Annotated in this window: 51 protein-coding genes (1 of these 51 only partly in view); 31 read left to right on the forward strand and 20 right to left on the reverse strand. The window is 33.4% G+C overall.

Going from position 1 to position 57,671, the window contains the following annotated elements:
* The 3 genes from F0000_RS03880 to F0000_RS03890 form a co-directional block, all read left to right on the forward strand.
* Nucleotides 1–499, forward strand: the 3' end of a protein-coding gene (locus F0000_RS03880; protein ID WP_149623390.1) for a sodium:proton antiporter. It extends 1,337 nt beyond the left edge of the window; only the last 499 of its 1,836 coding nucleotides appear in the window; its start codon lies beyond the left edge, outside the window; the stop codon is at nt 497–499.
* A 97-nt stretch (nt 500–596) separates the two neighbouring features.
* Nucleotides 597–860 carry a hypothetical protein gene (locus F0000_RS03885; RefSeq protein ID WP_149623391.1) on the forward strand — a complete coding sequence of 88 codons (264 nt, stop codon included), beginning with the start codon at nt 597–599 and terminating at the stop codon, nt 858–860.
* 280 nt (nt 861–1,140) lie between these two features.
* Complete coding sequence (locus F0000_RS03890) at nt 1,141–1,413, forward strand: hypothetical protein (protein WP_149623392.1); 273 nt, start codon at nt 1,141–1,143, stop codon at nt 1,411–1,413.
* 58 nt (nt 1,414–1,471) lie between these two features.
* On the opposite strand, the gene F0000_RS03895 is transcribed toward F0000_RS03890, so the two are convergent.
* Nucleotides 1,472–2,533, reverse strand: a complete 1,062-nt coding sequence (locus tag F0000_RS03895) for an endonuclease/exonuclease/phosphatase family protein (RefSeq protein WP_149623393.1) — start codon at nt 2,531–2,533, stop codon at nt 1,472–1,474.
* A gap of 126 nt (nt 2,534–2,659) precedes the next feature.
* Between F0000_RS03895 and F0000_RS03900 the strand changes: the two genes are divergently transcribed.
* Both F0000_RS03900 and F0000_RS03905 read left to right on the forward strand, forming a co-directional pair.
* Nucleotides 2,660–5,578, forward strand: coding sequence for a TonB-dependent receptor (locus F0000_RS03900; RefSeq protein WP_149623394.1), 2,919 nt, complete (start codon nt 2,660–2,662; stop codon nt 5,576–5,578).
* Between the two features lie 49 nt (nt 5,579–5,627).
* Complete coding sequence (locus F0000_RS03905; RefSeq protein ID WP_149623395.1) at nt 5,628–7,055, forward strand: DUF5689 domain-containing protein; 1,428 nt, start codon at nt 5,628–5,630, stop codon at nt 7,053–7,055.
* Nucleotides 7,056–7,118: 63 nt separating this feature from the next.
* Here F0000_RS03905 and F0000_RS03910 read toward each other — a convergent pair whose 3' ends face one another.
* From F0000_RS03910 to F0000_RS03920, 3 genes are read right to left on the reverse strand one after another with little or no spacing between them, the layout of a single operon-like run.
* Entirely contained in the window at nt 7,119–7,526 is a 408-nt protein-coding gene (locus F0000_RS03910; protein ID WP_149623396.1) for a response regulator, read from the reverse strand.
* Between the two features lie 22 nt (nt 7,527–7,548).
* Nucleotides 7,549–9,000: a PAS domain-containing protein gene (locus F0000_RS03915; RefSeq protein ID WP_149623397.1), complete on the reverse strand. Its 1,452-nt coding sequence runs from the start codon at nt 8,998–9,000 to the stop codon at nt 7,549–7,551.
* A 43-nt stretch (nt 9,001–9,043) separates the two neighbouring features.
* Nucleotides 9,044–9,439, reverse strand: coding sequence for a DUF2721 domain-containing protein (locus tag F0000_RS03920; protein ID WP_149623398.1), 396 nt, complete (start codon nt 9,437–9,439; stop codon nt 9,044–9,046).
* A gap of 611 nt (nt 9,440–10,050) precedes the next feature.
* Here F0000_RS03920 and F0000_RS03925 point away from each other — a divergent pair.
* Nucleotides 10,051–10,956, forward strand: a complete 906-nt coding sequence (locus F0000_RS03925) for a M57 family metalloprotease (RefSeq protein ID WP_149623399.1) — start codon at nt 10,051–10,053, stop codon at nt 10,954–10,956.
* Between the two features lie 196 nt (nt 10,957–11,152).
* Here F0000_RS03925 and F0000_RS03930 read toward each other — a convergent pair whose 3' ends face one another.
* Both F0000_RS03930 and F0000_RS03935 read right to left on the reverse strand, forming a co-directional pair.
* Nucleotides 11,153–12,844 carry a helix-turn-helix domain-containing protein gene (locus tag F0000_RS03930; protein WP_149623400.1) on the reverse strand — a complete coding sequence of 564 codons (1,692 nt, stop codon included), beginning with the start codon at nt 12,842–12,844 and terminating at the stop codon, nt 11,153–11,155.
* Between the two features lie 207 nt (nt 12,845–13,051).
* Entirely contained in the window at nt 13,052–15,904 is a 2,853-nt protein-coding gene (locus F0000_RS03935; RefSeq protein WP_149623401.1) for a glycosyl hydrolase, read from the reverse strand.
* A 135-nt stretch (nt 15,905–16,039) separates the two neighbouring features.
* Here F0000_RS03935 and F0000_RS03940 point away from each other — a divergent pair, with 135 nt between their 5' ends.
* The gene (locus F0000_RS03940) at nt 16,040–17,335 is read left to right on the forward strand and encodes an aminopeptidase P N-terminal domain-containing protein (protein WP_149623402.1); all 1,296 of its coding nucleotides are present in this window, start codon (nt 16,040–16,042) and stop codon (nt 17,333–17,335) included.
* Nucleotides 17,336–17,522: 187 nt separating this feature from the next.
* Nucleotides 17,523–17,897 (forward strand): glyoxalase/bleomycin resistance/extradiol dioxygenase family protein, encoded by a 375-nt coding sequence (locus tag F0000_RS03945; RefSeq protein ID WP_188112015.1) that lies wholly within the window; start codon nt 17,523–17,525, stop codon nt 17,895–17,897.
* 37 nt (nt 17,898–17,934) lie between these two features.
* Here the strand turns inward: F0000_RS03945 and F0000_RS03950 are convergent, their stop codons facing one another.
* The 6 genes from F0000_RS03950 to F0000_RS03975 all read right to left on the reverse strand — a co-directional run bounded on the left by F0000_RS03950 (nt 17,935) and on the right by F0000_RS03975 (nt 23,019).
* The gene (locus F0000_RS03950; RefSeq protein WP_149623404.1) at nt 17,935–18,588 is read right to left on the reverse strand and encodes a response regulator transcription factor; all 654 of its coding nucleotides are present in this window, start codon (nt 18,586–18,588) and stop codon (nt 17,935–17,937) included.
* 53 nt (nt 18,589–18,641) lie between these two features.
* Nucleotides 18,642–19,424 (reverse strand): sensor histidine kinase, encoded by a 783-nt coding sequence (locus tag F0000_RS03955; protein ID WP_149623405.1) that lies wholly within the window; start codon nt 19,422–19,424, stop codon nt 18,642–18,644.
* Nucleotides 19,400–20,050, reverse strand: a complete 651-nt coding sequence (locus F0000_RS03960; protein WP_149623406.1) for a hypothetical protein — start codon at nt 20,048–20,050, stop codon at nt 19,400–19,402. Before F0000_RS03960 ends, F0000_RS03955 begins: the two co-directional genes overlap by 25 nt.
* Nucleotides 20,051–20,073: 23 nt before the next feature.
* Nucleotides 20,074–20,841, reverse strand: a complete 768-nt coding sequence (locus F0000_RS03965) for a hypothetical protein (RefSeq protein WP_149623407.1) — start codon at nt 20,839–20,841, stop codon at nt 20,074–20,076.
* Between the two features lie 712 nt (nt 20,842–21,553).
* Nucleotides 21,554–22,294, reverse strand: a complete 741-nt coding sequence (locus tag F0000_RS03970) for a M50 family metallopeptidase (RefSeq protein WP_368668067.1) — start codon at nt 22,292–22,294, stop codon at nt 21,554–21,556.
* A 383-nt stretch (nt 22,295–22,677) separates the two neighbouring features.
* Entirely contained in the window at nt 22,678–23,019 is a 342-nt protein-coding gene (locus tag F0000_RS03975; RefSeq protein WP_149623409.1) for a HopJ type III effector protein, read from the reverse strand.
* Nucleotides 23,020–23,340: 321 nt separating this feature from the next.
* On the opposite strand from F0000_RS03975, the gene F0000_RS03980 reads away from it, so the two are divergent.
* Nucleotides 23,341–26,340, forward strand: coding sequence for a GEVED domain-containing protein (locus tag F0000_RS03980; protein WP_149623410.1), 3,000 nt, complete (start codon nt 23,341–23,343; stop codon nt 26,338–26,340).
* Here F0000_RS03980 and F0000_RS03985 read toward each other — a convergent pair.
* A complete protein-coding gene (locus F0000_RS03985) occupies nt 26,337–26,702 on the reverse strand; it encodes a hypothetical protein (protein WP_149623411.1) in 366 nt (121 codons plus the stop codon). The two genes, F0000_RS03980 and F0000_RS03985, sit on opposite strands and share 4 nt — an antisense overlap.
* A gap of 315 nt (nt 26,703–27,017) precedes the next feature.
* On the reverse strand, nt 27,018–30,431 hold the full coding sequence (locus tag F0000_RS03990) for a hypothetical protein (protein ID WP_149623412.1): 3,414 nt from the start codon (nt 30,429–30,431) through the stop codon (nt 27,018–27,020).
* 467 nt (nt 30,432–30,898) lie between these two features.
* Between F0000_RS03990 and F0000_RS03995 the strand changes: the two genes are divergently transcribed.
* From F0000_RS03995 to F0000_RS04020, 6 genes are all read left to right on the forward strand, one after another.
* The gene (locus tag F0000_RS03995) at nt 30,899–31,564 is read left to right on the forward strand and encodes an ATP-binding cassette domain-containing protein (protein ID WP_149623413.1); all 666 of its coding nucleotides are present in this window, start codon (nt 30,899–30,901) and stop codon (nt 31,562–31,564) included.
* Nucleotides 31,565–32,188: 624 nt separating this feature from the next.
* The gene (locus tag F0000_RS04000) at nt 32,189–32,638 is read left to right on the forward strand and encodes a lipopolysaccharide assembly protein LapB (protein ID WP_188112016.1); all 450 of its coding nucleotides are present in this window, start codon (nt 32,189–32,191) and stop codon (nt 32,636–32,638) included.
* Nucleotides 32,639–32,656: 18 nt separating this feature from the next.
* Nucleotides 32,657–35,464 carry a CHAT domain-containing protein gene (locus F0000_RS04005; RefSeq protein ID WP_149623415.1) on the forward strand — a complete coding sequence of 936 codons (2,808 nt, stop codon included), beginning with the start codon at nt 32,657–32,659 and terminating at the stop codon, nt 35,462–35,464.
* Between the two features lie 47 nt (nt 35,465–35,511).
* Nucleotides 35,512–35,898 (forward strand): endonuclease domain-containing protein, encoded by a 387-nt coding sequence (locus F0000_RS04010; protein ID WP_149623416.1) that lies wholly within the window; start codon nt 35,512–35,514, stop codon nt 35,896–35,898.
* A gap of 534 nt (nt 35,899–36,432) precedes the next feature.
* Nucleotides 36,433–37,197 carry an exodeoxyribonuclease III gene (locus F0000_RS04015; RefSeq protein WP_149623417.1) on the forward strand — a complete coding sequence of 255 codons (765 nt, stop codon included), beginning with the start codon at nt 36,433–36,435 and terminating at the stop codon, nt 37,195–37,197.
* A gap of 387 nt (nt 37,198–37,584) precedes the next feature.
* Nucleotides 37,585–38,544 carry an OmpA family protein gene (locus F0000_RS04020; protein ID WP_149623418.1) on the forward strand — a complete coding sequence of 320 codons (960 nt, stop codon included), beginning with the start codon at nt 37,585–37,587 and terminating at the stop codon, nt 38,542–38,544.
* Nucleotides 38,545–38,617: 73 nt separating this feature from the next.
* On the opposite strand, the gene F0000_RS04025 is transcribed toward F0000_RS04020, so the two are convergent.
* Nucleotides 38,618–39,031 (reverse strand): hypothetical protein, encoded by a 414-nt coding sequence (locus F0000_RS04025; protein WP_149623419.1) that lies wholly within the window; start codon nt 39,029–39,031, stop codon nt 38,618–38,620.
* Between the two features lie 728 nt (nt 39,032–39,759).
* On the opposite strand from F0000_RS04025, the gene F0000_RS27605 reads away from it, so the two are divergent.
* Nucleotides 39,760–39,915: a hypothetical protein gene (locus F0000_RS27605; RefSeq protein ID WP_188112017.1), complete on the forward strand. Its 156-nt coding sequence runs from the start codon at nt 39,760–39,762 to the stop codon at nt 39,913–39,915.
* A gap of 91 nt (nt 39,916–40,006) precedes the next feature.
* Here the strand turns inward: F0000_RS27605 and F0000_RS04030 are convergent, their stop codons facing one another.
* A complete protein-coding gene (locus F0000_RS04030; RefSeq protein ID WP_149623420.1) occupies nt 40,007–40,594 on the reverse strand; it encodes a riboflavin synthase in 588 nt (195 codons plus the stop codon).
* An 86-nt stretch (nt 40,595–40,680) separates the two neighbouring features.
* Here F0000_RS04030 and pdxA point away from each other — a divergent pair, with 86 nt between their 5' ends.
* The 11 genes from pdxA to F0000_RS04085 all read left to right on the forward strand — a co-directional run bounded on the left by pdxA (nt 40,681) and on the right by F0000_RS04085 (nt 50,119).
* Complete coding sequence (gene pdxA, locus F0000_RS04035; RefSeq protein WP_149623421.1) at nt 40,681–41,781, forward strand: 4-hydroxythreonine-4-phosphate dehydrogenase PdxA; 1,101 nt, start codon at nt 40,681–40,683, stop codon at nt 41,779–41,781.
* 135 nt (nt 41,782–41,916) lie between these two features.
* Nucleotides 41,917–42,456: a DUF177 domain-containing protein gene (locus F0000_RS04040; RefSeq protein WP_149623422.1), complete on the forward strand. Its 540-nt coding sequence runs from the start codon at nt 41,917–41,919 to the stop codon at nt 42,454–42,456.
* Between the two features lie 9 nt (nt 42,457–42,465).
* Entirely contained in the window at nt 42,466–42,663 is a 198-nt protein-coding gene (rpmF, locus tag F0000_RS04045; RefSeq protein ID WP_149623423.1) for a 50S ribosomal protein L32, read from the forward strand.
* Nucleotides 42,664–42,834: 171 nt separating this feature from the next.
* Nucleotides 42,835–43,830: a beta-ketoacyl-ACP synthase III gene (locus F0000_RS04050; RefSeq protein WP_149623424.1), complete on the forward strand. Its 996-nt coding sequence runs from the start codon at nt 42,835–42,837 to the stop codon at nt 43,828–43,830.
* A 28-nt stretch (nt 43,831–43,858) separates the two neighbouring features.
* Entirely contained in the window at nt 43,859–44,359 is a 501-nt protein-coding gene (gene accB / locus F0000_RS04055; protein WP_149623425.1) for an acetyl-CoA carboxylase biotin carboxyl carrier protein, read from the forward strand.
* Between the two features lie 88 nt (nt 44,360–44,447).
* Entirely contained in the window at nt 44,448–45,797 is a 1,350-nt protein-coding gene (gene accC / locus F0000_RS04060; protein WP_149623426.1) for an acetyl-CoA carboxylase biotin carboxylase subunit, read from the forward strand.
* A gap of 41 nt (nt 45,798–45,838) precedes the next feature.
* Nucleotides 45,839–46,951 carry an FAD-binding oxidoreductase gene (locus F0000_RS04065; RefSeq protein ID WP_149623427.1) on the forward strand — a complete coding sequence of 371 codons (1,113 nt, stop codon included), beginning with the start codon at nt 45,839–45,841 and terminating at the stop codon, nt 46,949–46,951.
* 17 nt (nt 46,952–46,968) lie between these two features.
* Nucleotides 46,969–47,652 (forward strand): monofunctional biosynthetic peptidoglycan transglycosylase, encoded by a 684-nt coding sequence (gene mtgA / locus F0000_RS04070; RefSeq protein WP_149623428.1) that lies wholly within the window; start codon nt 46,969–46,971, stop codon nt 47,650–47,652.
* Between the two features lie 143 nt (nt 47,653–47,795).
* Nucleotides 47,796–48,377 carry an N-acetyltransferase gene (locus tag F0000_RS04075; RefSeq protein WP_149623429.1) on the forward strand — a complete coding sequence of 194 codons (582 nt, stop codon included), beginning with the start codon at nt 47,796–47,798 and terminating at the stop codon, nt 48,375–48,377.
* A gap of 3 nt (nt 48,378–48,380) precedes the next feature.
* Nucleotides 48,381–48,848 carry a 3-oxoacyl-ACP synthase gene (locus F0000_RS04080; RefSeq protein WP_149623430.1) on the forward strand — a complete coding sequence of 156 codons (468 nt, stop codon included), beginning with the start codon at nt 48,381–48,383 and terminating at the stop codon, nt 48,846–48,848.
* 338 nt (nt 48,849–49,186) lie between these two features.
* A complete protein-coding gene (locus F0000_RS04085) occupies nt 49,187–50,119 on the forward strand; it encodes an alpha/beta fold hydrolase (RefSeq protein ID WP_149623431.1) in 933 nt (310 codons plus the stop codon).
* Between the two features lie 36 nt (nt 50,120–50,155).
* Here the strand turns inward: F0000_RS04085 and F0000_RS04090 are convergent, their stop codons facing one another.
* Both F0000_RS04090 and recJ read right to left on the reverse strand, forming a co-directional pair.
* A complete protein-coding gene (locus F0000_RS04090; RefSeq protein ID WP_149623432.1) occupies nt 50,156–50,416 on the reverse strand; it encodes a hypothetical protein in 261 nt (86 codons plus the stop codon).
* 271 nt (nt 50,417–50,687) lie between these two features.
* Nucleotides 50,688–52,373: a single-stranded-DNA-specific exonuclease RecJ gene (recJ, locus tag F0000_RS04095; protein WP_149623433.1), complete on the reverse strand. Its 1,686-nt coding sequence runs from the start codon at nt 52,371–52,373 to the stop codon at nt 50,688–50,690.
* Nucleotides 52,374–52,508: 135 nt separating this feature from the next.
* Between recJ and F0000_RS04100 the strand changes: the two genes are divergently transcribed.
* The gene (locus F0000_RS04100) at nt 52,509–53,099 is read left to right on the forward strand and encodes a carboxymuconolactone decarboxylase family protein (RefSeq protein WP_149623434.1); all 591 of its coding nucleotides are present in this window, start codon (nt 52,509–52,511) and stop codon (nt 53,097–53,099) included.
* 259 nt (nt 53,100–53,358) lie between these two features.
* Here F0000_RS04100 and brnQ read toward each other — a convergent pair whose 3' ends face one another.
* Complete coding sequence (gene brnQ / locus F0000_RS04105; protein ID WP_149623435.1) at nt 53,359–54,633, reverse strand: branched-chain amino acid transport system II carrier protein; 1,275 nt, start codon at nt 54,631–54,633, stop codon at nt 53,359–53,361.
* 73 nt (nt 54,634–54,706) lie between these two features.
* On the opposite strand from brnQ, the gene F0000_RS04110 reads away from it, so the two are divergent.
* Both F0000_RS04110 and F0000_RS04115 read left to right on the forward strand, forming a co-directional pair.
* Nucleotides 54,707–55,450: an alpha/beta fold hydrolase gene (locus tag F0000_RS04110; RefSeq protein WP_255452612.1), complete on the forward strand. Its 744-nt coding sequence runs from the start codon at nt 54,707–54,709 to the stop codon at nt 55,448–55,450.
* Between the two features lie 221 nt (nt 55,451–55,671).
* Nucleotides 55,672–55,941, forward strand: a complete 270-nt coding sequence (locus F0000_RS04115; RefSeq protein WP_149623437.1) for a hypothetical protein — start codon at nt 55,672–55,674, stop codon at nt 55,939–55,941.
* A 3-nt stretch (nt 55,942–55,944) separates the two neighbouring features.
* Here the strand turns inward: F0000_RS04115 and thiL are convergent, their stop codons facing one another.
* Nucleotides 55,945–56,991 carry a thiamine-phosphate kinase gene (gene thiL, locus F0000_RS04120; RefSeq protein WP_149623438.1) on the reverse strand — a complete coding sequence of 349 codons (1,047 nt, stop codon included), beginning with the start codon at nt 56,989–56,991 and terminating at the stop codon, nt 55,945–55,947.
* Between the two features lie 357 nt (nt 56,992–57,348).
* Between thiL and F0000_RS04125 the strand changes: the two genes are divergently transcribed.
* The gene (locus tag F0000_RS04125) at nt 57,349–57,627 is read left to right on the forward strand and encodes a hypothetical protein (protein ID WP_149623439.1); all 279 of its coding nucleotides are present in this window, start codon (nt 57,349–57,351) and stop codon (nt 57,625–57,627) included.
* Nucleotides 57,628–57,671: the final 44 nt, after the last annotated feature.

Here is a 57,671-nt window from a genome sequence, read left to right on the forward strand (position 1 = left end):
AAAAGCTCAAAGCTTAGGGTTAGAAGCAATTGAAGGTAGTATATATAATGATCAGTTAAAAGATAATATAGAATTAAACGATATTGGTTTTTTGATGGCAATCACAGGAAACACAGATATTAATAAGTTTGCTATTGACAAATTCAAAGATCAATTTGGAGAAAATGGATCTTTTAGATTAATAAGTTCTGAAGAAATGAATGATCCTCAGAATAATCCCGATGAAGGCTTATTTTCTCATACGGATGACTATCATAAACTCATTGATTTAGCCGAAAAATATCCTGCGATCCAGGAAATAAAAATTAATGATGAATCCCATTATAAATCCCTTATTGGTATTACAAAACAGGATGAACAGATCATTCCTCTTTTTATAAAAGATCCTGATAGTAACATCAGAATTATATCCGCATATAGCGAAAAAATGGATCAGATTAACGAAGATAGTTACTTGGTATACATTGGAAAACCAATTGATGTAGAACAGATGAATTAGCAGTATTGGATACTCCGTGGTTTTGATTTTTTTTGTGGATTTAGTATTATTACTATATATTCACCCCTCTAAAAACTTAACTTTTTGTACCCAAATTATGAAAAAACTTGCGCTTTTTAATCTTTTTTTGATAAGCATCACCTCCTCTTGTGGAGGCGATGATGTCATCGATGCACTGGGGCTTTCCTGCATTAATTTAGTCTCAGATATAGTAACAGCAGAAGAGAATTATGATAATGATCCCTCTGTAGTAAATTGTAGAGCTTTTAAATCAGCAATCGAAGCTTTTATGGCAGAAGGATGTTCAGAATCAGAAGATTATAGTGATGAACTAGCTATGCTGGAAGATTGCTCATCTTAAGAAAACACAGAAACTTTAAATCACGCCTCTAACTAAATTCTTTTTACATACGGTATTTTAATATGTTCTTAAGATTGAGAACTCTCTTAAATATATAAACTACAAGTCTTTTTATATTATAAACATCAATACTTTTTAATTATCGCTTTATTTTAAAAAAAAGGACGAAACATATGTTTTTATCGTTAAAAAACACATTTTAACAAAATAAAGTGTTAATAACTAAATAAATATTATATATTCGCCTTCTTGAAAAATTAATTTTTTAAAAAACCAAATTATGAAAAAACTTATGTATGCAGCTGTTTTTGGAATGGCGTTAGGATTAACTTCGTGCGGATCAGATGATGTTGTAGATTTTGCTTGTGATACCGTGAGAGATGGTTTAAAAGTTCCTGTACAGACTTCTATAGACGCATATAATGAAGATACTACATCCCAATCATTGTGTGAAGCTGCCAGAACAGCAATAGAAACATATAAAAGCAATGAATGTGGAGACGGTTCTTTTGACGCTGTTTTAGAGAATCTACCAGATTGCTCTACATTATAATAATGATTTATTAGCTAAGTCTAAAGTAAGAAAAGGTACTCATTTTTGAGTACCTTTTTTACTTTTTCTTTATCTCTTTAATCACATATACATATACAGGGAAGTGGTCACTATATCCTCCAGTATAAGCTCCATTAGCAAAACTACGATAAGGGTATCCTTTATATCTACCTCTCGGGTTTGCTAGATAATTTTTATTAAAAACACCAGCTTTATAGTATTGATATGAAGAGTAATCTTTATTCAACAAACCTTTTGAGACGATAATTTGATCAAACAAATTCCAGCTATCTCTCCAGGCAAGCGAACCTATTCCTTTTTTGGCCATAGTATACATAGGATTGTATAGGCCTTTAAGCGGTACATCTTCTTTTTTGGATTTTGCCGCTAATATCTTTTTCACACTAGCATTATCAGGGTCATCATTAAGATCTCCCATGGTAATAATTTTTGCATAAGGATCAATATCAAAAAGAGAATCAATAATCTTTTTATTTAATTCTGCAGCTTTTTCTCTTTTATGTCTACTACGAGCTTCTCCGCCACTTCTTGATGGCCAGTGATTCACAATGATATGAATTAAATCTCCATCCAGATAACCGCTTACTAATAGCTGATCCCTTGTATAAACACGTTTTGTAATATCATTTCCATTATAAATTAATAACTCATGAGTACTGGTATTAACAGGTCTAAAAAGTGCTTTTTGATATAATAATGCTACGTCAATTCCTCTTCTATCAGGAGAATCAAACTGCACAATTCCATAGTCCTTAGGTAACAAAACAGCTTCGTTTGCTAAATCTTCTAATACTTTTCTGTTTTCGATTTCGGCAACTCCAATAATTGCAGGAGTATTTTTTGTAACGTCAGATCCAATTTCAGAAATGACTTTTGCCATATTTTTTAGCTTATCTTTATAAATATCCTCAGTCCAGTGATCTTTACCATCAGGAGTCCTGTCATCATCAAATGTAATTGGATCATCCTCAGTATCAAACAGGTTTTCTACATTATAAAAAGCAATTGTATTGATTTTATATGTTTTTTTTTCCTGCGAAAAAAGAATAAAAATCGGGCTTATTACAAAAGTTGTTATTAATAAATAGATAGATTTCATTAGGTTATTGAGTATTAACTTATTGTAAAATATAATTCAAAGCTTATACCAAAATTAGCTTTTCTATTTAAAAGATGTAATTTTGAATAGCATAAATATAAATTTCTTAATTAAAACCATTATTTGATGAAGGTGTCACTACTCAAAAAGAGGATTCTCTTTTTAATGACTTTTTTAATATCTGTTACTATATCTTATGCACAGCAAACAGGATTAAAAGGTAAAATCGTTGACGCATCCACGAATGAAAATTTATCTGATGTAGTAATTATGATCAAAGAAACTTCTGTTTCTACGACATCTAATACTTCTGGAGAATTTGATTTTGGAAATGCGAAACTTCCGTTGGGGGAACATATTCTTTTAATATCCAAAATGGGATATATTACAAAACGTTATCCTGTTATTATTAATGAAGGAACTATTTTAGATCTAAAAACGATAGACCTCAAGTATGATCTTACTCAGGAACAAATACAAATTGGTACCATAAGTCTTTCTGATAATGAATTAGATGAAGGAGATGATAATACATCTTTTAATGTATCGGGGCTTTTGCAAGCATCAAGAGATGTTTTTCTCAGTGCCGCAGCCTTTGATTTTAGTGCTACTTTTTTTAGACCCAGAGGGCTTGGTAATGAAAACGGAAAAGTACTGATCAATGGTATCGAGATGAATAAACTTAATGATGGAAGACCGCAGTGGAGTAATTGGGGAGGACTCAATGATGTACAGCGTAATCAGGAATTCTCATTAGGTATCGCAGCAAATGAGTATACATTTGGAGACCTTGCCGGAACAACGAACATTATTATGAGAGCTTCTCAATATAGAAAAGGAGGAAGAGTATCATATGCCGCTTCTAATAGAAGTTATACAGGAAGAATCATGGCTAGCTATAATTCCGGACTCATGGGTAATGGTTGGGCATATAGCATATCATTAGCACGTAGAATGGGAAAAGAAGGTTTTATCGATGGAACTGTATATGATGCTAATTCTATTTTTACCTCTATAGAGAAAAAAATTAATAATAAACACAGTTTAAATCTAACAAGTTTTTATACTCCTAATCGCAGAGGCAGGTCTACCGCGATAACAGAAGAAGTTTTTAATCTAAAAGGAAGAACATACAACCCTAATTGGGGATACTTTGATGCGCAAAAGAAAAATTCCAGAATACGAGAAGTAGAAGAACCTGTATTTATGCTCAATCATTACTGGGATGTTACGAATAAAACGAGTTTAAACACTAATATTGCGTACCAGACTGGTAAAATAGGAAATAGCCGTTTAGACAATAATGGAACCGATCTAGTTACCTTCAATGGACAAGAAACCTATATTGGAGGAGGAGCCAGTAGAGATACAAACCCAATACATCAAAGCTATCTACCAAGTTCTTTTTTACAAGATCCTACTCCTACACCATTAGATTTTCAGAATGCTTTTTTAGCACAACAAGAGTTTATTAGAGATGGTCAGATAAACTGGAATCGATTAATAGAGGCTAATCAATTAAACAGACAACAAGGAAATAACGCTACCTATATATGGTATGAAGACAGAAATGATGATACGCAATGGAGTTTTAATACACTGATGAATACTCAGTTAACAGATCATATAAGTCTTAATGGTGCTATTAATTATAAAACTTTAAAGAGTGAAAATTTTGCAGAGGTACTAGATCTTCTCGGAGGAACAGGCTTTCTGGATGTAGATTCTTTTGCTACTTCTGTGACCAATGCGAGTGACTCAAACCTAAGTCCGCAGCAGTTAGCAGATAGAGCACAGAGTGATCTCAGGAATCGCAATCGAATAGTAGAAGTAGGTGATCGCTATGACTATAATTATGAAATCAACGCTGATGTTATTAGCGGATTCGCGCAAGCACAATTTAAATATAATAAAATTGATTTTTTCTTAGGAGCAAATGTATCGCAAACCTCTTACCAGAGAAACGGCTTGTTTGAGAACGGATATTTCCCGGGAGCAGAATCTTTTGGCAAAGGTTCAAAATTAGACTTTACTAACTATGGTGCAAAAGGTGGTTTTACCTATAAAATTAATGGTCGTAACTTAATAGATATTCACGGTGCTTTTTTTACTAAAGCACCAACAATCAGGAATGCTTTTGCCAACGCGAGACAGAATAACAGAACTATAGCTCAACTATTGGGAGGAGATCAGGAGAGCGAAAAAGTTCAATCTGTCGATGCCAGTTATATTCTTAGAACTCCAAAAGTAAAAGCCCGAATAACTGGTTATTATACAAAAATGGAAGATGCTACCGATATCTCGTTCTTTTTTACCCAGGCAATCTCTGGTGCAGATGCTGGATTTGTACAAGAAATATTAACTGACGTAGACAGGTTACATATAGGAGGCGAGCTGGGTATAGAATATCAGATTACCCCTACCATAAAACTAAAAGGAGCAGCTGCCATAGGTCAATTTACATATGATAATAATCCAAATTTATATCTCGCAAGTACCAATGATATTTTTTTGGATGAAAGTGTTGAAGGGTTTATCGGAGTTAAAGATTTTGGGGCAGCAACATTAGAAAATTACCGCATTGCCGGAGGACCACAAAATGCTGCTCAATTAGGTTTTGAATATCGAGACCCCAATTTCTGGTGGTTTGGAACCACAGCTAATTATTTCTCTAATGCTTATATTGATATTAGCCCTTTTGCCAGAACTTCTAATTTTAATCAAGATATAGATGGATTGCCGTTTAATGACTTTGATGAAAATATAGCCAGAGAATTACTAAGACAAGAACAGTTTGATGATTATATTTTAGTAAATGTCGTGGGAGGCAAATCCTGGAGAGTAAAAGATTATTTTGTTGGATTTTTTGCAACAATAAATAATGTTTTTGATAAACAATATAGAACAGGTGGTTTTGAGCAAGCCAGAACAGGTAATTATAGATTAGCTCTAGAAGAGTTTCAAAGGGATACACCTGTTTTTGGTCCCAGGTACTTTTATGGATTCGGAGCTTCATATTATCTGAATGTATATGTAAGATTTTAAATAAAAAATTAAAGAAATTCTTAAATAAAGAACAAAAAATAGTGTAAAAATGAATTTAGTTACTACAAAAAAGATTCTTAGTATTTTGGTTTTGGTAGTATTAGTTGCTGCTTGTGTACAAGATGACGATTTTAAGACACCGCCCTTAACAAATGTAGAACCAGCGATAGATAACAATTTGATTATGGATGTTGGGGCAGTTTTGGGGCAAATTGCTCAAGCCAATGGGGAAGCCGTTATTTTTGAGGATTCTGAGAATTTTATGAAAGGATATGTAGTATCCAGTGATAGATCAGGCAATTTTTTTGAAGAATTGATAGTACAGGATAAACCAGAAAATCCAACAGCAGGGATACGAATTTTGGTAGATGTTAATCCATTATTTACCAGCTATGAATTTGGACGTAAAGTGTTTATAAGATTACAAGGGTTATCTGCAGGGGTAGAAAATGGAGTGGCCACCTTAGGAGTTTTGGTGGGTAATGAAATTGATCAGATACCATCCTTTTCTCAGGAAGAGGTAATCAAGAGATCTGCAGAGGTAGCTACGATTGTTCCTTTAGAAATAAATATTGAAGATTTTTCTGATGCTATTTCTAATCTATACGTAACGATTAACAATGTGCAGTTTAACAGGAATGATGTACTAGGTGATAACCCTCTTACTTTTGCCTCTGAAGCGAGTGACAATTTTGATGGAGAAAGAAAGCTCGAAAGCTGTAATACAAGAGCGACGGCTATTTTGAGCACCAGTACTTTTGCAGATTTTAAAGGGTTGCAATTACCAGCAGTACAAGGAAGTTTTGAAGGGATATTGACTAAAAACTTTTTTGGAGATACATTTAATCTGGTATTGAATGATCCTACCGGATTGGTGTTTGAGAATGATACGCGTTGTGATCCTCAAGAAATCTCTTGTGGCTTGGCAAGTATGATAGGATCTACAAATTTATTTTCTGATAATTTTGAAACGCAAAGCATCAATTCTCCCATTTCTGGTAACGGGTGGACTAATTTTATAGAAGAAGGAACAGAAACCTGGGAAGCGTTTACCTCGACTGGAAACAATCCGTCAATAGGGATTTCTGCCCGCGTTGCTGCATTTGGCTCTGGCGATGCTAATACTATTGCCTGGCTGATTTCTCCTGCCATTAATCTGGATGCGCAGGATGGAGAAACATTAAGATTCCAGACCTCTAACAGCTTTGCTGATAATAGTGAATTAGATGTACTATTTTCTAAAGATTGGGATGGAACTGAAGCAACTATTGCCACTGCTACCTGGGGAATATTTACAGATGCTACCATCGTACAGGATGCTGATTTCTTTGGAAATTGGATTGAATCCGGGAATATCGATCTATCTTGTGAAACCGGGAGCATCTATATCGCTTTTAGATATAGAGGAAATGATGCGGATACAGATGATTTTAATGGTACTTACGAGCTAGACGAAATTAGCATTGATGCTAATTAACATGAATTTGGTTATAAAAAAGCAGAATTCTTAGTTTAAAAAAACTAATTCAGCTTTTCTTTTTTAAGCCATACTAAAAATTGATTCCAGTTCCGTAATTGTAATTGGCTTAATTAAGTAATCTGTAACCGTACTAATACTTTTGGCTTTTTTGATATCAAGAGGATTGATAGAAGAGCTTACAATATAGAGTGTGATTATTTTTCCGAATCTATTTTTGATCCTTGTGAATTGGGCTAAAAACTCCCATCCATCCATTACCGGCATATTGAGATCTAAAAAAATGATATCGGGGATACTTTCTTGATTCATATTGGTCAAAATGGCTTCAAAAAAATTCAATGCATTCTTTCCATTCTCAAAAACCAATAAATTTTTGCAAAGCTGTTTTGCTTCAATAATTCTTTTGACTAGATTTACGTATACGCTATCATCATCAATAATACACGCTACTCCTATTTTATCGCCCATAATATAAGTAATTGTATGTTTTTCAAAATTCTATAATAAAAGTTGTCCCCTCATCTACCACGCTTTCTACTTTAATCGTTCCATCCATGGATTCTACCTGGTTTTTAGTCAAAAACAAGCCAATCCCTACTGCATCTTCATTGTAATGAAATGTTTTATACATCCCAAATATTTTATCCTTAAATAATCTCATATCGATACCTCGTCCATTATCCGATATTTTCAGATACTTCTTTTTCCCCTCAATGTATGTTTTTATATTAATAATGGGATCTCTATCCGGATGTTTATACTTGATAGCATTGGTAATTAGGTTTAACAATATACTTTCCATATAGGCCGGAATATATTTAATCTCCTTCAGTTCACTAAAATCTGAATCTACAAGAGCGTGACTATTATTAATCATATGACTAATACCATCAACTACCAATTTTAATGCATCTTTGAACTTAACAGAAACTCTTTCTTGTTTATTATTGGTTTGTATGGTTACGATCTCATTTAAATGTTCTATAGTTGTATTGAGATTAGAAGAAATGGTCTTTACTTCTTTTATTAATTCTTCTTTTTCCTTAGGTTCATCTATATCTTCTATCAGCTGTACTAAGAGGGATAGGTTACTTGTATGAGATCTAAGATTATGAGATACTATATGTGCAAAATTAAATAGCCTGGAGTTCTGCCCTGCTATGATATCTACGGATTTCTGTAATTTAATTTCTTTTCTTTTTATATCATCAATATCTTGAAACACACCGCGAATTCCTATAATTTCTTTACTTTCATTATACATTGGTTTTCCGATCGCACGTGCCCAAAATTCTCTTTTTGTAGAAGTCATCATTTTGATCTCTGTATTGAATGGAGTTCCTGCCATAGCACACTTAAAAAAACAATCTGCAGCCAATTGTCTGCAATCCTCTGTGTAATAATTCGCAGAATCTTTTAAGGAAGGAATATAATCATCCGGATATTCTAATATTCTATAGGTTTCAAAATCCCAATAACTTTCCTTTTTCTGAAAATCTACATACCAGCTTCCTGTAGCTGTCATCTGAGCTGTTTCTTTATAATAGAAATTGTCTTTTTTGATAGTTTGATCAGGTTCTAATTTTATCTCAAAAAAAAAGACAATACTTACTTCGGATTTTATATTTACGGGTAATTCATTATTAGTAGCACATCTAAACAATTGATAATTACCCTGATGGTTACGTATTTTGATATGTTGTTTAAAATTTACCTGATTATTTTTATAATTCAGAAAATTATCCCTAAAAACCTCAACATCCTCTTTGTGCAATAGGTTTTCTAAAAAAAAATCTAAATCAGATTGGATATCTTTTTTAGAATATCCAAGGATTTCATAAAACCTATCAGACCAGATTTCTCTATAAGGATCTCCACGTAACTCCCAATACCCCGTATTGAATTCTTGCATTACTTTATTAAAAAGTTCATTTTGAAGCATTAAGAAGTAATTAAAAATAATCCGTCTAACAATATAAGGATTTCTAATTATTTTCTTCTATTCTGTCTAATCTAATCCCTAATGCTTTAGTAGAAATCTGTACTTCTATTAATGATAAGACCAATGAAACCATAAGAGAAAACAAGCTTATACCAAATAGTAGATTTGCCAAATCTTCTTGTTCAATATATAATAAGAACATCGTGATTACACTGGTAAGAAAACTTACAATCGCAATTGCCTGCATATTTCTTATAAGCCAAAGTCGTTTTCTAAGGTTTTTGATTTGTAACACAGTATTTTTTGATGGAGAAGAAAGATATTCTTTATGTAACTGACGTATTAATGCCGCAATAGCAAGATATCTGGCATTGTATGCCAACATCGTAAGGGATATTGCTGGAAAAAGTAATGCTGGAATACTCATCGTTAAGATCATCGTATATCTTTTTTTAGTTACTAATTTACTCGATAATCGAGATTTAAATGTCTCGGAGGTAGTTTACTTTAAAACTGATAGTATGCTTAGTTTTCTCAAATAAATAATTCTACTTGATTTTATATTCATAGGCTATTTAAACTTAGAACTCATCTTTACTTTTTATTCTTAACCGAAAATGAGATGAAACTTGAACAGATAAGGTACTTTTTGTAGTCTACAGTAGCACTACAGACGAAAAAGGTAACGAAATATGGACGAATTTCAGCTATTTTTTAGGAAATAGAAAAAGTCAAGATAAGTTCTTAGTGTATGATCCTATTTTGCAACTTCTGAGCGATATTTTATGCCTTTTCTGGTTTCATAAAAAATACTTTTTTTCATTGTATGAAGTATTTCGTAAAAGAATGCCTAATATTCTCTTTGAAGTATAGCCTTACTTACTTGTAAAAAGTAAGTTTAAAAGATAGTAGTATAAATAATTTGGGGGTTTCTATATAAAAAATAAGGTTTTTACATACTAAAAGTAGGGTTTTTACTTTATTAGCTGTTTATCTAAATAGTTAATATAATTAACACAATAATCACTTATTTTATTAATTAAAATTGTAATGAAAGTTTTAAAAAAAAAATCAGAAACAAACATTGTTCATAGTCTAAAGATCATTGTATTTATCGTTTCTATGGGGTTACTATTTTCTTGCGAGACTGAAGAGTTCTCTCAACAAGAAGAAATTCCTCTATCAGGTTTAACCAAGCAAGAACAAATAGATGTTGCAAAATTAGGGTTTAGACCTGGTGAAACAGAAAAAATAAAAGTTAAAGGCGCTGATGGTGTTACAAAAGATTACTACTTATATTCTGATATGAAGGTTCCTGTATCAGCATTAAAAGATTTAATTGCGTATGCTGACGAATCTTTATCAAAAGACGAAAGTTTTAAATTAACAAGAACATACAATACTGCTGCAGGAAATCGTAGGTATAACGTTGTTTTTGTTGGTTTTGAACCAGGTTTCCAGAGACAGGCAGCTGGGGATATGATATGGTTGTTCAACAATGTTTTACGTACCACAATAAGATTAGATATCAAATTCGTGAATAACCAACAACAATTAGAAAACACACCAAGAGATATTTATATAGACATCAGAAACCTTGGAGGGGACATCTTTGCAATTAGTGATGTACCTTTTAGGTCAAAACCTGGTGAACGTATCTCAATTAATAGAAAAAAGATGAATAAAATGTCTACAAGGGCAAACCTTCGAGAAGTACTGATGCACGAAATATTACACACTTTTGGGATGAACCATAGTGATTGGAGAACAAATAGAAGTTGCGGTGTAAATATAGCCGATCCGTCTATTGAAACTATTGGAGCTGTTCCAATTGGTGGTGCTAATGCATCTGGAAATAATTTAGATTCTATCATGCTCGCCTGTGGAGAATTAGTGGGACGTGGATTTATGCCTGATGATATTGCATCAATGCGAGGTGTATACGGGTTCAAATAATAGTATACTATAATTTACCTCTTATCGGTTTATATAGCAATACAATTATACAAGTACGGAGGTTTTGAAGTTTTTTTTAAAATTACTTTGGTATATCGTACCTTCGTCAGATTACATTCTTTGAAAACGGGAATTCTAAAATAGAATTCCCGTTTTTATTATTATACATATCTCCTAGTACTTTATCCTACAGAATTTAGCCACGTTTTTTATGAGTATCTCTATATTCTTTTGGTGATATTCCTGTATGTTTTTTAAAAGCGCTATAAAAAGTAGATCTGGAATTAAATCCGGATTCCAAAGCAATATCCACAATTGTATAATTGATAAACTTAGGATCTTCAAGCTTAGATTTGGCATCCTCTATACGATACCCGTTTACATATTCTGAAAAATTGCTATTGCTTAATTTATTGACCAATTGAGATAAATAATTACTACTAATATTTAGCATTTTAGCGATACTATCCAGTCCTACATTAGAATCTCTATATATTTTTGCTTCTTTCATTAAAAAATGAAGTTCTCTAAAATAAATATTGTCATTCGTGATGTTAGTCGGATTTTTACTGGTGATCTGAGCAAGTTTTTTTGAGGTAAGCTTGGCTATTAATTGAAATAACAGGATGTGGTTTTCATCAAAAAAACCTTCTTGCGAATGTTCAGAGTCTAATACGCCTATAATTCTATCGTCTATTTTGATAGGAACCGCCAGTTCTGATCTCCTGCTAATATCATCAACTATATATCTAGGATCATAGGTAACGTTATAAATGCATTCATATACTCCAGATTGTGCTACCTGTCCCACGATCCCTTGCCCCAAGGGAATCTCAATAGGACTCAGGACTTTTCGCTCTCCTTGATTTTTGTTACCATAGGCAGCTTTTTGTACAAGTACTCTCTTTGAAGGGTCTAAGATATAGATAATACAGTCTTCTAATTGTAGATACGAGATGCAATTCTCTACAATATCCCATACTACATCTTCTAACTTATTTTTATCAAATAACGATGTAGAAAAATAACTTAATATACCTGTAATCTGTGATGGCTTATCATAATGAATTAATTCTAATTCTTTATCAGAAAACATATGATTTAGCCCAGACATCCTAAAACTCTCAATGGCCTTCTGCACTTCTTCTGCTTCTGTTTTGTTTTCTTCGGATACAGTATCAATATGTCTTGTACCAAAAAATAAAAATGTATAATAAAAAACTATGTACAAAATCCAGTAAGGGTAATAAGGAAAATGCCCGCTGATATCTTCTCGAATAAAAAACAATATAATAGTTAATAACCAAAGGATATTAAATGTAATAAATATCCCAACGATAGTTTTTATCCATTTTGTTTTTTTCTTTACCTGCTTAAAAGATAATCTGCCTAGTGCATTTTCATATCTAAGAATTATTAAAAGATTCCAGATACTAATAATAATACTAAATGCTAAGGCAGAATTTTCATCAACTTCTGTATGGATTATAGTAAATATTTTTTTTGATATCCATGCATAATCCAGAAATATGTTGACCTTAAGCAATGTATACAACGTAAAAAATGATATAAATGGTAAAAAAAGATACACGCTATTCTTTTGATATATTTCCTCTTTTTTAAGGTAGTAACAAATAAATGCTGTAAAATATACTGGAGATAGATACTGAAATGGAAGAAAAAACATAAGAATCCAGGGATGAAATTTATGAATACCAAAATCCATCAATAATACTTGAATAATAATCAGGTTTGATGTAATAAAAAATCCATAAAAATATCTATATGTCTTATCCTTTTTCCATTTTTTGACAAGTTTCCATACACTGAGAATCACAAGGATCAGACAGGCAAAAAATATTCCTATATTATATGGGTTTATCTTCATGGTTGGTTGTAATAAAAGCTATATAAAGTAAAAAATATTAATTGGTTTCTATATCATCTTTTCCCAGATCTACAAAAGTAAGCTACTTCAGGGCAAGCCACGAGGCATTTATTCAAAAAAAAATAGACTGCGAGGAAAGCCTCAGAGCATTATAAATCTCGATTATCGAGTAAACCTCTAAAATGTACTAAAAACTGATGTATGTTTCTAGTGAATTTCTAATATCGTCTTTTCTATTTGTTTGCCATTAGAAATAATTACTTTATATTTTCCTACGGGCAAATAATACTTCCCATTTTTCTTTTCAGGAATATCTTCATCGGGATACTCTTTTAACAAAATTTTTCTTCCTTTTTCAGACAAGGTAAGGTCGTAACTTGCATAATTAAATCCTTTAGTAGAAGTAGTAGAAAACTCTTGCAGTATTTTATCACTTTCTGTAGAAATCTTAATAGTAATGGCTCCATTTGTACTAGCATAATATTTTATTGAAGTAGACGGTTCATTAGCATCCAACCATTTGCTCCAGGAACTTCCCCAATCGGATGAAGATTTTACCAGATCCATTGGGAATACGTATAAAGGCAAAGAAAGTATCTTATTATCCAGGAGTTGTAGTGGTTCTATATTGGTTCTATAAATACTTCGACCATGGGTACCCAGCAAAAGATCATGTGCCTCTGGTTGTATTACAATATCATGAATCGCCACATTGGGTATTCCCTTTGAAAAGGATTGCCAGGTTTTTCCTTTATCTAAAGAGACATAAGCTCCATTGTCTGCGCCTACATATAAAACATTTTCATTTTCAGGGTCTTCCTTGATGACATTAATTGCAGTAATAGGTAATGTTTTACCAATATTTCCCCATGTTTTTCCATAATCCTCACTAACATATATATAGGGTGTAAAATCATCCCATCGATATCCATTTAAGCTTACATATATTCGTTCTTTTTTATGAGAAGATGCAACTACTCTGGAGACCCATAAATCTTTTGGAAAACTATCAGAAATCTTATCCCAGTTTCCTCCTGCATTTTTGGTAACATAAACCAGACCATCATCACTACCTGTATAGATTAACCCAAACTGAAAACTGGATTCTGAAATACTTGTTAATGTACCATAAGCTACATTTCCTTTTTTACCTCCTTTGGTAAGGTCTTCTGAGATTGCTGTCCATTCATCTCCCTGATTCATAGAGCGCATCAATTTGTTACCTCCCATATATAAAATATCCTGATTATGTGGTGATAGTAATATAGGAGTTTGCCAATTGAATCGATATGGTGATTCTCCTAGTTCATGTTTTGGCTGTATATATATTTGTTCATTTATGGAGCTGTTTACTCTATAATAATTACCAAATTGAAATCCGGTATATACAATATTGTTATCTCGATTATCAATCTGTACTTGCATCCCGTCACCACCCATAATACTTTTCCAGGGATAATGACCATTTTGATGCCATTGTGCATCTTCTTTGGCATGTACCGATCCCATCCAAACACCATTATCCTGCAATCCTCCATATACATTATACGGTTTTTCGTGATCAACATTAATAGCATAAAACTGCCCTACACTGGGTTGATTTGCTTTGATCCAGTGCTCACCATCATCATAAGTAATATTCACTCCACCATCATTACCATTGATCAGATGATTTGGGTTTTTAGGATTTATCCAAAGTGAATGATGATCTGCGTGTACATTTTCTCTGTTAATACCAGTATAGGTTTTTCCTCCATCTTTGGATTTTAAGATAGGGACTCCAGAAATATAAATATGTTCTTTATGTATTGGATTCACCTGTATCTGTGCAAAATAATATCCATAACTAAAAAATATATCATCCAGATATTCTGTATGTGTTTTTTTCCAGGATTTTCCACCGTTATCACTTCTATACACCTCTGCTCCGATTACTGGAGTATCAAAAAGAAGTGAATTAGCATCCTCCAGATATTTTGCCAGATCTACAGGCATTACTGATCCACTGCGCACCAGTTGTTTTACATTTTCTGCACGATATTTTTCCTGAAACCCATTTGTTTTTAAATAAGTATTCAACTTTTTATCTTCTATCTTTAAAAAAGTCGCTGCAGACATGGTTTTAAAATCTTCTTTGGTAAGTGAAGCGTCTGTATCAGCCTGCTTATCTTTTGTTCTCCTAAACTGATTGTCAAGGACAGCATATATGGTATTCTCATCATATACCGCCAATCCAATACGTCCTACGCCTTCTCCGGTAGGAAATCCACTGCCATCTGTAGATATTTTATTCCAAGAAATTCCTGCATCGGTACTTTTATAAATACCAGATCCCACTCCGGATCCCTTAAAATTCCAGGCTTTGCGATCCTTATCCCAGGCAGCAGCATACATAATATTAAAATTTCCGGGAGCATATGCCAGATCAATTATTCCTGTATTGTTATTAATAAATAAATGTTGTTTCCATGTTTTTCCTCCATCAGAAGTTTTATAAATCCCTCTTTGTTTATTCGCAGAGTATAAATGCCCTGTAACTCCCACAACCACCTCATCCGGGTTATCGGGATTGATAATAATTCGCCCGATATGATGAGCATCAATAAGTCCCACATTTTTCCAGGTCTTACCTTTATCCGTAGATTTTAAGATTCCTACTCCGGCGTATGATGATCTGGATGAATTATTTTCTCCGGTACCCACCCAGAGAATATTATTTTTCCAGTCTACCGCAATATCACCTACATTGATGGTTTCTGCAGTATCCAGAACAGGTTCAAAACTGGTTCCGTTATTTACAGTATGCCATAATCCTCCCGATGCATATGCTACATAAAATTCTGTTGTATTATCAGGATTCACAGCGACATCCACCACTCGACCACTCATTACGGATGGTCCTATATTCTCAAAAGGAATATTCTTTACGATAGATGATTGCTCGAGTTTTGTTTTTTGACGAAGCCCTTTCTGTATTACTTCAGCCAGAGTAGCCGGTTGCTGAGAAAGAAGTACGTTAAAAACAAGTGTACATAAAAAAGTAACGGTAGATGATTTCATGCTGAAGGAAATTTAGTGGTTGAATGTATATAATGCTACTAAAGTGTCAAAATTTTTACCTATTGTTTAACAATACATGCTTTTGGCTTTAGTATTTTTGGAATTCGATAATGGACATTTAAATAAACTGAACTCATGAAATATCACTCCATAGATAAAAACCTATTTATAAAAAACAGACACCATTTTACTGCCAAAATGAAACCCAATAGTATTGCGGTTTTTAATAGTAATGATATCTACCCTATTAGTGCAGATAGTACGATGCCGTTTGAACAACATAGAGATATTTTTTATCTAAGTGGTGTAGATCAGGAAGAAAGTATATTAGTCCTTTTTCCGGATGCTCCAAAGGAAAAGCATCGTGAAATCCTTTTCCTTAAAGAGACGAGTGAACTAATTGCCATCTGGGAAGGTGAAAAACTGACTAAAGAAAAAGCTTTTGAAACTTCTGGAATCAAAACGGTATACTGGCTGCAGGATCTGGAAAAGATTTTCTTTGAGATTATGACTCAGTGTGATACCGTTTATGTCAATACCAATGAGCATTATAGATCTAACGTAGAAACTGAAACCAGAGAAGATCGTTTTACCAAATGGTGGAAAAACAAATATCCTGCCCACGCAGTTGCAAAGAGTAATCCCATATTACAACGATTACGTTCTGTCAAAGACCCGATAGAGATTGACCTGATGCAAACTGCTTGTAACATTACCGAAAAAGGATTTAGGCGATTGCTCAGTTTTGTAAAACCAGGGGTATGGGAATATAATATCGAAGCAGAATTATTACACGAGTTTATTAATAATAGATCCAAAGGTTTTGCTTACACTCCTATTATTGCCAGTGGTACTAATGCCAATGTTCTACATTATTTAGAAAACAATCAGCAATGTAAGGAAGGAGAATTAATTCTTATGGATGTAGCAGCAGAATATGCTAATTATTCCAGTGATCTAAGTCGTACGATTCCTGTTTCCGGAAGATTTAGTAAACGTCAGCGTGCAGTATATGACGCTGTGTTAAGAGTAAAAAATGAAGCGACAAACATGCTGGTACCAGGTACTATCTGGGCAGCGTATCATAAAGAAGTTGGTAAAATCATGACCTCAGAATTATTGGGACTTGGACTTATTGATAAAGCTGCTGTACAAAACGAAGATCCTGATTGGCCCGCTTATAAAAAATATTTTATGCACGGTACTTCTCATCATATTGGGTTAGATACTCATGACTACGGAATTCTGACAGAACCTATGCAGCCAAATATGGTCTTTACTGTAGAACCTGGAATCTATATTCCTGATGAAGGTTTTGGTATTAGATTAGAAGATGATGTAGTCATCCAGGAAAAAGGAACTCCTTTTAACCTAATGGCTACTATCCCAATAGAAGCAGAAGAAATTGAAGCATTGATGAACCAATCATAGGGTTACTGTCTGGAAGGTAGTTGGTTTCTATTAAAAAGATATAGGTAATTTATGGGGAAATATTTATTTATTTTGCCAAATTATAAGTCTTTTTTATCCCGCTTCATTGATATATAGGTGATTGGCGCTAAAATATTTTAATTATTTTTTTCGTTGTATACTAAATTATATTTTGATAATGCAACGAATGAAAATCACAGCTGGACATCAGCAAGCAATGCCATATTTAATAATAGAACAGGCAGAAGAGTTTATTGATTTTATCAAAAAAATATTCAATGCTCAGGAAATGATTCGCAGTGTCAATAAAGAACACAAGATTCAACATTCTGAGGTCGTGATAGGAGATAGTACGATTATGATCACAGAAGCATCAAAAACATACCCCGCGCAGCATACCTCTATGTATGTATATGTAAAAGATACTGACCAAACCTATTTTAATGCAATAGATGCTGGTGCTAAATCGTTGATGAATCCCATGGAAGAAGATTATGGAGCCCGTGCAGCTGGATTTAAAGATCCTTATGGCAATACCTGGTGGATTACGACCCTAAATTAGCTGTGCTCAAAGCAACTTGCCAGTTATCAAAATAAGTTTAGACAGAAATAATCTTTTCTCTTACAGCTGTTATGATCAATCCTGCAGTGTTTTTTACACCTAGTTTAACCATCAGGTTTTTGCGATGCCCCTCTATAGTCCGTATGCTTAGAAATAGTGTTTCTGCAATTTCTGCGGTTGTATATTCTTTAGTGACTAATTCTAAGACTTCAAGTTCTCTATTGGTAAGGTGATAATCCTTGCTAAATACGGGAGGTCTGGCTCCTTTGTTTTTAAGACCTTTTAATAATGCCTGAGAGACAAATGGATTAAAATAAAAACCTCTATTATATACGGATTTAATAGCATCTTCCAGCTCTTCTCTATTAGTATCTTTTAATAAATATCCATTCGCCCCTATCTCCATCAGATAAGAAATCATCCGTTCTTCTTTATGCATAGTCAGAATGATTATTCTTATGTTTGGGAAACGTTTTTTTAGCTGCAGGGTAGTATCCATTCCATTCATATCCTCCATTTCCAGATCTAGTAAAATAACATCTGGTATGGTACCGTTCAATTTTGTTAATAGATCTTTGCCGCTTACTGCTTCTAAGACCAGTTCGATAGTCGGAATCTTATCCAATAGTGATTTTATCCCTTCTCTAAAGAGTGTATGATCATCAACTAAGCCTAATTTTATAGATTTCATGAGTATAATGTGATTTAAATTAATCAATTAATAATCAAAAAGATAGATATTTCTTATTGCGGAATTTCGAGTTGTATTTTCATTCCTGATGTTTGTTTCATAAAATGGATACTTCCTGATAAAACAGACAGTCGGCTCTCTATATTATTGAGTCCTAATCCTTTTTTGTATCTCTTTTGTTTTTGATCCAAACCTTTTCCATCATCTTCATATATAATGATCAATTTATTATCTATATTTTTTAATTCAATCTTTATCGCAGAAGCTGCTGCATGTTTAATCGTATTGGTTATCAATTCCTGTATAATCCTATAAAGATTTAACTCTTTTGTTTTTGCGATACTAATCGTGGCGTTATTGATAAGAGAAATCTCAATTTTTCCTGTATCCTGTATCGTTTGTACCAGGCTCTGTATCGCTTCTATACATCCTAATTTCTCTAAAACAATAGGTCTTAAATCCTGAGAGATACTGCGCACACTCTGAATCATATCATCAAAAAAACCATTTATTTTATGAGCAATCGCTGTTAATTCTTCTGGTGGCAGTTCTGGTGTTATTTGCCCGATATACAACTTGGTAGTTGTCAGCATTGCACCCACATCGTCATGCAATTCTTTGGCTATTCTACTTCGTTCTTCTTCCTGGCTCTGGATCGATGTTGTAAGCAGTTCTTTTTGATATTCTGATTCTAATTTCTGATGTTTCTTTTGCTGGGCAAGCAATCTACGCTGATATACTATAAAAAACAGGATCACCGATAGGGATAGCAAAAAAATTACGATCATCCCTATGATAATAATTTGTAAGGCTATAGCTTCTTCGGATGTACCCATAAAGCAATGGTATAAAAAATGGTCAAGACAATATTTACAATCGCATGAAGCCCCCAAACAATGTGACTAGCTTCTGTAACACCTTTGAACAGGCTGTTATTAATATAAAACAGGATTAAGTTACTCGAAAAATAAATCAAAAAGCCAGAATTAATCCAAAACATGGGATTCCTCTCCAGAGCACTATATTTTACTTCTTTTAATAAGGCATAAAAATAGCTGAGTGCAATAAAAATAACCAATACGCCCAAGGTGGAAGTCACATTAGAATTAAAGGTATATAAATTCTGAAAAAACAGGGTGTTGATTATAGCAAATAATACAAAACCAACACCCAACACGATAAAGAATGTTTTAGAAAATAATTTTGATAATACCGCTCTATAAATATTAATAATCAATAAAAATTCGATGACAGCATAAAAATGATATAATGGCAAATTATTCATCTTTTTATACCATAATAATCTAGAAATAATTTCTATTATTATAGTTGCTAAAATTAAAAGATATAATCTTTTCTGTGTCAGATTTAAAAATTTAAGTCTAAAAATAGAAACTACTAAGGGAGTAAATAATAAAATAAAAGCTAATAATGTCAAGTTCTCAAATACTTCTTTACTCATCGAAACATTTTTATTAATCAATATTAAGTGCAAGTTGGAGGACAAGGAGTAAGATATTCCATAAAAATCTGATCAATTGTAAACTCTGCCAATCCATGTCTGGATATGATTTCGGTTGCTACTTCGTTCTTGGGAGTAACCCCAATCACGGGAGTAAATGAAATCATATTTCTATCCTGAAATTTGTTCATATCAATCCCGGGATATACCACAAACTCCGAAATATTATTATGAAGCGTTGTATTAAAAAGTTCAAGAATGGTCGCACTGTTAACTTCAAAAAAATTAACACGTACCAGTGTACTGCTTGTTACTATTTTTGCCACAAAAAGATCATCGATCAGATTATCCTCTATACTCATCCAGTTTGCCAAAATCATTTCCTTAAATATACCCGGAACGATAGTTCCTCCCGTGTTTACATCTGTATCAGGTAATATTGGTTTCTCAGGTTGCTGATATATAGGCTCTAAGGTAAACCACCGTTGGTTATCAGTTCCAAATTTTATATTGATAATTGGACAAAAAGTAAAACGTTCTTTATCTTCTTCCTCCAGGCTCATATATATCCTAATCCTGCTGATATTTTTTAGTGTATTGAGTGTATGTACATCATCTGGTTTCATGACAAAACAATTGGTACGTGTAAAGTGACCACTAAATGGTGATTTACCTACATTTAGTCTCTGAAAATGCCTCGCTAATAATAGTACTTCCTCCTGTTGCCATCGTTGTATGCTTTGTGCTTGCTGTTGGGTCATCAACTGTTTTTCTTCGATTATTTGTTCCATTTTGTGTGAAAATTTTACGTTAAACTGGTTTCTTTGTTTAAAACTAATCAAAAAACTACTGGATCACCATATTGTAGACTTATAATTAAGTAGTTACACCCCATAAACCCGTATTTACCCCTGTATACATAGGATGTATTTTCTATCTTTTTATTATATCATTTCCTATTTGGATTTTTTCCGGTAGCCATACCTTTTAGAATCAATAAATCCTGTAATTAGTTATTTGTAGATCTTATCCTGATATGAATAGTATTCTAACCTAAGACTTGAAAAAAATTATACGGGTCAGCAAGATTTTGATATGAATTATATGGGAGGTAACAGTTTTTTTAACAGGGCATAAAACCCAAATTAGGTGTTATATCATCTTTTGAATTTACTGAAATACCATGTTCATTTTTCACCTCATACGATTTGTGATTAAAAAATTCGTATAAATTCATTGAATTATTTTTTCTTTATGCAAGGCAAAAAAATCAAGCATAGCTATAGCTACGGTTTATTTTTTAAACGAAGTAGAAAGGAAAAAGAAACGATGAATATGCGAAATTTTTAGTTATAAATCGTATCAGTTTCAGAATAAAAAATTGTAGCTCTGTTTACAGGAAATTTCAACTTAAAAATAATATCAATAACTGAAAACTTGTTTAGAAAAATCATTACGTGAGTGATAGAAAGTCTAAAATTTATCAGACTTTATCCTAATTTTCTATTTCTTTATATAATACTGAAAACTTTTCCAAAGCAAGTACATACTAATTAAAACAATACAAATAGCCCACATCCAATATGTTCCAATCAAGTTTTCTGCAATAGCTTGGGTGTCTGAAATCTGGATTGTGCCATCTCTTTCGAACTGTTTGGTAAACAAATAATCTAATTGGAGATACGTGCTGAGTACTGATTGTAATCCTAAGAATAGAATAGTAATTACTTCTAATTTTCTGTTTTTGAATAATGTAATCACAAACAGTAACACTATAAATGTGCTCATCACAGCAATTCCCCAAAAGGATCGTATCCATATGATCAACGAAAGAATCATAAGTCCTACTAAAACTCTAAGCGTAATCATAGAACTTTTATGTGACCTGGCAGAAGCTATTAAAATTGAACCCGTTATTGCCGGTCCCAGCAGTCCTCCCGCAGCGACTAATGCATTACCGATAAATGCTGGTAGATAACTTCCTTCCAGACTGTAGTAAGCAACGCCTCCCCCATTTTCGTAAATTTCCAGATGCTTAAAATCTCCACCTATACATACGGCAGTAAGTCCATGACCCATCTCATGAAACCAGGTGCCCAGTAACCTAAATGGATATTGAAACCAACCAAAATAGGGTAATTGCCAAAGCACCAGTACTATTATGGCAACAATAAATATGGTATAATCAAAACGTTTAGAGATACGTGTAATTTTTAAATTAATCTGTAGTCCTTTTAAAAAAATATGTAATTTTAAATCAAAACTAGTATTACATCATACAAAATTCTTACTTATGGGTATATTGTTTTCTAAATATCACCTTCTTGTTTTACTTGGCTTTATACCTATTGGTGTTCATGGTCAGGAAAAAGTTACAAAAGAAAATAAAAAAAACACCTACTTCTTTAATTTCTGATCATAACCGGGATAATCACGGTACTGATAATATGCCTATTTATGATGTTGATGAGAAAATAAACATAGCATACAGTGCTATCACAATTGATGAGAAAATCTTAATGCCTGTTTATGATCCTATCTCTTCTTTACTCATCAATCCGAATCGACAAATAACCTTGGGTGAAATTGCAAAAAAAATTAGAAGGAAACCAATAAATTACAATTTCTTATTTTTTGGACAACGTAGTTTTTGCAAACGAAATACCTTCCCATCCTGTTTTTATAAAATTCCGAATATTTTGATGATCTGTTCCATCGGGTGTATTGAGAACACCTTTATAATAGTCTCCAAAACATAATAAGGTTTGTTCTTTGTTCAGATTGTGAAGCTTTGCAAAAGAAAATAATTTGCATGATCCTGAATTTTCTCCAGCTTTATTTTCTTGATTTCCATTAGTAAATTGTGTGGGTGTAAAATTATAATGCATATCAATGGTTTCTATAATTTCCTGAAAACTAATTTCTTGATGGTTCGCAATAAGTTTATCAATGAATTCTGAGATCGTCATAAGTGCTTTGATTTATTGTAGATTTTTTTAATGTACCTGCACAATATAAGATGTATTTTTTTTACCAGTAAATCGGTCTAAAATTTTAGTTCTAAAATTGGGTAAATAATATGTTCAAAAACGATGCATTTTGACTAATAAAAATACATTAAAAAATAGGGAATTTTACTCTTTTATTAGTACTATAAGGTATGGGACGCATTTTATTTTAAAATTAAAATATAATAGTTTCGATATTTTACAGTTATCATATTTTGAATGATTAGTTGTATTTTAGTGTAAAAATTGAGATATTTCTCGACTAAAAATTTAAACTGTGGTATGAAAAGGATATTTTTCCTTTGTTTTCTAATTAGCTATGTGATTGGTTTTTCTCAGGAAAAAAAAACCATGAATGCTACTATGCATACCACTTCTGGTCAAATGAAAGAGGTACCCTCTTTGCTTGGTAGAAAACTGATTCCTGAAGCTCCCAGAACCGGAGATATAAATCCCAGAAGAACCGGAGCTAATAAAATTGTACCTGGGAAAGGCTTACCAAAAGGTGCAGACCCATTAGTATCAAAACAAAAAAACACAAGAAACCGGAGAGTAAATAAATCTCCTTCCTTAATTTTTGAGGCTAATGCCAGTTTTATTGCTCCTACTGATCCTACGGGAGCTGTAGGACCCAATCATTATTTAAGTGCTAAGAATTCTGCCTTTGCTATCCACGACAGGAATGGTAATGTACTCGTACCTTCTACATCATTGGCAAATATATTTCCGGGAGAGACAAAAGGAGATCCTATCGTATTTTATGATAATTTTGCAGATCGATTTGTAATCACTCAATTTAGTGCTACTCCTAATGGATTTCTGGTTGCTGTAGGTAGAGGACCAGACCCTGTAAATGATGGCTGGTATACATATCGTTTTAATACAGGCGGAACGGACAGATCAAATTTTCCTGATTATACCAAGTTTTCGATTTGGTCAGATGGATATTATGTAACCGCTAATAAAAATCAGGGAACTGTACAAGAAAGTGAAGTGGTGTATGCAATCGAGAGAGAACAGATGCTGGCAGGAGCAAGTGATGCCAAGATGGTTGGTTTTCCATTACCCGGAGCTCGTATAGGGGGTTTTTACAGCCCTGCTTCGTTTAATGCTATAGGAAAAATACTCCCGCCCACTGGTGATGCTAAAGTTATTTATTTTCAGGATGATGCCTGGGGAGGAGTTCCTGAAGACGCTTTAAAATTATGGACTATTAATGTAGATTGGGTTAATCCAGCTGCATCTACTATAACAGAAGCAGAAGAACTTACAGTAAGTAATGGAAACATAACTTCTTTTGATTCTACTTTTGATGGAGGAAGTTTTGGAAATATCCCACAACCGGGAACAGATGGGCAAGATATTGATGCATTACAAGGTGCGATTATGCATGCTACAAATTATAGAAGATTTTGTGATTACAATTCGGTAGTACTGAATTTTGCTGTAGATGTTGATGACCGGGCAAATTCAGATAATATTGCAGGCATCAGGTGGTATGAAATACGCCAGAATGGTGATGGACAACCATGGTTTGTGTTTCAGGAAGGTACTTATACCTCTCCTGGTGGCAAGAGTGCCTGGTGTGGAAGTATGGCTATGGATATCTTTGGAAATATAGGAATGGGGTATACCTCGATGGGAACTGTTGCTAATGGAGCAAATGCTGATAGTTTTGCTTCTTTACGATATACTGGGCGATTAGCTGATGATCCGCCAGGAACTATGACCTTTAGCGAAGAAACGATAGCATTAGGAACTGCTATTAATGAAACTACACAATTTCGTTATGGTGATTATGCTCATCTCACTGTAGATCCGGTTGACGATCAAACGTTTTGGCATATCGGAGAATATTTTGAAAGTTCTGGGAATAATGCCAGAGATATTGTAGGAGTTTTTAAAATAGCTGGTAATGTGGCTAATGACGTGGGAGTAATAAGTATTGATGCCCCGGATGATGCTTCTTTTACTACAGCTGAAGTTATAACCATTACCATTCAGAATTTTGGATCCACCACGCAAAGTAATATTCCTGTAAGCTATTCTATCAATGGAGGCACTGCGGTTAACGAAATTTTTACAGGATCCATTGCAGCCGGACAATCAGCATCATTTTCTTTTAATGCTACTGCTGATCTTACAAGTCTTGGTAGTTCTTTTATAACAGCAGAAACGAATAACACTGGTGACGTCACTCCTGAGAATGATTGTACCACCAGAGAGGTATTTAATTTATTGCCCAATGATGTGGGCGTAATTAGTTTAGTTTCACCAATATCCACAGGAGGTCTTTCATCTACCGAATCAGTTGTTATTAAGATTCAGAATTTTGGAGGTTCTCCTCAATCAAATATTCCTGTTTTCTATACTATAAATGGAGGCACAACGGTCAACGAAACTTTTGCAGGAACGGTTGGGGTAGGAGAATCTATAGAGTATACATTTACAGCAACTGCTGATTTGTTAGAATTCGGTATATATACTTTTGAGATAGGAACTGCACTGGTCAATGATCAGGATACCAGTAATGATGTAATATTCAAAGATGTTGAGCATAGCCTATGTTCTCCAACATCAGATTGTGCCAGATTTGGAGATGGTCTCGTGTTTTTTAAATTATCGAATGTCACTAATGGAGGTATTTCCTGTAATACAGGGTATGAAAATTTTACAGATTTGGTAATTAATCTGGATAAAGCAGTAGATGTTTATATCTTAACCGTTCAAAGTGGTTTTGCCAATGGAGATTCTGAGCGTTTTTCACTTTGGATAGATTTTAATGATGACACCATTTTTGATGAAGATGAGCTGCTTATAAGTAATGAGATTATTAACAGACAAAATGTAGATCAAAATTTTGCTCTTACATTAGGTGACAATGCCACTTTGGGATCGCATTTATTAAGGGTTCGTGCTGGTGATACCAATGAGAATAATGGAGCACGGCTTAATGATGCTTGCGGATCCATGCAGTTTGGCAGTACCCACGATTATAGAGTAGAAATTGGAGAAAACACTATACCTAATGAAAATTTGATAGTGGTTACGCAGCCAAATGACCAGTTTCTCATTACAATGAGTGATTCTAATGCAGATAATATTTTGAGACTAAGTGTTTATAGTGTTGATGGTAAAACAATAGCTTCTAATCTCATAGAAAAAGATGCGAGTGGTAGATTCACCTATTCATTAGACATGTCGTATGCCAGTAAAGGCATTTATTTTGTAAAATTAGGAAATGGCAAAACAGGAAAGTCAGCAAAATTCTCTGTTAATTAATCCACTCGTTTCTGTATTTCAGTAATGGATACAGGTCTCGCTTCATTACACCTGCTTTTCATTCGTAAACTATTATATTTTACCCATATTTTTTCGGGAATCTCTGTTTTAAAGAAATCGTGTAGATTGATAGGATCAAGCTTGTCTTTGTATTTCTCTACACTGATAATATATTGACAACCTCTAGATTTTTCAGTCAATGTAATAGTCCCTTTAATAAACCCTTTCTCTTCCATTTCTTTAGTATTTACTGAGGCGATATTTTCTTTTTCGTTATTTTTACTATCCGTTCCTTTTGTAGTTATACAACTAACCAGCAATATAGAAATCCCCAGTATACTAATTTTTAAAATATTTTTCATTGCTTCGATTTTAAGAATTATAATCTCTTTTATTTTATATCAGCCAGATTAATACTTTTTCTCCAATAAAATTACTTGCTAAAATCATTTCTTTTTGTTCCACACTTCGAAATAAATGGCATCAATAGTAGCTACTACTTATAAATTTTCTTTCTCAGCTGAATTCAAAAATAATTTGATTCAGTTTACCGTGATTTCACTTAAGAACCGGTATAACCATTTATCCAAAAAACTGCATCTTTTTTCCTGACACAAAAAAATGGTATTCTTATGAACAAATTCAATTCAGAATTGGCATAAACAATACAAAAATAGTTAGAAATACGCTCTAAGTTGTATACTTCCTGTATGAATTGTATTTGCTGTTTCACTTTTTCTACCTAAGTATGATATATTAAGGTCCAGATATTTGGTTAATTTTTTCTGTGCCAATACAGACCAGGTGTAATTATCTCCGGGTTGTAAACCATTTAGCAATTGATACCCTACTGGTGAAAAAGCATTTCCTGTAAAATCATTATTAAAGTAGTTAAACTCACCAGTAATAGAAACTTGTTGTTTGTTTGCATACATAAAAGAAGCTCCAAATCTTTGCTGTGCTATTGCCTCTTGTCCAGAAGAATTTTCTTGATCATTTAGTAAATAAGAGATACTAAATTGTGTCTGGGGAGAAAGTAAATAAGAAAGTTTGGGTTCTATTTTATACCCTTCCAAGAGGTAATTTCTATTGATAAAATTTTCTGATACACTTTCTGTTTCTAATAGTTCATTCCTTAAATCAAAGAGCCAGGTTTTTGCCATTTTATGCGTAAAAGTTAATTGATGACTTTGTATATTATTTTCCTGAAGCCCTGTAACCTGTAGATTTGTATTCTTTGTAGACAAATACGTATATGAGGTAGTGTATCGTTGCTTCCCTCTGTTAAAGAATACTGTATTCCTAAAACTTAGATTCAATGCTAATTCCTGATCGTTTTCTCGAAATGGATTAATATCAAATGAGTTATCCTCTCTACGGTTTTTGCGGTCAATTATATAAGAAGTCTGGTTATAGAAGTGTGATAACAGTTTTTTTGCACTATTTTCTGAACTGGTCCAGGAAAGCGGATTTAAGGTAATGATCTGGCTCAGTCTGTTTTGATGTGTTTTTATAAAAAGTTGATTAGGAAGCAATACCCGCAGGTAGATAGCCTCATCGGTAAACTGAGCGATTTCGAATTCTTCCAGTTCCTGTATCCCGTTTTCATTATAATCATTCCAGGTAAATGTTCCTTGCCCCGGATCTACTTGCACATAGGTAAATTCCTGCTGAGGTAAGGTTCCGCTATTGGTTTCAAAAACAGTATTCCAATTTATTTTACTTCCAAAAAAGCGTTGATTATACAGTAATCTCGAATTTAAGGATTGTTCGTCTTCACGATTTTGATCTTCATTGTTTAATGTTCTGTAATTCACAAATAATGATAGTTGTGTATTTGTAGTGTTTAATAAGTTAGATTTAAGAAAATACGTATTCGAGGTACTCACTTTATCCAGAAGATTATTTTTAACACTATCATTGATACGATGTCTATATCCAATTTCTGCATAGATTTTTGTACTATCCCCTACTCCACTATATACTTCGTAGGATCTAAATCGTTGCGTATTTAAGGTAAAGGTTTGATCGGTAAGATTAATTTCTTTGTTCTCTTCTATACCTGTTTTAACACCTATCCAGTTTTTAGGAAAACGATACGTAAGATTACCATATATTCTAAAAAACCTGGAATCTAATTGTTCATTTTTACTATTTAGAAGGCTTGAGTATACAGAAATTCCCAGGTTATTAAGTGCTAGTTCTGTACTTAAAAGATGACGATTTCCGTTATAATTATCTGAGAAATTAAGATGCTGAAATGAATAGCGCGAAAAGCCTTTTCTGGGATGAAGAAGCTCTACCCCCGAAGTAAAAAATTGTTGATCACCCAACGGATTATTCAGGTTCCAGTCTCTATTAAATTCTACATTATAAATTCTTTCGATACTTTTAAATTCATCTTGCACATAGTCCCCGTTTGCAAAAGCATTCATAGTCCAGCTACTGTCTTTAGAAAAAATACGATGCATAATTTGAAGTCTTCCTGCGACACCATCATTATTATCATCGTCCAGATCAGAAAACAAATTCAGGTCGTTTTTACTTCCGGAGAGTTCAAACCCAATAGCTGTTTTTTTGTTAGGAGTATAAGAACCCTGGACTACTGCGGTTTGTAACTTGGTAGGCGCCTCTAATCTTATGATTGGAGCATAGTTCCCTTGTGGGACTCCATTTACCGGCGCTACATACTCAAAAATTCTACTGATAGTAGATACATTTCCTATAATATAATCTCCCTGATTACTCCCTACCAGAGAGAAACGTACATTAAACAATTCATCTTCCGGGTTATTAGAAAAAACAAAGACATCCTGACCATCTATAGTGTCTATCCGATATAAGATTTTATTCTCACTAAACACGTCTGGAACAGCAGAGGGTGATATCATTTGGGTACGATCATCTCCAGCATTAGAAAGAATTTCTTTTTGAGGATCACTTAGGTTTTGCTGAAGCGGTTGGTTTTTAGCATCATTTTCTGAGTATACAAAAGCTCCAATTTTTAGTTTTTCACCCTCATGAGCACCTCCGCCATAGGCAATAATTCTGGAGTAATTTCTCTCTGTAGTCTGGTATTCTATAGATATTCTCATATCTGATGTGATAGGATATGTAGGATTAAAACGTACTTCTCCGGCATTGTAATCAATGATATAATCTTTGTTTTCTCCACGTTCCAGTAGTAATCCATTCACGTATACACGTTCGCTACCAGATACAATGAGAATAAATAACTCGCCATTAGGTCCTGTTAATTTATAAGGCCCCTGATTACCTTCCTGCCCAGTAAACTGGCTTCTGGTAAAAACACCTCTTACCAAGGCTCCGGATGCAAATACATTGGTTTTGGATTCCGTATGATCCAACGTTCCTTGAATAGATATTCCCTGTACATTTTTGGTAAATCTATTAAAGTAACTCGTGGTATTTTGCAATTGTACATCTCCGGCACGGACGTTCCAGTTTTTGGAATACAGTTCTATAAAAACCTGATCAAATTCATCGAGATTCTGGGAATATCCACTTTGCTGTACCGGTACATTGGCATCTTGTATAGAAGCACGTAGCGATATATTCTCACTTATTTTCCCTGAGATCTGTAAATCTAATTCAGAATTTAATACTGTATTTTGATTGCTCCCTACAGTGACTCCTCTAGAAATGCTTCCGTTTGTAGTTAATCCATCAAATGGCGTAAATATTCCTTTTTTTGTAGGCGAAGATAAGCTATAGAGTTTCTGTAAACCATCAGTATCTTCTACGATAATAGAAGGGTCAAATTCAAAATATTTTTTAGTCAAAAAATCAGGATACCTATAATATTCTATCGTGATAGAGTCGTTTTCTGTTTGTAGCTGAGGAGAAAGAACCAATGCAGCTTTTTGATAATTAATAGCATATAAGGTGCTATCTATAATTATACCTTGTTTTGATATTATTCTAAAATCCAGAGAATTGATACTCACAGAATCAATTCGGATAGTATCCATTACAGGAACCTTTTTACTTCTAAACGTATCAGAAGCATCTTGCCCATGGGAGATATGTGCAAAAAGAAGTAAAAAACCTAAAACCGTAAAAATGCGCATCACTTACAAAACTAGAGTTTTTAGCCTGTTATCGGTAGTGCTAATACCACAAATAAAGTTGATTTCTGCAACAAGTCTTGATTGGATAGGTTTTTATGATAACAAAATAACGATAAAAACGAGATTTAGTTTCACAGTATACCGTTATTTTTTACCAACCAATCCATATATGAATGTACTATTATAGAGCGATTTTTAAATTCTTCTGTGATGTAAACTTATTTAATTTGGCTTTTTGCCTGTTTATGAGTCTTATCACCGGGTTTTACTGGAGTATATTTTTGTTTAACACCGCCGGTATTTGGATAGGACTACAGGGTTTTAAGGTTTTCAAAAATGATGAATATTATCTGTATGCTAACCTGGGCTTTACCAAATCAGACCTGATACAAAAGGTTTTTTTTATAAATATAGTAATATCACTACCCTTGATATTTTTATTAGTAGTTTTTTTATAATGAAGCACTATGAGTCATCTATCTATAGCGAATCTTACAAAATCTTTTGGTAAGCAAACAATTCTCAATACCGTTTCTTTTCAATGCGAAATTGGAGAAATTGTAGGGATATTTGGGAGTAACGGCACCGGAAAATCTACTTTATTGCAATGTGTTTTTGGTACGACAAAAGCAGATACCATAAAGATAAGTATTGATTATGAAGACATCCAAGCTAAAGACATGATCCCGGACAGAAGAATTGGGTATTTGCCACAAGATTCTTTTTTACCAAAAGAAAAAAGCGTACGTGACATTATTCCTTTGTTATTCCCAAAAGGAGAAGATCAGGACAAGATATTTTATACCAAAGGAATTCACACAATAGAAAAAACCAAAATAGGCAAACTAGCTTTGGGGGAGTTAAGATATCTCGAAGTGGTATTATTATGCCATTTAGAGCATCCATTTTTAATGCTGGATGAACCTTTTTCGATGATACAACCTGATTATAAGGAACTGATCAAGGAACTTTTGGCATCTGTAAAGAATCAAAAAGGGATTCTTATTACTGATCATTATTATGAGGATGTATTGGTAGTTGCTGATAGAAATCTTTTGGTAAAAGATGGTAATTTGTTTCCGGTCAAAGGCATCCTTGATTTACAGAAGTTCGGATATCTGAGAAGGTCGTAAATCAGATTGATTATACTATAGTTCCACTTTGGAGAGAGGTTAGGTCGGTATTGTTACTATATGATAAGCATATTTGAAAAACACACCCAAGAATTTCTAACTTTTGCCAAAAGGCGCAAGCTGAAATGCTATCCCTCTCTAGAGGGAAGATTATTAGTGTATTATATCGAAAACGAAAATAGGTATTCCCCTCTCGAGAGGGGTTAGGGGTGTGTTCACCATAAAGGAAAACAGCAAACAACACACCCAAGGATTTCTAGCTTCGCCACAGGCAAAACTGAAATGCTATCCCTCTCTAGAGGGAAGGCTATTAGAGTATTATGTCGAAAACGAAAATAGGTATTCCCCTCTCGAGAGGGGTTAGGGGTGTGTTCACCATAAAGAAAAACAGCAAACAACACACCCAAGGATTTCTAGCTTCGCCACAGGCAAAACTGAAATGCTATCCCTCTCTAGAGGGAAGGGTATTAGAGTATTATATCGAAAACGAAAATAGGTATTCCCCTCTTGAGAGGGGCTAGGGGTGTGTTTTAAAAACACCACAGTCATTATCCAAAAAAGCATATCTTTAACATTACTTTTTAATAAAAGCTTATGCATCTGCTAAAAACTACCCTCATCTTTTTGTTTTTTACCTCTATTACTTTTGCTCAAAGTAAAACGCTACAAGATACACTTCTGGCATCTCAATATTTTAAGAAAGCCGATTCTTTACTAACTGACCGTAAACTGGATAGTGCTATTGTATATTTTAAGAAGGCTTTACCCATTTATAAAAAAGAAAACGCTTGGGAACGGATGGCTGGTTGTTATAATGGTATTTCTGAGAGCATGTGGCGTAATAGAAAATTGGAGACCTCGTTTAAAAATGCTAAAAAAGCTTTAAGCATACTTGAAAAATATCTTATCAGAAAGAATCAAGAAGAAGCATATGCTTATGATAATATTGGAAATTATTATGAGAATATTTCGGATTTTGATAATGCCATGAAATGCTATCAAAAGGCATTACAAATTCAACAAAAAATATTACCAGAAAACAGAAAACCATTTAGAAATTGCAAAATCCTATAATAATATAGGTATCATATTTTGGAAAACTCTAATTATGAAAAAGCATTAAATTATTATAAAAAAACGTTAGCGATTTATTTAGGAACATTAGGTCCAAATCATAAAAAAACAGGATATATATATAATAATATAGGGATTGTAAATGGTGTTATATGGAAGTTTAATGATGCTATAAAATACTATGAAAAAAGTGCAAAAATAAAAATTAAGAACTTAGGAGAAAACCATGTGTCTTTGGCCTATACTTATGTAAATATGGGGCTAATATATAAAAATCTTAAAGATTTTAATCATGCTTTATATTATTTTCAGATGGCATTGTCAATTCTTAAAAAACAAAAAGATTTAAGAGGCTTAAAGGCGGTATACCAAAATTTGGGTACGGTTTATCTTGACAAAGGAGAGTATGATAAGGCTTTTTCTTATTATAAAAAAAGTTTAGATATAGGGCTTAAATATTATGGAAAACGTAATCAAGAAATTGGAGATCTATACACCTTATTAGGTAATGTTTATTTGAATAAAGAGGATAATGATAAGGCTTTAAATTATTACAAAAAAGCGCTCCAAATTTATAAAGATATATTTGGAGAAAATAACGATAATGTCGCAAGTGCATATGACAATATAGGAAATGTATTTGGTAGAAAAAATAGATCCGATATGGCATTAAAATATTATAACAAAAGTCTAACAATACGTAATTCTCTTGTTGATGAACATACTCTTAGTATTGAAGGGTCATATGATAATATAGCTAATCTTTATTTTGAAAAAGCAAATTATAAGGATGCTTTAAAACACTATATAAAAACACTAAGAGTTTTAAATAATATATATGGAGAACAGCATATATTTAACACATTCTATTATATTAAAATAGCAACCATATATAACGAACAACAAAAATATGAAAAGGCGATTTCCTATTTTGAAAAAGCATTTATTTCAAATTCTAGAAATAATAATCATAAAGATGTTCAAACTGCTTTTGATATTGATAATTATTATGATTATAAATTATTGTTAGAAACTCTTCAGGGAAAGTCAAAAACTCTTCAATCTTTATCTTTAAAATATAAAGATTTTGAATATCTTAATAAAAGTATTGTTACTTATCAAAAAGCGGAATTTTTGATTGAAAACATCAGAAAATCATTTCAAAATTATCAGGATAAAATATTATTTAACAGACAGGCAAAAGAAGTTTATTCAAATGCAATACAATCTCAATTATTGGTTTATAATCATAAGAAAGAATGGCAAATTTTAGATAAAGTATTTCATTACTCAGAAAAAAGCAAATCTAATACGCTTAAAGATCTCTTAAACGATGCCAATGCCAAAAACTTTTCTGGTATTCCGGATGATCTCATTCAACAAGAAAAAAACCTAAAAATAAACAAAGCTTTTTATAGATCTAAAATCAATGAAGAACTTGCTAACAAAGTAAGTGATTCTACCAAAATAAATACCTACGAAAGCAAACTATTCGATATTAATAGAAAACAAGATTCTATTACACAACTTCTGGAAAAAAACTATCCTAAATACCATCAACTAAAATATAACAATGAAGTAGTTTCTGTAGCTGAAATCCAACAAAAACTAGATGACCACACTACCTTATTAGAGTTTTTTACTGCTGATAGTAGTACCTATGCTTTTACCATTTCTAAACATAAGATCGATGTCAAAGAATTAGCTACCCCTAAACTCACACAAAAAGTAGAACAACTAAGAACAACCATTACCCGTAAAAATACAACCACCTATAAAACACAAGCATACAAATTATATAAAACACTCATTGCTCCTATCAAAGATCAATTGGTAGGAGAAAATTTGATTATTGTGCCTGATGGCCCATTATGGCACCTTAATTTTGAGCTTTTAGTAAACCAAGAGGATGTCTCCAACAATCCCAAAGAATTATCATATCTGCTAAAAGATTATGTCATTACTTATGCCAATTCAGCTACTTTATTCTTTAACCAAAAGATAGTCTCCACAAATAATAAGACGAAGCAACAAGAAGAATGTTTAGCCTTTTCTTTTACAGATAGCACCAATATAGCAGATGCTACCCATATGAGTCTGGCTACCTTACGTGATACCGGAGATGACCTCCCGGGAACCCGTAAAGAGATTAAAGCCATCGCTGATATCATTGATGGACAATATTACTACGGATCAGAGGCCGTAGAAGCTAATTTTAAGAAAAATGCGAGTCATTACAATATTCTACACCTGGCATTACATGGCGAAGTCGATAACGAACGCCCAGAGAACTCTAAACTCTTTTTTACCAGGAATAAAGATACCATAGAAGATAATCTTTTATATAGCCACGAACTCTTCGCCTTAGATATCCCTGCTGAGTTAACTGTACTGAGCGCCTGTAATACTGGAACAGGAAAAATAGCCAAAGGAGAAGGAATTATGAGTCTGGGAACCGCTTTTCAGTATGCTGGAACCAAAAGCCTGCTACTCACTAATTGGGAAGTATCTGATCAAACAACTCCAGCATTGATGAAAAATTTCTATACCAACCTAAAAGAGGGCATGAATAAGGGAAAAGCGTTGCAACAGGCAAAATTAACTTACTTACAAAGTGCAGCACCAGAAAGAACACATCCTTTTTACTGGGGAGGTTTTTACCTGGTAGGAGATCCTGCTCCCATCGCTTTTAGTACTCATAACTATAGTGATTGGGTGATTGGAATAGCTATAGTAATCTTGATCTTATCAGGTGCGTTTTGGTATAGAAAAAAGAAAAAACAGTTTCCCCTCTTGAGAGGGGTTAGGGGTGTGTTCAATATATAAGGAAAGTTAAAACATAACTTTTATCAAAACAGGAAATTTCAATACATATGAAAAAGCGGAAAATCATCCCATATAACCCTAAACTAAAAGAATATGCAAGACAATTAAGAAATAATAGTACTAAATCAGAAATTCTGTTATGGCAAAAATTAAAAAGAAAACAACTATGTGGATATGATTTTCACCGTCAAAAACCAATAGATAATTATATTTTAGATTTTTTTTGCCACGAATTAATGTTAGGTATAGAAATTGACGGATATTCTCATCAATTAATTGAGGTATATAAAAAAGATGTACGTAAAGAAAAAACAATGAATAGACTAGGAATTAATATTCTAAGATTTACAGACCAACAGGTATTCAAAGATATGTTTAATGTATTACTAGCAATAGAAGAGTATATTCAACAATATGAAAGTAAAAAATGGTAATATAGATTTCCTTCAAGGACAAAGGTTAGGGGGAATGTGTTCAACATAGAAAAAAATAGTAAACAACACACCCAAGGATTTCTAACTTTTGCCTATGGCGCAAGTTGAAATACTATCCCTCTCTAGAGGGAAGGTCATTAGAATATTATTTTTAGATTCTATGATAAATATAAAAATTATCAGAAAAACGAAATAACATATTCCCCTCTCGAGAGGGGCTAGGGGTGTGTTCACCGTAAAGGAAAATAACTAACAACACACCCAAGGATTTCTAGCTTTTGCCTATGACGTAAGCTGAAATACTATCCCTCTCAAGAGGGAAGGTTATTGTTGGATATTAAAATAAATTATCAAATGAATTTAAATGCCTTGGTGTTTGCAACTTTTTTTTAATACACTCATTTTGAGTGAAAAACAGAATTATAAACAGATGAAAGATAGTAATACAAAAGAATATAAGAGCTCCCCTCTTGAGAGGGGTTAGGGGTGTGTTAGAGATCAATATAAGAATCAACAAACAAATTAAATAATCACATGAAAATAATATCATATAACGTAAACGGAATACGAGCAGCATTAAAAAAAGATTTTATTGGATGGTTACAACAGGCAGATCCTGATGTACTTTGCTTACAAGAGATCAAAGCTACAGAAGATCAATTGGATTTGTCAGTTTTTGTAGCAGCAGGATATAAGTATACTTATTGGTACAGTGCTCAGAAAAAGGGATATAGTGGTGTTGCAATTTTATCCAAAACAGAACCAGATCATATCGAGTACGGTACAGGAATCGATTATATGGATAATGAAGGTAGAAATCTGAGAGCAGATTTTAATGGAGTCTCTATTATGAGTTTATACCTGCCTAGTGGTTCTAATGTGGATCGCATAGAACATAAACTAAAATTTATGGCGGATTTTCAAGAATATATCAATGAGTTAAAAACTACACATCCTAATCTGGTGATTCTCGGGGATTATAATATTTGTCATCAAGCCATTGATATTCATGATCCGGTGCGTAATAAAAATGTATCTGGATTCTTACCCGTAGAACGAGAATGGATTGGTAATTTTATGGCTAGTGGATTTATAGATTCCTTCAGGCATTTTAATTCAGAACCTCATCAGTATTCATGGTGGAGTTATCGTGCTAATGCCAGAGCAAATAATAAAGGATGGCGATTGGATTATGGTATGGTAGCAAAACCACTGCAAGACAAATTAGAGAGAGCCGTGATTTTATCAGAAGCAAAACATAGTGATCACTGCCCTATTATGGTAGAATTAAGCTTATAAAATTTTGTAACTTTACTATTGCTAACACGTTTTTATAGTAGGATTAAAATAGTATTAAGCAAGTTACTTTGATATAAATATCAATTTATCAAACTCTTATGCATAAAAAAAGTAAACTACCTCGGGGCAAGCCCACGAGGCATTTATTAGAAAAAAATCATTTCGATTTCGAGGCAAGCCTCGGAGCATTTAAATCTCGATTATCGAGTAAAATTCTTTGTGATTGTTTGAGTGATGTATTGAGATAAAATAGAGGGAATTTGTATCTAAATATAATTTTGATCAAAAAGCGAACAATTAACAATAGAAAAGCAATAAAAGATTTATTATTATTATGCTGATTTTATCAGATCAAACGATGACCAAAAAAAATTTAATAAGCCCAGAATGATAAAAAAAATAATAGTATTCGTATGTATAGGAACTTTTTCTGTTTCTTGTGTTTCTTCCAAAGTTCATAAAGAACTGGAAGGTAAGTATACGAGATTAAAACGCGATCATCGCAAACTAGATGATACGTTTAAAGCCTTGCAAAAATCCAGTGATGCTCATGAATTGGCAGCAAAACAATTGAATGATGCGTACAATAAATTACGTACAGAGAAAAATGAGTTACAAGCCAAATACGATGCTGCTTTATCCAATTACAATAATCTAAAAAACTCTTATGATGCGCTAGAAAAAAATAGTTCTGCATCGATAGCCGCCAATAGTAAAAAAAACAGAGAACTTCTTGCAACATTAGAAGAAAAAGAAAAGGCATTAACAGCAGAACGCAGTCGCTTAGAAGCCTTACAAAAAGATCTGGATGCCCGTTCTAAACGCGTAGATGAGCTAGAAGGATTGATCGCTGCCAAAGACGCTAAAATGCAAGCATTAAAAACAGCAATCTCTAATGCGCTCCGTAATTTTGAAGGAAAAGGATTGACCGTAGAAGAGCGAAACGGAAAAGTATATATCTCTATGGAAAATAAGCTATTATTTGACTCTGGTAGCTGGGCAGTAGGAACACAAGGTAAAAAGGCGGTACAGCAATTAGGATCCGTATTGGCAGAGAATAATGACATTGCGGTATTGATAGAAGGACATACTGATAATGTACCCTATACAGGCAATGGACAGCTCAAAGGAAACTGGGATCTGTCTACAAAAAGAGCTACAGCTATTGTACACATATTAGTTGAGAACTCGCAGATCGATGCACAAAATCTTACAGCCGCAGGAAGAGGAGCTTTTGCACCTATAGCCTCTAATGACACAGCAACAGGCAAGGCTAAAAACAGAAGAATCGAGGTGATACTAACACCTAAACTGGATGAGATTACTAAGTTATTGAATGATATATAACGAAATCGAAATTAGCCCACAAAAAAAGCTGTCAGTTGACAGCTTTTTTTGTATATATTATAAAAGAGACTTATTAATTAAATAAACCTTTTAAAATATCATCAACTTCTTTTCCATTATTTGCTTTAAGTTGTTCTTTTAATATTAAAAGTTTACTTCTAAAACTATCAATAACGTCACTAGCATTACCTTTATCAAGTTTAATAGCTCGACCTTGACTTGTGAGTAAAGTATAGATATAAGCTTCTTTTGCTTTTGAATTATCTTTTTTTGTTTCCAGAGATACAGTTCCTGACTTTAAAAGAAAGGAGATGGTATTATCTTGAGCAACCACTTTGTCTGTCATTTCAGAAATATCAGTTGCTAAACTATAAAGTTTTTCTTGTTCTTCTTTAAGTACTCTCCAATCAGTATCTTTACTGTTAATTTGTGCCTGTGTAGTAAATCCTGCGCCTACCATCAATAGAAGTAGAAATAATTTTTTCATAATATCTTTGGGTGTTATAAATTTAGTATCAAAACTACGTATTTGATTTCACGTATTCCAAAACGGAATAAAATTAATTTTAGTATTAAAGTTATCTTAAAAACGGTTTAAAATAACCAATTTAATTTGAAGATTCCAAAAAGTATGCCACGAATTTAAACAGAAGCACCGTTGAACGACAAAATTTCGAAGAAATAATGATCACAGAACCTTATTCTGTAGGATAACTCTCTATTATTGAATACATACCGATGGTGAAAATTTTGACAGCTCCTAAGCTCATATGATCCATTTCTGATTTAAAATTACTCATCCAAACTTGCTCTTTTTTCGTCAATACTTCAACATAAAAAAAAGTACTGTAGTATTATACCATTTCTACCTTAAAATTACCCACTAAATTTATTCTTTTCCTCTTATGCTTCAAAATAAAAATTAACCGTAGCTAAGACTATGCTGAACTTTTCTTTTTTGCTTAAAGAAAAACAACTGTATTTTATTTGGGTAATTTTAAAGCAAAAATGGTATTATATGTTGATTCAGATCAAAAATAACAACAAACTAAACCTCTCTAACTATTTGATTGTTAATAAAACATGATAAATATTTTTTTAAATTAGAAAGGTCTCTACTATTTTTACGATAAATTTATTAGGAATTTTTGGTTCTGTTTTTTGGGAAAGGACAAAATCAAACGTAAAAGGGAATACGAATCAAAACTTATAAGTATGCAGTATAAAGTAATTGATACTAAAAGCCAGTATTTTGGTAAGGTATTAGATTTCGAATCCTGTTCCAATCTAAGTGATGTAGCAGGAGTACTTCTTAAAATAGAAAGAAATAAAGTCTCACTTTTCAAATTTAATGAGATAGAATTAGTGTAACTTAACAATCCTAAACGCTCTGAATGTTTCAGAGCTTTTTTATTTTATTTAATCCCTCATTTTAGAAACTATCCTACATTATTTCAGAATGCTACGTTAATTCTGCAATCCTTTTTACATATTTTCCGATTACATCAAACTCCAGATTGACTAAAGTACCTATCATAAAGGTATTAAAATTCGTATGCGCATAGGTATATGGAATAATTGCTACGCTAAACATATTTTTTTTAGAATTAACTACTGTCAGACTCACACCATTAACGGTTACAGAGCCTTTTTCTATGGTAATATTACTGAGAGCAGGATCATACTCAAAGGTAAAATACCAGCTTCCCTCTGCTTCTTTTATCTCTTTACAAACCGCAATCTGATCTACATGACCTTGTACAATATGACCATCCAGACGCGCTCCCAGTTTCATGCCGCGCTCCAGATTAACCATTGAACCTATTGCGAGATCTGTAAGATTTGTTTTATCCAGAGTCTCTTTAATAGCCGTAACAGTATATGTATCTGTATCTATAGAAACCACCGTAAGGCAGACACCGTTATGTGCAACGCTCTGATCAATTTTTAGGTCAGAAGTAAAATTTGTTCGAACGGTAATATCAAGATTCTCCTTGTTCATTTGTAGATTCATGATCGTTCCTAACTCTTCAATGATTCCTGTAAACATAAATGCAAATTATTTAGTTAAATTTGTGACCTTAAAAAATTGTAGTCCGGGTTTGGATTTCAAAAATACTTATAAAGTAGGTTATAATGAAGAAAGAAGAAAAAATAAGATTAGGCATTTCTATCGGAGATTTGAATGGCATTGGTAGTGAAGTGATCCTTAAAACTTTTGAAGATTCCAGAATGCTGGATTTTTGCACTCCCGTTATTTTTGCATCCGTAAAGGTCCTTTCCTTTCTAAAAAAACACTATAAAATAAATGCCAACTTACACGGTATTGACAAAACAGCTCAAATTCTGGATGGTAAAATAAATGTGCTAAATGTCTGGAAAGAGGGAATAGACATTAATTTTGGGCAAGAAAACGAAAAAATAGGAAATTATGCTATTAAATCCCTTACAGCGGCTACTATGGCTTTAAAAAATGAGGAAATAGATATATTGGTAACTGCTCCTATAAACAAGCATAGTATTCAATCCGAAGATTTTAAATTCCCGGGACATACAGATTACTTAGATCAGGAATTAGAAGGAAATAGTTTAATGTTTATGGTTACAGACACCTTAAAAATTGGGTTGCTTACGGATCATGTACCTGTAAAAGACATTGCCGATACTATTACACCTGCGTTGATAGAACAAAAAATAGCTACTATATACACGGCTTTGAAACAAGATTTTGGCATTAGTAAGCCAAAAATTGCAGTATTAGGAATTAATCCTCATAGTGGAGATAATGGTGTTATTGGCAAAGAAGATGAAGAAGTACTAAAACCCACAATTAAAAAAATCAATGAATCTGGAAAATTAGTATATGGTCCATATGCAGCCGATAGTTTTTTTGGCTCTGATAATTATAAAGCTTTTGATGCCATCGTAGCGTCTTATCATGATCAGGGACTAATTCCGTTTAAGACATTATCTTTTGGTAAAGGCGTTAATTATACAGCTGGACTAAACAAAGTACGTACCTCTCCAGATCACGGAACAGCTTTTGAAATTGCCGGGAAGAATAAAGCTGATAACAATTCTTTTAAAGAAGCAGTATTTACCGCACTAAAGATTTTTAAAAACAGACAGGAATACCTTGAGCTCACTAAGAATCCATTAAAAAAACAACCACGCAAACCACAGAATAAAGGAGCAAGAGATCAGACCACAAAGAATCAAAAACCTAATATGTCATAATTTTAGAATTGCAAAGATCGTTTAATGACTAACTTTCTGATATAATTTTACTTACAAAAACGCTTTCATAGTATTTTTTTATTATCTTTGCACCCGCCTTTGCCGAAGTGGCAAAGACTCAAAACTGATGATGAGATGAAACCACTAAAAGAGTTTAACATCCCTTTTGTTGGACTGAAGCAAGGATTGCACGAGTTTGAGTATAAAATTGAGAATACGTTCTTCGAACATTTTGAGTATGACGAATTCAATGCATCTGCAGTAACAGTAGCGATAGTGTTTAACAAAAAGACAACTATGTTAGAACTTGATTTTAAAGCTACGGGAACTGTAAATGTAAATTGTGATGTCACCAATGAACCTTTTAATTTACCTATTAAGAATGAGCTTTTCTTGGTAGTTAAGTTTGGAGATGAATATAATGATGAAAACGAAGAACTTCTTATCCTCCCTCATGGAGAATATGAAATCAACGTTCAACAATATATCTATGAACTTATTGTACTAGGAGTTCCTTCTAAAAGAGTGCATCCTGGTGTAGAAGATGGAACATTAGAATCCGACATACTTGATAAATTAGATGAACTAAGTCCGAAAGAAAAAAAATTAGAGAAAGATAACGAGGAAACAGATCCTCGTTGGGATAAATTAAAAAACTTATTAAACGATAAATAATATTTAGCAATGGCACATCCTAAGAGAAAAATCTCCAAAACCAGAAGAGATAAGAGAAGAACACATTATAAAGCTTCTGTACCACAAATTGCTACAGATCCTACTACAGGAGAAGCACATTTATATCACAGAGCACACTGGTTCGAAGGTAAACTATATTACCGTGGACAAGTAGTTATTGATAATACAGAAGAAGAAGCCGCATAAGTATTCTGTTAAAATTTTAAAGAGAACTCTCGCATTTGTGAGAGTTTTTTTGTTTTTAGTTGAATATGTGTCAAAATCAAGTTATTTTGCGCCGTATTTGCATATAATTTAGTAATTTCAACAACTTTTTAGGCATCATTATGCCTTGGTTTATGAAACTAAAATCATAATATGAGTAAAATCACAGCCGCTATTACAGCTGTTGGCGCATATGTGCCAGACTACGTGTTAACCAATGACATATTAGCCACTATGGTTGACACAAACGATGAATGGATCACCACTCGTACAGGCATTAAAGAACGAAGAATACTAAAAGATAAAGATAAAGGAACTTCTTTCTTAGGTATCAAAGCGGCAGAAGACTTAATTACTAAAAGAAATCTCGACCCAGAGGAGATAGATATGGTGATTTTTGCTACGGCAACTCCGGATCTTCTCGTAGCCTCTACCGCAGCATATGTAGCTTCAAAAATTGGAGCAGTAAACGCTTTTTCTTATGACTTACAAGCAGCTTGTTCCAGTTTTTTATATGGAATGTCAACAGCTGCCAGTTATATAGAAGCCGGCAGATACAAAAAGGTATTGGTTATAGGGGCAGATAAAATGTCTTCTATCATAGATTACACGGATCGTACTACCTGTATAATATTTGGTGACGGGGGTGGAGCAGCACTCTTTGAACCTAATAATGAAGGGTTAGGACTACAAGACGAGTATTTACGGACGGATGGGATAGGAAGAGAGTTTCTAAAAATTGAAGCAGGTGGCTCTTTACTTCCTCCATCAGAAGAAACTATTGCTAATGGGCAACATTTTGTAAGACAAGATGGAAAAACTGTGTTTAAATATGCAGTTTCCAATATGGCAGATGCTAGTACCAAAATTATGGAACGTAATAATATTAGTGGAGATGATGTAGATTGGCTTATTGCACATCAGGCTAATAAACGGATCATTAGTGCTACTGCCAATAGAATGAACTTGGATGAGAACAAAGTTCTTATGAATATTCAAAGATATGGTAATACTACATCGGCAACATTACCATTGTTACTAAGCGATTACGAAAAACAACTCAAAAAAGGAGATAATATTGTATTTGCCTCATTTGGTGGAGGTTTTACCTGGGGCTCCATTTTTCTAAAATGGGCATATAACTCCTAAAACAACTAAACACACAATACCCAATATTATGGATTTAAAAGAAATTCAGAATTTAATCAAATTCGTGGCTAAATCCGGAGCCAGCGAAGTGAAGTTAGAGATGGAAGATGTAAAAATCACTATTAAAACAACTTCAGACGACACTAAAGAAACTACAACTATTCTGCAACAAATCCCGGTTGGGAATGCAGTGAATTCTCAACAACCTGCAACACCTGCGCAACAAATTGCTACTCCGCTCGCAGTGACTCCTGTAGCAGATACAGGAGCAACAGATGATACTTTGAAATACATTACAATAAAATCTCCGATCATCGGGACTTTATACAGAAAACCATCTCCTGATAAACCATCTTTTGTAGAAGTAGGTGATTCTATTAAAGAAGGAGATGTACTTTGCATCATAGAAGCTATGAAACTTTTTAACGAAATCGAAAGTGAAGTTTCTGGTAAGATTGTAAAAGTTTTAGTAGATGATAATTCTCCTGTAGAATTTGATCAACCTTTATTTTTGGTAGACCCATCATAACCCAATTTTAAAATTCCAATTTACAAACCCAAAATCCAATACCATGGAATGGGAATCTGGAATTTGAGATTTTTAAATTTAGAAAGTTATGTTCAAAAAAATTCTTATTGCCAATAGAGGTGAGATTGCAATGCGTGTAATCAGAACCTGCAAAGAAATGGGTATAAAATCTGTTGCTGTATATTCTACAGCAGATGCAGAGAGTCTCCATGTCAGATTTGCAGATGAAGCCGTATGTATCGGACCCGCATCAAGTGCAGAATCGTATTTAAAGATGTCTAATATTATTGCAGCGGCAGAAATCACCAATGCGGATGCTATACATCCCGGATATGGATTCTTATCAGAAAATGCCAAGTTTTCTAAAATTTGCGAAGAACACGAAATAAAATTTATTGGTGCCAGCGCAGAGATGATTGACAGGATGGGGGATAAAGCATCAGCAAAATCTACGATGATTGAAGCAGGTGTACCTTGCGTACCAGGAAGTGAAGGTATAATTCCTGATTTTGAAACTTGTATAAAAGTTGCCAAAGAAACAGGATATCCGGTAATGCTAAAAGCTAGTGCTGGTGGTGGTGGAAAAGGTATGCGAGCCGTTTGGAAAGAAGAAGAGCTCCAAAATGCCTGGGAATCTGCCAGACAAGAGAGTAAAGCTGCCTTTGGGAATGACGATATGTACATGGAGAAACTTATCGAAGAACCTCGCCATATCGAAATACAAATTGTTGGTGACAGTAATGGAAGAGCTTGCCACTTGTCTGAAAGAGATTGCTCCGTACAACGAAGACATCAAAAACTAACAGAAGAAACTCCTTCTCCATTCATGACCGATGAATTAAGAGAACAAATGGGAACAGCAGCGGTAAAAGCAGCAGAATATATCAAATATGAAGGAGCTGGTACTGTTGAGTTTTTAGTAGATAAGCATAGAAACTTCTATTTTATGGAAATGAATACCCGTATCCAGGTAGAACATCCAATTACAGAACAAGTTGTTGACTATGACTTAATAAGAGAACAAATATTAGTAGCAGCAGGAGTGCCTATTTCTGGTAAAAATTATTTTCCACAATTACACTCTATAGAATGTAGAATCAATGCAGAAGATCCGTATAAAGATTTTCGCCCTTCACCAGGTAAAATAACTAATTTACATCTTCCTGGAGGTCATGGAGTACGTATTGATACTCACGTATACAGTGGTTATATTATACCGCCAAATTATGATTCTATGATTGCAAAATTAATTACTACTGCGCAAACTCGTGAAGAAGCAATTAATAAAATGAAAAGAGCACTCGATGAATTTGTAGTAGAAGGAATAAAAACCACAGTTCCTTTCCATAGACAATTGATGGATCATCCTGATTATGTTTCTGGAAATTACACAACAAAATTTATGGAAGACTTCACTATGGAAGATCCTGTACAATAAATAATTAAACGATAAAGCCTCTCTATACGGAGGCTTTTTTTATGAATCTAAGTTATTGGGAATACAAAACCTGGTTATCTAATATTGATTTTACGGTTGTTGGCAGTGGAATCGTAGGACTTAGTTGTGCTCTTCGCTTAAAAGAAAAATTCCCAAAAGCTAAGATTCTGGTTCTGGAAAGAGGTGTACTACCCAACGGAGCAAGTACAAAAAATGCAGGATTTGCCTGTTTCGGTAGCTTGTCTGAGATAATAGAGGATCTCAATTCACATGCAGAAGAAGAAGTATTACAACTTATTGAGAAAAGAACTCAGGGACTTGAGCTATTGCGAAAAAATTTGGGCGATCGTGCCATAGAGTATGTTCAATATGGAGGATATGAGCTATTTACCAAAGAAGACAAATATCTGTATGAAGAATGTTTGTCAGAAAGAAAACGTATTAATAGTTTATTATATCCCATTTTTCAGGAACAAGTATTTATACAAAAGGAAAATATTTTTGGTTTTAAAAATATAGAATCTCATTATTTCGTAAATCGGTTTGAAGGTCAGATTGATACCGGAAAGATGATGGAAGCCCTTCTTAAAAAGGTACAAATTGCAGGAATTAAAATTTTAAATAATTGTAATTTAGAAGAAATCAATGAGCGTATTACTTCTGTAGAACTCAAAACAAATCTGGTAACATTTTATACTACTAAGTTATTAATAGCCACCAATGGTTTTGCGTCGCAATTAGGTATTGAGCACGTAAAACCAGCACGTGCACAAGTATTAATAACAAAACCGATTAAAGATTTGGCTATTAAAGGTACTTTTCATCTGGATAGAGGATATTACTATTTTAGGAATATTGATAATAGAATTCTTCTGGGTGGAGGCAGAAATCTTAATTTTAAAACAGAAGAGACGACTGAAATGGCACAGACTGAATTAGTACAGCAAAAATTAGAAGAGATGCTAAAAAAAATAGTTATTCCCTCTTTTGATTTCGAGATAGCTCATCGATGGAGTGGTATTATGGGCATTGGAAACCAAAAAAAATCAATCATCAATCAAATTTCTAATCACGTTTTTTGTGGCGTAAGACTTGGCGGCATGGGTGTATCGATAGGGAGTATGGTTGGTAGAGAATTGGCAGATCTTTTGTAAGAAAGCATTATATTTTGATGACAAATATTTTTAGATTTTTATTAAAAACCTGTCTCTGGTTACTCGTGCTTAGTATTCTTTGGGTATTGACCTACAAATGGATAAACCCATATGCGACACCATTAATGTGGATAAAACATCTCCAATCAAAAAGTAATAAGACGATAAGACATCAATGGGTTCCTCTGGCAAAAATCTCTAAAAACCTACAACTAGCTGTTATTTGTAGTGAAGATCAGCAATTTGTAGCGCATTCAGGTTTTGATACAAAAGCAATCTCAACAGCGATACAAGAGTATCAATCCGGTAAGCGGTTACGAGGCGCAAGTACCATCTCTCAACAAACAGCAAAGAATATTTTTTTATGGCCCAAACGTAGCTGGATTCGTAAAGGCTTGGAAATTTACTTTACCCTTTTGATCGAAACGTTGTGGAGTAAAGAACGTATTCTCGAAGTATATCTGAATAGTATCGAAATGGGAGATGAGATTTATGGTGCACAGGCGGCTTCTATATTCTGGTTTAACAAAAGTGCTATGAGCCTTACTGTAGCTGAAGCATCGGCTATTGCAGCCATTCTACCCAACCCCATTAAATATCTTGCTAATCCTCCTTCAGATTATATACAAAAAAGAAAAAAATGGATTCGTATACAAATGCGTAATTATGGAACATTAACTTTTGAAATCAAAAAAGAATAGTTATTTTATTCGGGATTAGTTGGTATTGGTCAACAAAGATTTTATTTTGAGGTAACCTACATCGGGGCAAGCGCACAAAGTATTTATTAGAAAAAAACTTCTAATCCATTTTATTTCGTTTTTACTTCAATGAACACAAACAGATGAAAAAAGCATCTTTTCGAGATAAACAGCTTATTATAGATATTTTATATGATGCTTTTATTACTGAAACATTTCCTAATTCTATAAATTTTGTGATCAAGCAGGATCATAACCGATCAAAAAGATTATATTCACTAATGGAATATCAATATAAGATGGCATTGCGATTTGGAGAAATTTTTATGAGTGATGATGAGCAATCTTGTATATTATTTATAGATCCTGAAAAGAAAAAAATAACCTTTAAAACCTTAATATGGAATACGATACTGGTGATGCGTTGTATTGGGTTTAAAAATGTACTCAAAGTGATCAAAAGGGAAAAAATCTTGAGAGCTAACCATCCCGAATTTTCGTTTTTACATTTATGGATCATGGGCACAAAATCAACATATAAAGGGAAAGGTATAGGAGCAAAATTACTTGTGGAAGTATTAAAATATTATGGAAATATACCAATCTATCTGGAGACCACAACAACAAGTAATCTGCGTTTCTATCAAAAAACAGGCTTTGAAATAGTGAACGAAACTCATATTTTGGGCTATCCCTTGTATTTCCTTCTAAAACCTGTAAATTAACATATGCATACAGGTTTTAATCATAAAATCAAGTCAGAATTGCTAAATCAATGTCTGAGTTATGTCAATCAAAGACAGGAAAGAATTCTAGATACTATTTCTGATATTCAGGAGTCTTTGACCTCAGAAACTAAGAGTACTGCCGGAGATAAACATGAAACCGGTCGTGCTATGCTTCAGTTAGAACGAGAAAAAGCAGGTGTTCAATTGGCAGAAGTTAAAAAATTACAGGAAATTGTAAACAAAATAGATACTTCTCCATCTTCTGCAGTCATACGATTAGGCAGTTTAGTAGAAACTTCTCAAGAGCGTTATTTTTTAAGTATTTCTATAGGAAAACTGATTATAGGAGATCAGACGTATTTTGCCATTGCCGCTAATACTCCTATAGGAAAACTACTATTAGGAAAAAAAGTGGATGATCGTATACATTTTAATGGAAAAGATTTTAAGATAACAAAGATAGAATAAAGAGAGTATGAAATGATTTAAACTCTTTTGATTCTAGCAGAAAAGTAATTGTTTTTTTGATCAATAGAAATGTTTTTTGAGCTTAATAACAGTGCCCGAAATAAGAAAAAGCAGAAAATTAAGTAAACTACCTTGGAGCAAACGAGACATTTATTGAAAAAAACATTTTGATTTCGAGGCAAGCCTAGGAGTATTTAAATCTCGATTATCGAGTCAAAAAGAGAATTTTTATAGCAAACTGAAAAAAGTTAAAACCACTTCTATTTATTAAAAATATCAAATGCAATAGCATACAATAATGATTTTAAGTAAATTGCTACTTTTCAAACCATGTATATATGAAGAAGCTTTACTTTCTACTTCTTATGAGTGTTCTTGTCTTTGGTTGTAAACCATATCAAAATACCAATATCAGAAAAGGTCAGCTGACTTATACAGAATTCAGGGCATCGCAACGGTCTTTCCCAAGTAAAGACGGTATTATAAAATATATTGACAAAGGAAAAGGTCCTGTAATCGTATTACTCCATGGAGTACCTACTTCTGGTTGGTTATATAGAAAAATGATTGACCCGTTAGTCGCTGGAGGATATCGGGTAATTGTTCCCGATATGCTGGGTTATGGTTCCAGTGATTCTCCCGAGGGATATAAGATTTATAGCGAAAAAGCACATGCAGAACGACTTATAGCACTTATGGATGCTTTGGGTATAGAATACTGGTCTCATGTGATGCATGATGTAGGTGGAGTTTGGACCTGGGAACTCATAAATCAAGCACCAAAAAGGATTGAAGAACTTGTCATATTAAATACTATCATTTATGAGGAAGGATTCTACCCTCCTATACGATTTAGTCCGGGAGCTGCTGCCAAAGCAGCCATGTGGTCCTATCGCAATGGAGTGACTACAAATACATTATTAAAGTCTTTGTTTAAAGAAGGATTAAAAGAAAATACGCTTAATGAGTTAGATGTAGAAGGGTATAAAACACCACTACTAGAAGGTAAAACAAATGGTATGTACTACTTCTTTACCCGAACGTGTAATTATTTTCCTGATTATTCGCTTCTTTTTGAAAACCTGGAGGTTCCAACAGCTGTAATTTGGGGTATTCATGATACCATGTTACAATGGACTCCACAACAGGCAAAAGTGATTAATGCATTAAAAATAGATGAAGAAGATATTCATTTTATAGATGAAAAACACTTTATACAGGAAACTAAAGCAGAAGAGGTTTCCTATAAAATTTTGGACTTTCTTAAATAACAATGAACTTTCTTAATTAAGCCCTGTATTCTTGACTCAAACCTGTATTTCTACTCTAAAGATAGTTTCATTAATTAATTCATGTATCTGATCGAGTTCCTTTTTACTAATTGCCAGATCAATTTTATCTGAAGGAGTTCTAAGTAGTAATGACCTACAATTACAGTTAGTACACTGGTTACAACCTGGTGACATTTTTGTTGTTGCGCATGAATCAGAAAAATCTTTTAACTCATTAAGGGTTAATAAAAAACCGATATCCCTAAAGACTAACTGAATTTTAGGTGTTATTCGCATATTCATCGTTTCTTTTTCCTTTCTACTTCGTTTAAAAAATAGACCGTAGCTATAGCTATGCTTGATTTTTTTGCCTTGCATAAAGAAAAAATAATTCAATGAATTTATACGAATTTTTTAATCACAAATCGTATTACAGTTTCTTTTCCTTTTTTCCAGAAAAAAGATATTCCAATAGTGTTACTGTAAATTCTATCAATAGTATTCATATTGAATCAGATTTGAATCAAAAATACTAAACTATTTAGAATAAATCTAAATAAAAATAATTTTAGTTAATATCCTTTAGTTTTAATTGTAATGAGATGGCACCATTCCATTCATTCTCGTCAAGTGTATACGCTATTTTAAAACGTTTTTTGTCTCTTATAGTATCACATTTGGTTCCCAGATTAAAACCAATAGCCCCGATGGTCAGCCCACTTTTTTCTATCCTGCACTTTAGATGTTTATCAGCTGCACCTACACATTTTCCATATCCAGTATCTGTTACATGATCTGTCATAAAAACAGGTGTCATATTTCCTGGTCCAAAAGGAGCAAACTGTTTAAGAATTCTAAAAAACTTTGGAGAAATTTGATCCAATTCTATCGTGGCATCAATCTGTATTTCTGGAGATAATAATTTTTTATCGATGGTAGCTGCTACTATTTCCTCAAATTTTTGTTTAAATGACTCATACTGCTCTTCTTTTAAAGTTAGACCAGCTGCATATTTATGTCCTCCAAATTGTTCCAGATGTTCAGAACAAGCATCGATCGCATTGTATACATCAAAACCTTTAACGGATCTGGCAGAAGCAGCTAATTTATCTCCGCTTTTAGTAAAAACTAAAGTTGGTCTATAATAAGTTTCTGTCAGTCTGGAAGCTACAATCCCAATAACTCCTTTGTGCCAGTCTTCCTGATATACAACAGTTGTATATCGTTCTTCTTCCCCATGATCTTTGATTTGAATCAATGCTTGCTCAGTAATATTTTTGTCTGCATTTTTTCTATCACTATTATATACTTCTATTTCCAAAGCATATTGAGAGGCTACTTCTGGGTTTTTCTCTGTTAGCAGGTTTACTGCGTGTAATCCGTGTTTCATTCTCCCGGCAGCGTTGATTCTTGGAGCAATGATAAAAACAACATCTGTAATGGTAAGCGTCTCTTTCTGTACCTGAGTAAGCATTGCCTTAAAACCTACTCTGGGACTTTGATTAATAACCTGCAATCCGAAATAGGCTAACACCCGATTCTCTCCGGTTATCGGCACGATATCAGCTCCTATTGCAGTAGCTACCAAATCCATATAGGGTACTAAATCGTCTATCGATTGATTTTGAGTACTTGCTATTCCCTGCATCAGTTTAAAACCTACGCCACAACCGCATAATTCTTTATAAGGATATTCACAATCATCACGTTTAGGATCCAACACTGCTATAGCATCTGGTATCTGATCTCCGGGTCTATGATGGTCACAAATAATAAAATCTATTCCTTTTGCCTTCGCATATGCAATTTTTTCTATGGCTTTAATACCACAGTCCAATGCAATTATCAAACTAATATCATTATCAGATGCGTAGTCTATTCCTTGATAAGAAATACCATATCCCTCGGTATACCTATCTGGTATATAGGTAGTAACCTGTGATGATATGGTCTCTAAATATGAAGACATCAATGCAACAGATGTAGTGCCATCTACATCATAATCCCCATACACCATGATATTTTCCTGGGCAGTAATTGCTTTTTCAATTCTCGCAACAGCCAGATTCATATCTTTCATCAAAAAAGGATCATGCAGATCATGTAAGGAAGGTCTGAAAAACATTTTGGCCTGATCATAGGTTTCTATGCCTCTTTGCACTAATAAAGAAGCAATAATAGTATCCACGTTTAAAGCTGAGGATAATCTCTGTATTATAGAAGATTCGGGTTTTGGTTTTAAGATCCATCTCATTTCGAACTGTGATTCCAATTTTATTTTAAAAAATCCAAAGTACAAAAAACAAACTGACTCCTTTCCGTTTAGCTTTAGTTTTGTATTTTGCTGCATTAAAAATTACAAGTAACTCAATAAAAATTACACATACACATGCCATTAGTAACACCATTATCTGAAGATCACGATCTCGAAACAAAAGAATTAGCAACCTTCTTTAATGAAACTTTAGGATTTTGCCCTAATTCTGTATTAACAATGCAGAGAAGACCTGCAATTTCTAAAGCGTTTATTAACCTTAACAAAGCTGTGATGGCTAATGAAGGTCGTGTGACTTCTGCTCTAAAGCGTTTAATCGCCTGGGTGAGTAGTAATGCTACTGGTTGCAGATATTGCCAGGCACACGCAATTCGTGCCGCAGAACGATATGGAGCAGAACAAGAGCAATTGGATAATATCTGGGAGTATAAAACGCACTCGGCTTTTAGTGCTGCAGAACGTGCTGCTTTGGATTTTTCTCTTGCGGCATCACTTGTCCCTAATACTGTAGATGAAACCATCAAAACAGAACTTTACAAATATTGGGATGAAGGTGAAATCGTAGAAATGCTGGGAGTAATCTCACTATTTGGATACCTGAACAGGTGGAATGATTCTATGGGAACTACTGTAGAAGAAGGAGCTATTGATTCTGGAGAAAAATATCTTGGTAAACACGGTTGGGAAAAAGGAAAACATATTTGATATCGTACTTTTTCTATAACCTTTCAAAATAAAAAAACAACCTTACTATTGTTTTTGGTCGTACTGAACTTTTGTTTTATTAAGTGCAAATTCTACAGAGAATAGTATACTTCCTTTTTTGAAGATATAGATAAAAAGACCTGAAAATAAAAACCTCAGGTCTTTTTGTTTTACAACACTAAAAAGAAAAAGAAAAAAGTTTCTTATGTGTATTTTTATGGTTTAGCTAGAACTTATTCTTAATGACAATTCAAAGCTTTTATTTTTTGATGAACAAATACGCAAAGTTCATAAGTATTAGTGTTGCCAATGCAGGAACTAACCACGCCAGACTATAATTTCCTAAGGGAGCTATATCCAATATGAACTGAATTTCTTCTTTCAGCCCAATAGAACCTAAAAAATCCGGAATACTACATAGGATTGTAACTATCACTACTATTCTGAAAATAGCAGGATGCGTGAATTTTTCGGGCAATATATTAAGCAATATCAATATGATCGTAATAGGATATATAAACATCAAAGCAGGAATTGCCACTACTATAATATCGTGTACATCCAACTGACTCATTGCAACCCCAAGAATACAACCTATTATAGCAGTAATTGTATATGCTTGCTGAGATTGTTTAAAAACACCTTTAATAAAATCAGCAGTTCCTGTAACAATTCCTACTGCAGTAGTAAAGCAAGCAAGAGAAACGAGTATGCTTAAAAAAGTGCTGCCAATATTACCTAATGTCTTTAAACTTAATCCAGATAACAATGCCGTACGACTTATTTCTTTTTCAAAATCGTTGGCAAACAATGCTCCATTACATATTAATCCAGCATATACTATAAAAAGACCTATTCCTGCAATTATTCCCGCATTACGGATTACTCTGCTACTTTCTTCAAAACTCATGTTTCCCTTTAACCGAAGAGAAATAATAATCACACCCCCAACTACCACTGCTCCTATAGTATCAAAAGTCTGATAGCCTTCTAACATCCCTTCTATAAAAGGAGTTTTTATATCAGAAGGGTTCATTGGCAGATGAGTAGAAAAAATTCCAACAAAAATAATACTCAAAATTACTATAAAGATAATCGGAGTTAGAAATTTACCTAAAACTGTGAGAATCTTAGATCTGTTCAGAACAAAAAATAATACAAGTGCAAAATAAATACTACTTGTGAGTAAAGCACTCGTTCCTATAAATGGTTTGATTGCTATCTCATGAGTAACAGAGGCTGTTCTCGGGGATGGTAACGCTATTGAAATGGCATATACAATACAACAATAGATAAGACTAAATGTAGGAGAAACTTTTTTTCCAAAGTCCAGCATAGTGCCCTGTAGTTTTGCGTGTGCAAAAATTCCCAGTAATGGAAGTACTACAGCTGAGATGATAAATCCAAAAGTCACCCACACCCACATATCACCAGCTCTAAACCCTAAATTAGGTGGAAGAATTAAATTTCCTGCTCCAAAAAACATAGAAAACAACGCAAATCCTGTGATAAAAGTTTCTTTATTAAATCGCATTTAGTTAGGTTTATATCGCTAAAATATAAATTTAGAAATGACATTAGCCTATAAAGGGATTAAAATAAATTACATGACTTCAGGAAAAGGAAAGCCTTTAGTTTTTTTTCATGGCTTCATAGAAAACTCAACTATGTGGGATGATATTATTCCCTATTTCTCTGATCGATATATGTGCATTACAATCGATTTGTTAGGCCACGGAAAAACAGCCTGTTTAGGCTATATTCATACGATGGAAGATATGGCAATGGCAACAAAAGCAGTATCAGATGCATTAAAACTAAAAGATATTATATTAATTGGTCATTCTATGGGTGGCTATGTAGCATTGGCATATATTGATTTATTCCCAAAAGCTGTTTCTGCGCTGGTACTAGTGAATTCTACCTCTTTTCCTGATAGTGAGGAACGCAAAATAAATAGAGGAAGAGCAATAAATCTAGTAAAAAGAAATCCTGATATATATACCAGTATGGCCATTGCAAATCTTTTTGCAGAAAAAAATCGTTCTCAATTTAAAACAGAAATCGAAAGTATCAAAAAAGAAGCATCAAAAACATCACTTCAGGGAATCATTTCTGCCCTGGAAGGAATGAAGGTAAGAAAAGATCGCTCAGAGCTTCTACAAAAATTTAAGGGATCAAAAATTATTTTTGCAGGAAAAAAAGATCCGGTATTATCATGCCAGCAAACTATGGCTGAAGCCAAACTGTGCGAAACAAAACTAAGAGTATTTGATGGAGGGCATATGTCTTATCTGGAAAATCATAATGAATTCTTGAAATTTTTAGATCAATTTCTCTCTTTTAAATAAATAATTTCCCCTTTTTTTGACATCTTCACAAAGGTTTAAAAAACTACAATAGAAATATAGATTTTAACGATAAAAAACATTTTTTAAAGGATTAAAGCACTATAATATATACTTTTATCGATTAAATTATCATTTTTTATAAAATTTTTCCTACAAAATATTGTTAATAACTAAAAAAATGTTATTATTGTATTGATAATGAACTTTTAACCCTTGAAAAGATGAAAAAATCTACCCTATATTCGTCATTCTCGTTTTCAAAAATATACTGTGCCTTATTCGGTCATAAGTATGTTACTTCTAAACGTGTTACTAATCATATAAAAGAATACACCTGTACACATTGTAAGGAACAGGCAACAATAAATAGCAGAGGCAGATTAGAAGCAATGACCCCTAAGCTTAAAGAAATTAATGATACACTTTCTTTTGTGCATCAAAAAAAAGAAGCAAGAAATAACAGAAAAATAGATTTTCAGGCTGCATCCTAAAAATTACTCTTTAATTGGATTCCATCCCTGAGCTTGTAATTCGATTTTTTCATTAGCTCTTGTCACCAACCCTATTCCACTTTTCTCATCGGTCATATGACCAATAACTGTAAGATTAGGATTCGCTTTAATCTTCAGAAAATCTTCTTGCTTGATTGTAAATAATAATTCATAATCTTCACCTCCATTTAGTGCAACAGTCGTACTATTGAGTTGAAACTCTTCGCACGTAGAAATCACAACTGGATCCAATGGTATTTTTTCTTCATATAAATTTACGCCAACCTTAGATTTTTTGCACAGGTGAATTACCTCAGAAGAAAGACCGTCACTAATATCAATCATACTTGTTGGAGTTACCTGTAGTGCTTTTAGAAGTTCTATAATATCCCTACGCGCCTCTGGTTTTAATTGTCGTTCTATCAGATACGAATATGGATCTAAATCGGGTTGTGAGTTGGGATTGGCTTTATAAACCTGTTTTTCTCTCTCTAATATCTGAAGTCCCAGATATGCAGCTCCCAGATCTCCACTCACTACCAAAAGATCGTTGTCTCCAGCTCCATCTCGATATACCAAATCGTTATCATCAGCCTGACCAACCGCAGTAATACTAATCATCAAACCAGTGGTAGAAGAGGTAGTATCTCCTCCAATTACATCAATATTATATAATTTGGCAGCTGTAGCTATTCCTGCATATAATTCTTCTAATGCTTCCAGCGGAAATCTATTAGATACCGCAATGGATACCATTACCTGCGTTGCCGTTGCATTCATTGCATATACATCAGAGAGGTTAACCATCAATGCTTTGTACCCCAAATGCTTTAAAGGCACATAGGATAAGTCAAAATGAACACCTTCGATCAATAAATCTGTAGTTAGTACACATTTTTTGCTTTTAAAATCTAAAACCGCGGCATCATCACCAATTCCTCTAACAGTAGTTGGTTGAGAAATTCCAAAATTTTTAGTCAAATGGTCTATGAGTCCAAACTCTCCAAGTTCGGACAAAGAGGTTCTCGGTGTATTTTTATCTTCAATCATAAATGCAAAGGTAGGAAACCGATAGATTCTCAGATCATAAAACTTTATGGAAATTGCTTAGCATTTATAGTTATGCATTGATGCAATTCCTTCTAGCTTATTTCTTATATTCGGATTCTGTTTATTATACCAGTTCTTAAATGAAATCACCATAAACTGAATCGAATTATTTTTTACTTCAGAAGAGAAAGAAAACACATAGATAGCAGTGTTATTGATGCTCTTTATTTTGACGTTCGAAAACAAAAGATATAGTATGACTCCCCTCTTGAGAGGAGTTAGGAGTCTGTTTTAACAGCGCCACAGTGATTATCCAAAAAAGCATATCTTTATCTATTCCTTTTTTAACAAAAGCTCATGCATACACTAAAAACCATTTTCGTCTTTTTGTTTTTTACATGTATTGCTTTTTCTCAAAGTAAAACTAAAAAAGATACAATTCTAGCTTCCAGATATTTTAAAAAAGCAGATTCTTTGTTTAATGAAAACAAATTAGATAGTGCCATTGTATATTTTAAAAAGGCTTTACCTATTTATAAAAAAGCTAAGGCTTGGGAGCGTGTAGCTCGATGTTATAATGGGATTTCTGAGAGTTTTTGGCAATTACAATTATATAATCAATCCTTTATTTTTTAGAAAAAATCTTTAGAAACCTGCGATACTTTTCTTCTAAAAAAAAA

It is taken from the genome of Aquimarina sp. RZ0 (genome assembly GCF_008370685.1).
Classification (GTDB): domain Bacteria; phylum Bacteroidota; class Bacteroidia; order Flavobacteriales; family Flavobacteriaceae; genus Aquimarina.

What these genes read in the sequence shown, in the direction of transcription:
- F0000_RS27605 (WP_188112017.1), top strand. Translation starts at nt 39,760, where the DNA reads ATGCAGTATAAAGTAATTGATACTAAAAGCCAGTATTTTGGTAAGGTA.
- F0000_RS03905 (WP_149623395.1), top strand. Translation starts at nt 5,628, where the DNA reads ATGAATTTAGTTACTACAAAAAAGATTCTTAGTATTTTGGTTTTGGTA.
- F0000_RS03980 (WP_149623410.1), top strand. Translation starts at nt 23,341, where the DNA reads ATGAAAAGGATATTTTTCCTTTGTTTTCTAATTAGCTATGTGATTGGT.
- F0000_RS03990 (WP_149623412.1), bottom strand. Translation starts at nt 30,431, where the DNA reads ATGCGCATTTTTACGGTTTTAGGTTTTTTACTTCTTTTTGCACATATC.
- F0000_RS04015 (WP_149623417.1), top strand. Translation starts at nt 36,433, where the DNA reads ATGAAAATAATATCATATAACGTAAACGGAATACGAGCAGCATTAAAA.
- F0000_RS04085 (WP_149623431.1), top strand. Translation starts at nt 49,187, where the DNA reads ATGAAGAAGCTTTACTTTCTACTTCTTATGAGTGTTCTTGTCTTTGGT.
- F0000_RS04025 (WP_149623419.1), bottom strand. Translation starts at nt 39,031, where the DNA reads ATGAAAAAATTATTTCTACTTCTATTGATGGTAGGCGCAGGATTTACT.
- F0000_RS04110 (WP_255452612.1), top strand. Translation starts at nt 54,707, where the DNA reads ATGACTTCAGGAAAAGGAAAGCCTTTAGTTTTTTTTCATGGCTTCATA.
- accB (WP_149623425.1), top strand. Translation starts at nt 43,859, where the DNA reads ATGGATTTAAAAGAAATTCAGAATTTAATCAAATTCGTGGCTAAATCC.
- accC (WP_149623426.1), top strand. Translation starts at nt 44,448, where the DNA reads ATGTTCAAAAAAATTCTTATTGCCAATAGAGGTGAGATTGCAATGCGT.
- F0000_RS04030 (WP_149623420.1), bottom strand. Translation starts at nt 40,594, where the DNA reads ATGTTTACAGGAATCATTGAAGAGTTAGGAACGATCATGAATCTACAA.
- thiL (WP_149623438.1), bottom strand. Translation starts at nt 56,991, where the DNA reads ATGATTGAAGATAAAAATACACCGAGAACCTCTTTGTCCGAACTTGGA.
- F0000_RS03900 (WP_149623394.1), top strand. Translation starts at nt 2,660, where the DNA reads ATGAAGGTGTCACTACTCAAAAAGAGGATTCTCTTTTTAATGACTTTT.
- recJ (WP_149623433.1), bottom strand. Translation starts at nt 52,373, where the DNA reads ATGAGATGGATCTTAAAACCAAAACCCGAATCTTCTATAATACAGAGA.
- F0000_RS03995 (WP_149623413.1), top strand. Translation starts at nt 30,899, where the DNA reads ATGAGTCATCTATCTATAGCGAATCTTACAAAATCTTTTGGTAAGCAA.
- F0000_RS03920 (WP_149623398.1), bottom strand. Translation starts at nt 9,439, where the DNA reads ATGATCTTAACGATGAGTATTCCAGCATTACTTTTTCCAGCAATATCC.
- F0000_RS03910 (WP_149623396.1), bottom strand. Translation starts at nt 7,526, where the DNA reads ATGGGCGATAAAATAGGAGTAGCGTGTATTATTGATGATGATAGCGTA.
- F0000_RS03935 (WP_149623401.1), bottom strand. Translation starts at nt 15,904, where the DNA reads ATGAAATCATCTACCGTTACTTTTTTATGTACACTTGTTTTTAACGTA.
- F0000_RS03895 (WP_149623393.1), bottom strand. Translation starts at nt 2,533, where the DNA reads ATGAAATCTATCTATTTATTAATAACAACTTTTGTAATAAGCCCGATT.
- F0000_RS04075 (WP_149623429.1), top strand. Translation starts at nt 47,796, where the DNA reads ATGAAAAAAGCATCTTTTCGAGATAAACAGCTTATTATAGATATTTTA.
- F0000_RS03885 (WP_149623391.1), top strand. Translation starts at nt 597, where the DNA reads ATGAAAAAACTTGCGCTTTTTAATCTTTTTTTGATAAGCATCACCTCC.
- brnQ (WP_149623435.1), bottom strand. Translation starts at nt 54,633, where the DNA reads ATGCGATTTAATAAAGAAACTTTTATCACAGGATTTGCGTTGTTTTCT.
- F0000_RS03930 (WP_149623400.1), bottom strand. Translation starts at nt 12,844, where the DNA reads ATGAAGATAAACCCATATAATATAGGAATATTTTTTGCCTGTCTGATC.
- F0000_RS04020 (WP_149623418.1), top strand. Translation starts at nt 37,585, where the DNA reads ATGATAAAAAAAATAATAGTATTCGTATGTATAGGAACTTTTTCTGTT.
- F0000_RS04125 (WP_149623439.1), top strand. Translation starts at nt 57,349, where the DNA reads ATGCATACACTAAAAACCATTTTCGTCTTTTTGTTTTTTACATGTATT.
- F0000_RS04090 (WP_149623432.1), bottom strand. Translation starts at nt 50,416, where the DNA reads ATGCGAATAACACCTAAAATTCAGTTAGTCTTTAGGGATATCGGTTTT.
- F0000_RS04050 (WP_149623424.1), top strand. Translation starts at nt 42,835, where the DNA reads ATGAGTAAAATCACAGCCGCTATTACAGCTGTTGGCGCATATGTGCCA.
- F0000_RS04040 (WP_149623422.1), top strand. Translation starts at nt 41,917, where the DNA reads ATGAAACCACTAAAAGAGTTTAACATCCCTTTTGTTGGACTGAAGCAA.
- F0000_RS04100 (WP_149623434.1), top strand. Translation starts at nt 52,509, where the DNA reads ATGCCATTAGTAACACCATTATCTGAAGATCACGATCTCGAAACAAAA.
- F0000_RS03950 (WP_149623404.1), bottom strand. Translation starts at nt 18,588, where the DNA reads ATGAAATCTATAAAATTAGGCTTAGTTGATGATCATACACTCTTTAGA.
- F0000_RS03955 (WP_149623405.1), bottom strand. Translation starts at nt 19,424, where the DNA reads ATGGGTACATCCGAAGAAGCTATAGCCTTACAAATTATTATCATAGGG.
- F0000_RS03945 (WP_188112015.1), top strand. Translation starts at nt 17,523, where the DNA reads ATGAAAATCACAGCTGGACATCAGCAAGCAATGCCATATTTAATAATA.
- F0000_RS03890 (WP_149623392.1), top strand. Translation starts at nt 1,141, where the DNA reads ATGAAAAAACTTATGTATGCAGCTGTTTTTGGAATGGCGTTAGGATTA.
- F0000_RS03925 (WP_149623399.1), top strand. Translation starts at nt 10,051, where the DNA reads ATGAAAGTTTTAAAAAAAAAATCAGAAACAAACATTGTTCATAGTCTA.
- F0000_RS03915 (WP_149623397.1), bottom strand. Translation starts at nt 9,000, where the DNA reads ATGCTTCAAAATGAACTTTTTAATAAAGTAATGCAAGAATTCAATACG.
- rpmF (WP_149623423.1), top strand. Translation starts at nt 42,466, where the DNA reads ATGGCACATCCTAAGAGAAAAATCTCCAAAACCAGAAGAGATAAGAGA.
- F0000_RS04065 (WP_149623427.1), top strand. Translation starts at nt 45,839, where the DNA reads ATGAATCTAAGTTATTGGGAATACAAAACCTGGTTATCTAATATTGAT.
- F0000_RS04115 (WP_149623437.1), top strand. Translation starts at nt 55,672, where the DNA reads ATGAAAAAATCTACCCTATATTCGTCATTCTCGTTTTCAAAAATATAC.
- F0000_RS03960 (WP_149623406.1), bottom strand. Translation starts at nt 20,050, where the DNA reads ATGAGTAAAGAAGTATTTGAGAACTTGACATTATTAGCTTTTATTTTA.
- F0000_RS03940 (WP_149623402.1), top strand. Translation starts at nt 16,040, where the DNA reads ATGAAATATCACTCCATAGATAAAAACCTATTTATAAAAAACAGACAC.
- F0000_RS03965 (WP_149623407.1), bottom strand. Translation starts at nt 20,841, where the DNA reads ATGGAACAAATAATCGAAGAAAAACAGTTGATGACCCAACAGCAAGCA.
- F0000_RS04080 (WP_149623430.1), top strand. Translation starts at nt 48,381, where the DNA reads ATGCATACAGGTTTTAATCATAAAATCAAGTCAGAATTGCTAAATCAA.
- F0000_RS04010 (WP_149623416.1), top strand. Translation starts at nt 35,512, where the DNA reads ATGAAAAAGCGGAAAATCATCCCATATAACCCTAAACTAAAAGAATAT.
- mtgA (WP_149623428.1), top strand. Translation starts at nt 46,969, where the DNA reads ATGACAAATATTTTTAGATTTTTATTAAAAACCTGTCTCTGGTTACTC.
- F0000_RS03985 (WP_149623411.1), bottom strand. Translation starts at nt 26,702, where the DNA reads ATGAAAAATATTTTAAAAATTAGTATACTGGGGATTTCTATATTGCTG.
- pdxA (WP_149623421.1), top strand. Translation starts at nt 40,681, where the DNA reads ATGAAGAAAGAAGAAAAAATAAGATTAGGCATTTCTATCGGAGATTTG.
- F0000_RS03975 (WP_149623409.1), bottom strand. Translation starts at nt 23,019, where the DNA reads ATGACGATCTCAGAATTCATTGATAAACTTATTGCGAACCATCAAGAA.